61 protein-coding genes, 1 tRNA gene and 1 pseudogene are annotated in these 53834 nt (G+C 58.8%); 27 read left to right on the top strand and 36 right to left on the bottom strand.

Going from position 1 to position 53834, the window contains the following annotated elements:
* Positions 1-134: 134 nt before the first annotated feature.
* The 4 genes from ACW9HX_RS11080 (at position 135) to ACW9HX_RS11065 (ending at position 3730) form a co-directional block, all read left to right on the top strand.
* Entirely contained in the window at positions 135-1544 is a 1410-nt protein-coding gene (locus tag ACW9HX_RS11080) for an ArnT family glycosyltransferase (protein WP_457380627.1), read from the top strand.
* Positions 1545-1700: 156 nt separating this feature from the next.
* Entirely contained in the window at positions 1701-3239 is a 1539-nt protein-coding gene (locus ACW9HX_RS11075) for a cryptochrome/photolyase family protein (RefSeq protein ID WP_457380626.1), read from the top strand.
* On the top strand, positions 3236-3382 hold the full coding sequence (locus tag ACW9HX_RS11070; RefSeq protein WP_457380625.1) for a DUF2256 domain-containing protein: 147 nt from the start codon (positions 3236-3238) through the stop codon (positions 3380-3382). The genes ACW9HX_RS11075 and ACW9HX_RS11070 overlap by 4 nt, the downstream gene beginning before the upstream one ends.
* Before the next feature lie 27 nt (positions 3383-3409).
* Positions 3410-3730: an isochorismate lyase gene (locus ACW9HX_RS11065; RefSeq protein WP_457380624.1), complete on the top strand. Its 321-nt coding sequence runs from the start codon at positions 3410-3412 to the stop codon at positions 3728-3730.
* Positions 3731-3790: 60 nt separating this feature from the next.
* Here ACW9HX_RS11065 and ACW9HX_RS11060 read toward each other — a convergent pair whose 3' ends face one another.
* From ACW9HX_RS11060 to ACW9HX_RS11010, 11 genes and pseudogenes are all read right to left on the bottom strand, one after another.
* Entirely contained in the window at positions 3791-4132 is a 342-nt protein-coding gene (locus ACW9HX_RS11060; protein ID WP_457380623.1) for a hypothetical protein, read from the bottom strand.
* 30 nt (positions 4133-4162) lie between these two features.
* A pseudogene (locus ACW9HX_RS11055) lies at positions 4163-4429 on the bottom strand (DUF4952 domain-containing protein); the annotation flags it as partial.
* A 373-nt stretch (positions 4430-4802) separates the two neighbouring features.
* The gene (locus ACW9HX_RS11050; RefSeq protein ID WP_207867919.1) at positions 4803-5162 is read right to left on the bottom strand and encodes a DUF6124 family protein; all 360 of its coding nucleotides are present in this window, start codon (positions 5160-5162) and stop codon (positions 4803-4805) included.
* 1009 nt (positions 5163-6171) lie between these two features.
* Complete coding sequence (locus tag ACW9HX_RS11045; RefSeq protein ID WP_457380622.1) at positions 6172-7542, bottom strand: SIR2 family protein; 1371 nt, start codon at positions 7540-7542, stop codon at positions 6172-6174.
* 140 nt (positions 7543-7682) lie between these two features.
* Entirely contained in the window at positions 7683-8267 is a 585-nt protein-coding gene (locus ACW9HX_RS11040) for a hypothetical protein (protein ID WP_457380621.1), read from the bottom strand.
* Positions 8268-8349: 82 nt separating this feature from the next.
* Positions 8350-8622: a DUF3892 domain-containing protein gene (locus ACW9HX_RS11035; protein WP_085604361.1), complete on the bottom strand. Its 273-nt coding sequence runs from the start codon at positions 8620-8622 to the stop codon at positions 8350-8352.
* Between the two features lie 212 nt (positions 8623-8834).
* On the bottom strand, positions 8835-9602 hold the full coding sequence (gene phnE, locus ACW9HX_RS11030) for a phosphonate ABC transporter, permease protein PhnE (RefSeq protein ID WP_457380620.1): 768 nt from the start codon (positions 9600-9602) through the stop codon (positions 8835-8837).
* Positions 9599-10426, bottom strand: coding sequence for a PhnE/PtxC family ABC transporter permease (locus ACW9HX_RS11025; RefSeq protein WP_457380619.1), 828 nt, complete (start codon positions 10424-10426; stop codon positions 9599-9601). The genes phnE and ACW9HX_RS11025 overlap by 4 nt, the downstream gene beginning before the upstream one ends.
* The gene (locus tag ACW9HX_RS11020; RefSeq protein WP_457380618.1) at positions 10420-11217 is read right to left on the bottom strand and encodes a phosphonate ABC transporter ATP-binding protein; all 798 of its coding nucleotides are present in this window, start codon (positions 11215-11217) and stop codon (positions 10420-10422) included. The genes ACW9HX_RS11025 and ACW9HX_RS11020 overlap by 7 nt, the downstream gene beginning before the upstream one ends.
* The gene (locus ACW9HX_RS11015; protein WP_457380617.1) at positions 11214-12074 is read right to left on the bottom strand and encodes a putative selenate ABC transporter substrate-binding protein; all 861 of its coding nucleotides are present in this window, start codon (positions 12072-12074) and stop codon (positions 11214-11216) included. Before ACW9HX_RS11015 ends, ACW9HX_RS11020 begins: the two co-directional genes overlap by 4 nt.
* Positions 12075-12175: 101 nt before the next feature.
* A complete protein-coding gene (locus ACW9HX_RS11010; protein WP_457380616.1) occupies positions 12176-13072 on the bottom strand; it encodes a LysR family transcriptional regulator in 897 nt (298 codons plus the stop codon).
* A gap of 164 nt (positions 13073-13236) precedes the next feature.
* Between ACW9HX_RS11010 and ACW9HX_RS11005 the strand changes: the two genes are divergently transcribed.
* Positions 13237-13986 (top strand): SDR family NAD(P)-dependent oxidoreductase, encoded by a 750-nt coding sequence (locus ACW9HX_RS11005; protein WP_457380615.1) that lies wholly within the window; start codon positions 13237-13239, stop codon positions 13984-13986.
* Positions 13987-13996: 10 nt separating this feature from the next.
* On the opposite strand, the gene ACW9HX_RS11000 is transcribed toward ACW9HX_RS11005, so the two are convergent.
* Both ACW9HX_RS11000 and ACW9HX_RS10995 read right to left on the bottom strand, forming a co-directional pair.
* Positions 13997-14659, bottom strand: coding sequence for a paraquat-inducible protein A (locus ACW9HX_RS11000; protein WP_457380614.1), 663 nt, complete (start codon positions 14657-14659; stop codon positions 13997-13999).
* The gene (locus ACW9HX_RS10995; RefSeq protein ID WP_114882977.1) at positions 14656-15252 is read right to left on the bottom strand and encodes a paraquat-inducible protein A; all 597 of its coding nucleotides are present in this window, start codon (positions 15250-15252) and stop codon (positions 14656-14658) included. Before ACW9HX_RS10995 ends, ACW9HX_RS11000 begins: the two co-directional genes overlap by 4 nt.
* Positions 15253-15418: 166 nt before the next feature.
* Between ACW9HX_RS10995 and ACW9HX_RS10990 the strand changes: the two genes are divergently transcribed.
* The gene (locus ACW9HX_RS10990) at positions 15419-16105 is read left to right on the top strand and encodes an alpha/beta hydrolase (protein ID WP_457380613.1); all 687 of its coding nucleotides are present in this window, start codon (positions 15419-15421) and stop codon (positions 16103-16105) included.
* A 23-nt stretch (positions 16106-16128) separates the two neighbouring features.
* On the opposite strand, the gene gstA is transcribed toward ACW9HX_RS10990, so the two are convergent.
* Positions 16129-16740, bottom strand: coding sequence for a glutathione transferase GstA (gene gstA / locus ACW9HX_RS10985; protein ID WP_457380612.1), 612 nt, complete (start codon positions 16738-16740; stop codon positions 16129-16131).
* Between the two features lie 108 nt (positions 16741-16848).
* Here gstA and ACW9HX_RS10980 point away from each other — a divergent pair, with 108 nt between their 5' ends.
* Positions 16849-17745, top strand: a complete 897-nt coding sequence (locus ACW9HX_RS10980; protein ID WP_457380611.1) for a transcriptional regulator GcvA — start codon at positions 16849-16851, stop codon at positions 17743-17745.
* A gap of 122 nt (positions 17746-17867) precedes the next feature.
* A complete protein-coding gene (locus ACW9HX_RS10975) occupies positions 17868-18293 on the top strand; it encodes a cupin domain-containing protein (RefSeq protein WP_457380610.1) in 426 nt (141 codons plus the stop codon).
* 109 nt (positions 18294-18402) lie between these two features.
* Here ACW9HX_RS10975 and ACW9HX_RS10970 read toward each other — a convergent pair whose 3' ends face one another.
* On the bottom strand, positions 18403-18564 hold the full coding sequence (locus ACW9HX_RS10970; protein ID WP_457380609.1) for a hypothetical protein: 162 nt from the start codon (positions 18562-18564) through the stop codon (positions 18403-18405).
* 259 nt (positions 18565-18823) lie between these two features.
* Here ACW9HX_RS10970 and gabP point away from each other — a divergent pair, with 259 nt between their 5' ends.
* Positions 18824-20254, top strand: a complete 1431-nt coding sequence (gene gabP, locus ACW9HX_RS10965) for a GABA permease (protein ID WP_457380608.1) — start codon at positions 18824-18826, stop codon at positions 20252-20254.
* Positions 20255-20267: 13 nt separating this feature from the next.
* Here gabP and ACW9HX_RS10960 read toward each other — a convergent pair whose 3' ends face one another.
* The 4 genes from ACW9HX_RS10960 to ACW9HX_RS10945 all read right to left on the bottom strand — a co-directional run bounded on the left by ACW9HX_RS10960 (position 20268) and on the right by ACW9HX_RS10945 (position 25168).
* On the bottom strand, positions 20268-20687 hold the full coding sequence (locus ACW9HX_RS10960) for an organic hydroperoxide resistance protein (protein ID WP_457380607.1): 420 nt from the start codon (positions 20685-20687) through the stop codon (positions 20268-20270).
* A gap of 150 nt (positions 20688-20837) precedes the next feature.
* Complete coding sequence (locus tag ACW9HX_RS10955; RefSeq protein WP_457380606.1) at positions 20838-22031, bottom strand: GAF domain-containing sensor histidine kinase; 1194 nt, start codon at positions 22029-22031, stop codon at positions 20838-20840.
* A gap of 161 nt (positions 22032-22192) precedes the next feature.
* A complete protein-coding gene (locus ACW9HX_RS10950) occupies positions 22193-23209 on the bottom strand; it encodes a YncE family protein (protein ID WP_457380605.1) in 1017 nt (338 codons plus the stop codon).
* A 99-nt stretch (positions 23210-23308) separates the two neighbouring features.
* Positions 23309-25168, bottom strand: coding sequence for an ABC transporter ATP-binding protein (locus ACW9HX_RS10945; RefSeq protein WP_457380604.1), 1860 nt, complete (start codon positions 25166-25168; stop codon positions 23309-23311).
* A gap of 300 nt (positions 25169-25468) precedes the next feature.
* On the opposite strand from ACW9HX_RS10945, the gene ACW9HX_RS10940 reads away from it, so the two are divergent.
* On the top strand, positions 25469-25909 hold the full coding sequence (locus tag ACW9HX_RS10940) for a hypothetical protein (protein ID WP_457380603.1): 441 nt from the start codon (positions 25469-25471) through the stop codon (positions 25907-25909).
* A gap of 85 nt (positions 25910-25994) precedes the next feature.
* Here ACW9HX_RS10940 and ACW9HX_RS10935 read toward each other — a convergent pair whose 3' ends face one another.
* From ACW9HX_RS10935 to ACW9HX_RS10910, 6 genes are all read right to left on the bottom strand, one after another.
* The gene (locus ACW9HX_RS10935) at positions 25995-26540 is read right to left on the bottom strand and encodes an NADAR family protein (RefSeq protein ID WP_457380602.1); all 546 of its coding nucleotides are present in this window, start codon (positions 26538-26540) and stop codon (positions 25995-25997) included.
* A gap of 107 nt (positions 26541-26647) precedes the next feature.
* Positions 26648-27448: an enhanced serine sensitivity protein SseB gene (sseB, locus tag ACW9HX_RS10930; protein ID WP_457380601.1), complete on the bottom strand. Its 801-nt coding sequence runs from the start codon at positions 27446-27448 to the stop codon at positions 26648-26650.
* Positions 27449-27586: 138 nt separating this feature from the next.
* The gene (locus ACW9HX_RS10925; protein WP_457380600.1) at positions 27587-27808 is read right to left on the bottom strand and encodes a hypothetical protein; all 222 of its coding nucleotides are present in this window, start codon (positions 27806-27808) and stop codon (positions 27587-27589) included.
* Between the two features lie 48 nt (positions 27809-27856).
* Entirely contained in the window at positions 27857-28264 is a 408-nt protein-coding gene (locus ACW9HX_RS10920) for a hypothetical protein (protein WP_457380599.1), read from the bottom strand.
* A gap of 48 nt (positions 28265-28312) precedes the next feature.
* Positions 28313-28693 (bottom strand): hypothetical protein, encoded by a 381-nt coding sequence (locus tag ACW9HX_RS10915; RefSeq protein WP_457380598.1) that lies wholly within the window; start codon positions 28691-28693, stop codon positions 28313-28315.
* Positions 28694-28795: 102 nt separating this feature from the next.
* Positions 28796-28883, bottom strand: a tRNA-Ser gene (locus ACW9HX_RS10910).
* A gap of 122 nt (positions 28884-29005) precedes the next feature.
* On the opposite strand from ACW9HX_RS10910, the gene ACW9HX_RS10905 reads away from it, so the two are divergent.
* Complete coding sequence (locus ACW9HX_RS10905; protein WP_003224442.1) at positions 29006-29677, top strand: Bax inhibitor-1/YccA family protein; 672 nt, start codon at positions 29006-29008, stop codon at positions 29675-29677.
* Positions 29678-29757: 80 nt separating this feature from the next.
* Here the strand turns inward: ACW9HX_RS10905 and ACW9HX_RS10900 are convergent, their stop codons facing one another.
* Together ACW9HX_RS10900 and ACW9HX_RS10895 are read right to left on the bottom strand one after the other, a co-directional pair.
* A complete protein-coding gene (locus tag ACW9HX_RS10900; RefSeq protein ID WP_457380597.1) occupies positions 29758-30084 on the bottom strand; it encodes a YceK/YidQ family lipoprotein in 327 nt (108 codons plus the stop codon).
* A gap of 40 nt (positions 30085-30124) precedes the next feature.
* Positions 30125-30562 (bottom strand): Lrp/AsnC family transcriptional regulator, encoded by a 438-nt coding sequence (locus ACW9HX_RS10895; protein WP_064381847.1) that lies wholly within the window; start codon positions 30560-30562, stop codon positions 30125-30127.
* A 148-nt stretch (positions 30563-30710) separates the two neighbouring features.
* On the opposite strand from ACW9HX_RS10895, the gene ACW9HX_RS10890 reads away from it, so the two are divergent.
* Positions 30711-31604 carry a DMT family transporter gene (locus tag ACW9HX_RS10890; RefSeq protein ID WP_457380596.1) on the top strand — a complete coding sequence of 298 codons (894 nt, stop codon included), beginning with the start codon at positions 30711-30713 and terminating at the stop codon, positions 31602-31604.
* Between the two features lie 3 nt (positions 31605-31607).
* Here the strand turns inward: ACW9HX_RS10890 and ACW9HX_RS10885 are convergent, their stop codons facing one another.
* Both ACW9HX_RS10885 and ACW9HX_RS10880 read right to left on the bottom strand, forming a co-directional pair.
* Positions 31608-32648 (bottom strand): FUSC family protein, encoded by a 1041-nt coding sequence (locus ACW9HX_RS10885; protein WP_457380683.1) that lies wholly within the window; start codon positions 32646-32648, stop codon positions 31608-31610.
* A gap of 46 nt (positions 32649-32694) precedes the next feature.
* Entirely contained in the window at positions 32695-34320 is a 1626-nt protein-coding gene (locus ACW9HX_RS10880) for an NADP-dependent glyceraldehyde-3-phosphate dehydrogenase (protein WP_457380595.1), read from the bottom strand.
* A gap of 277 nt (positions 34321-34597) precedes the next feature.
* On the opposite strand from ACW9HX_RS10880, the gene ACW9HX_RS10875 reads away from it, so the two are divergent.
* The 3 genes from ACW9HX_RS10875 to ACW9HX_RS10865 all read left to right on the top strand — a co-directional run bounded on the left by ACW9HX_RS10875 (position 34598) and on the right by ACW9HX_RS10865 (position 37639).
* Entirely contained in the window at positions 34598-34951 is a 354-nt protein-coding gene (locus ACW9HX_RS10875) for a c-type cytochrome (protein WP_457380594.1), read from the top strand.
* 76 nt (positions 34952-35027) lie between these two features.
* Positions 35028-36356: a D-arabinono-1,4-lactone oxidase gene (locus ACW9HX_RS10870; RefSeq protein ID WP_457380682.1), complete on the top strand. Its 1329-nt coding sequence runs from the start codon at positions 35028-35030 to the stop codon at positions 36354-36356.
* Positions 36357-36430: 74 nt separating this feature from the next.
* The gene (locus tag ACW9HX_RS10865) at positions 36431-37639 is read left to right on the top strand and encodes a DSD1 family PLP-dependent enzyme (RefSeq protein WP_457380681.1); all 1209 of its coding nucleotides are present in this window, start codon (positions 36431-36433) and stop codon (positions 37637-37639) included.
* A gap of 3 nt (positions 37640-37642) precedes the next feature.
* Here ACW9HX_RS10865 and ACW9HX_RS10860 read toward each other — a convergent pair whose 3' ends face one another.
* From ACW9HX_RS10860 to ACW9HX_RS10840, 5 genes are read right to left on the bottom strand one after another with little or no spacing between them, the layout of a single operon-like run.
* A complete protein-coding gene (locus ACW9HX_RS10860; RefSeq protein ID WP_457380593.1) occupies positions 37643-37909 on the bottom strand; it encodes a bacteriocin immunity protein in 267 nt (88 codons plus the stop codon).
* Positions 37906-38160, bottom strand: coding sequence for a bacteriocin immunity protein (locus ACW9HX_RS10855; RefSeq protein ID WP_457380592.1), 255 nt, complete (start codon positions 38158-38160; stop codon positions 37906-37908). The genes ACW9HX_RS10860 and ACW9HX_RS10855 overlap by 4 nt, the downstream gene beginning before the upstream one ends.
* Positions 38157-38405, bottom strand: a complete 249-nt coding sequence (locus ACW9HX_RS10850) for a bacteriocin immunity protein (protein ID WP_192560762.1) — start codon at positions 38403-38405, stop codon at positions 38157-38159. Before ACW9HX_RS10850 ends, ACW9HX_RS10855 begins: the two co-directional genes overlap by 4 nt.
* Positions 38402-38674: a bacteriocin immunity protein gene (locus tag ACW9HX_RS10845; protein WP_192560763.1), complete on the bottom strand. Its 273-nt coding sequence runs from the start codon at positions 38672-38674 to the stop codon at positions 38402-38404. Before ACW9HX_RS10845 ends, ACW9HX_RS10850 begins: the two co-directional genes overlap by 4 nt.
* A 9-nt stretch (positions 38675-38683) precedes the next feature.
* Complete coding sequence (locus ACW9HX_RS10840; protein WP_457380591.1) at positions 38684-39997, bottom strand: S-type pyocin domain-containing protein; 1314 nt, start codon at positions 39995-39997, stop codon at positions 38684-38686.
* A gap of 277 nt (positions 39998-40274) precedes the next feature.
* Here ACW9HX_RS10840 and ACW9HX_RS10835 point away from each other — a divergent pair, with 277 nt between their 5' ends.
* The 12 genes from ACW9HX_RS10835 to ACW9HX_RS10780 all read left to right on the top strand — a co-directional run bounded on the left by ACW9HX_RS10835 (position 40275) and on the right by ACW9HX_RS10780 (position 51677).
* Positions 40275-40892, top strand: a complete 618-nt coding sequence (locus ACW9HX_RS10835) for a transposase (protein WP_457380680.1) — start codon at positions 40275-40277, stop codon at positions 40890-40892.
* A gap of 55 nt (positions 40893-40947) precedes the next feature.
* Positions 40948-42543, top strand: a complete 1596-nt coding sequence (locus tag ACW9HX_RS10830; protein WP_457380590.1) for a ShlB/FhaC/HecB family hemolysin secretion/activation protein — start codon at positions 40948-40950, stop codon at positions 42541-42543.
* Positions 42544-42557: 14 nt separating this feature from the next.
* On the top strand, positions 42558-44357 hold the full coding sequence (locus ACW9HX_RS10825) for a DUF2341 domain-containing protein (protein ID WP_457380589.1): 1800 nt from the start codon (positions 42558-42560) through the stop codon (positions 44355-44357).
* Between the two features lie 11 nt (positions 44358-44368).
* Positions 44369-44794 (top strand): ExbD/TolR family protein, encoded by a 426-nt coding sequence (locus ACW9HX_RS10820; protein ID WP_007955109.1) that lies wholly within the window; start codon positions 44369-44371, stop codon positions 44792-44794.
* A 3-nt stretch (positions 44795-44797) separates the two neighbouring features.
* Positions 44798-45502, top strand: a complete 705-nt coding sequence (locus tag ACW9HX_RS10815) for an energy transducer TonB family protein (protein ID WP_457380588.1) — start codon at positions 44798-44800, stop codon at positions 45500-45502.
* A gap of 39 nt (positions 45503-45541) precedes the next feature.
* A complete protein-coding gene (locus tag ACW9HX_RS10810; RefSeq protein WP_457380587.1) occupies positions 45542-47239 on the top strand; it encodes a putative porin in 1698 nt (565 codons plus the stop codon).
* Positions 47240-47256: 17 nt separating this feature from the next.
* The gene (locus ACW9HX_RS10805) at positions 47257-47886 is read left to right on the top strand and encodes a DNA repair protein (protein WP_457380586.1); all 630 of its coding nucleotides are present in this window, start codon (positions 47257-47259) and stop codon (positions 47884-47886) included.
* A gap of 29 nt (positions 47887-47915) precedes the next feature.
* On the top strand, positions 47916-48392 hold the full coding sequence (locus ACW9HX_RS10800; RefSeq protein ID WP_457380585.1) for a YbjN domain-containing protein: 477 nt from the start codon (positions 47916-47918) through the stop codon (positions 48390-48392).
* The gene (locus ACW9HX_RS10795; protein WP_457380584.1) at positions 48389-49336 is read left to right on the top strand and encodes a peptidylprolyl isomerase; all 948 of its coding nucleotides are present in this window, start codon (positions 48389-48391) and stop codon (positions 49334-49336) included. Before ACW9HX_RS10800 ends, ACW9HX_RS10795 begins: the two co-directional genes overlap by 4 nt.
* 178 nt (positions 49337-49514) lie before the next feature.
* Complete coding sequence (locus tag ACW9HX_RS10790) at positions 49515-50492, top strand: LysR family transcriptional regulator (RefSeq protein WP_457380583.1); 978 nt, start codon at positions 49515-49517, stop codon at positions 50490-50492.
* A gap of 67 nt (positions 50493-50559) precedes the next feature.
* Complete coding sequence (locus ACW9HX_RS10785) at positions 50560-51069, top strand: GNAT family N-acetyltransferase (RefSeq protein WP_457380582.1); 510 nt, start codon at positions 50560-50562, stop codon at positions 51067-51069.
* A gap of 116 nt (positions 51070-51185) precedes the next feature.
* Positions 51186-51677: a hypothetical protein gene (locus tag ACW9HX_RS10780; protein WP_457380581.1), complete on the top strand. Its 492-nt coding sequence runs from the start codon at positions 51186-51188 to the stop codon at positions 51675-51677.
* Positions 51678-51883: 206 nt separating this feature from the next.
* Here the strand turns inward: ACW9HX_RS10780 and ACW9HX_RS10775 are convergent, their stop codons facing one another.
* Both ACW9HX_RS10775 and ccoN read right to left on the bottom strand, forming a co-directional pair.
* A complete protein-coding gene (locus tag ACW9HX_RS10775) occupies positions 51884-52105 on the bottom strand; it encodes a CcoQ/FixQ family Cbb3-type cytochrome c oxidase assembly chaperone (RefSeq protein ID WP_085708239.1) in 222 nt (73 codons plus the stop codon).
* Positions 52106-52120: 15 nt separating this feature from the next.
* Entirely contained in the window at positions 52121-53548 is a 1428-nt protein-coding gene (ccoN, locus tag ACW9HX_RS10770) for a cytochrome-c oxidase, cbb3-type subunit I (protein ID WP_207986088.1), read from the bottom strand.
* Between the last annotated feature and the right edge of the window lie 286 nt (positions 53549-53834).

Raw genomic sequence — 53834 nt, 5'->3', positions numbered from 1 at the left:
GAGCGTATTGCTTGAATAGTCCTTGTCGTGGGCTAGGCTCAAGTTGAACTTTCCGGGGAGCAAGGCTGCACTTTCGGTGTTCTCCAGATTTCAGGGCTGTAGCCCAAAAGAGCAATTTCACTGAAGGATGTCCGATGGATCGATATGATGCCCCGCTTGTTCTTGAGCGCATCTGGCGGGTAGGCATGTTGAAAGGATTTGTTGTAAGAAGGCCGTGTCTGAGCATTTTCTTCCTGACACTGGTCGTGTTCATGGTGTTGCAGTACAAACCTGCTGTCCTCAACTACACAACGCGTTTTGTCGACTTTGCCGATTACATGTTGCTGAACGGGGTCACGCTGTTTCCCATCGCTGACGACCTGAATCCCTATCCCGACTACACGGTCACCACCACACTTCTGGTGTACCTGTTTTCCTTGCCGTTTGGCCGCGTGTCCATTCTTTCAATGGGCCTTCCGTCCTGCATAGCCGCCTCCTTGATGCTGGTGTTCATTTATAGACTGGGGGCGCTGCATAACCGGAAGTGGGGCGTGTATGGCGTACTTTTCAGTCTGTTGACCTGGGCCTTTCTGGACGGCGTGAACTCGTTGGCACTTGATATCTATCCGGCGTTGTTTACGTTGATCTGCTTTTACATCGCCTATTCGGCCGATGTTAAGAAAGACCCGAGCCGCCTGGTGTTTCTGTTTGTGGGGATTGCACTTGGCTTTGCCTTTCGCGGGCCTATTGGGTTGATTGCCCCCGCGTGTGTCATTGGCTCTTATTACTTGCTGAGTCGCCAATGGCGAATGTTGCTGCTGTTTTCAGTGCTCGCCGGCCTGATCCTGGCCGCCGGAATGGCCCTGCTGGCCTGGGCTGCCTACTTGCAAGGAGGGGACGCGTTCCTCGCCGATGTATTGACCATGCAGGGGCTGGGGCGTTTTTCTTCTGATCGTGCACCTCGCTACTACTTCTACTTTTCCGCTGGCCTGTTTACCTACGGCATCACGGTGTTCTTCTCGGTCAACGTGATCCTGAAAAAGTACAAACAGTTCTTCAGTTCCAACCGCCACAAAGACATCGACCTGCTGCTCTACCTGACAGGGTGGCTGCTGGTGCTGCTTGTGCTGTTCACGATCCCAAGCTCCAAAAAAGCGCGCTACATCATGGCAATCACCCCGGCCATTTCCCTGTTGGCGGCCTATATCTTCGTCAGCCACGAAGCCGCATTCCTACGCGCCAAAAACGGTTTGTTGAAGTTCTGCCTGCGGTTGCCCATCGTCGGTTTGGTGATGCTGTTGCTGGTGTTGTTGTACAACAACTTTGCCGAATTCCCGTTACAGCCCAACTTCCTGGGCGTAGGCCTGGGGTTGTGTGCGCTATTGAGCTTCTTGCATGCCAAACGCGAGTACTTCGTCGAGCATCGTTACCGTGAGTTCATGACGCTGTCGTTTGGGGTAGGGGCCTTTCTGATACTGGATATGTTCTTCTTCAATCCCATCACCTACCACCTGGAACTCATGATCGAGCCCACGCCGAAGTTTTTGCCGTATTGGTTTTGGTGACGCGCTTGGCGTGTCCCCTCCAACACACTGCAATAAAATTGTACATTTCATTATTCCTGTACAAGAATTCAGGTCTCCCTTCTTGAAAAGCGTTGCGTGGATTAAATCCACGAAATCGTCGGGCACTCACGCTTCCCATTAACTGGAACCTGATTGATGAATACCACTCGCCGATTGTGCCTCGTCCTGGGCGACCAATTATCTTTCGACCTCGCCTCGCTGCAGGGGCTGGATCAAGAGCGCGATACGGTGCTCCTGGTCGAGGTGATGGAAGAGGCCAGCCATGTTCCTCATCACCCGCAAAAGATCGTCCTGATTTTCAGCGCTATGCGCCACTTCGCCGAAGCGTTGCGGCAAAGGGGATTCAGGGTGCAGTACGTAACGCTCGATGATCCGGAAAATACCGGCTCCGTACCGAGCGAGTTGCACCGCTGGCAGGCACGCCTGCAACCGGCTGAACTCCATATCACGGAGTGCGGTGACTGGCGACTGGAGCATTCAATCAGGAACTGTGGCTTGGCGATCAAGTGGCATTCCGATCGTCGCTTTCTTTGCTCACGTGCCGATTTCGCTCACTGGGCGCAGGGCAAAAAACAGCTGCGCATGGAGTTCTTTTATCGAGAGATGCGCCGCAAGAGCGGGTTGCTGCTCAATGGCGACGGCACCCCGGTCGGAGGCGCCTGGAACTTTGATGCGGAAAACCGTAAAGCCTTGCCCAAGGGTGTCAGGCCGCCTGCGCCAGCCCGTTTTACGCCAGATGCAATCACCCGGGATGTGCTTGCGTTAGTTGCCAAACACTTCTCCGGTCACTATGGCGCACTCGACACGTTCGACTATCCGGTCACCCACGCCGAAGCTCAGGCCCTGTGGGATTACTTTCTCGATTGGGGCCTGGCAGCCTTCGGCGACTATCAAGACGCCATGGCCAGCGATGAGCCGTTTCTGTTTCATGCGCGTATAAGCGCGGCACTTAATATCGGCTTGCTGGATCTTCGCCAGCTTTGCAGCGATGTGGAATCTGCATATTGGTCCGGCAGCATTGCACTCAACGCCGCCGAAGGCTTTATTCGACAACTGATCGGCTGGCGTGAATATGTCCGAGGTGTCTACTGGCTGAAGATGCCTGACTATGCCCAGGGAAATGCCTTTGGTAATACCCGGTCGCTTCCAGAGTTCTACTGGACAGGTAAAACGCAGATGAACTGCATGCGCCAGGCCATCAGCCAGAGCCTGGAACATGCCTACGCCCACCACATTCAACGACTAATGGTGACCGGCAACTTCGCACTGCTCGCCGGTATCGCACCGGGTGAAATATGTGAGTGGTATCTGGCGATCTACATGGACGCCTTCGACTGGGTGGAACTCCCCAATACGCTGGGCATGGTCATGCACGCCGATGGCGGCTATCTCGGTTCCAAACCCTATTGTGCGAGCGGCCAATACATCAAGCGCATGTCCGACTATTGCCGTGGCTGCGCCTACAAAGTGAGCGAAAGCACCACAGACGACGCTTGCCCTTTCAACTCGCTCTACTGGCACTTTCTAATGCGTCACGGCGACCGACTGCGCGGCAATCAACGCATGAGCATCATCTACAAAAACCTCGACCGCATGCCGGAAGCAAAACAACAGGCGCTTTGGCAACGCGGCGAGTGGTTGCTCAAGCAATTGGACGATGGGGAGTCGTTGTGAAAAAAAGCGAGCTGCCCGTCAAAACCTGCGCGACCTGCGGCCTTCCATTTACATGGAGGAAGAAGTGGGCTCGCTGCTGGGAGGACGTGCGCTACTGCTCTGAGCGTTGTCGGCGTAGTAAATCAAGTCGCCCACCTATATGACAATTTCAGCAAACGGAGCCAAACAACATGGACGTCATCAATCAGTTGCAGCCCGAAGAGTGCGCAGGCATGGAGGATATCCGACGCGAAATCGATGCCCTTGATCAGGCTGTTATCAAACTGTTGGGCAAGCGCTTTCAATACGTACTGGCGGCCTCGAAATACAAGACCTCAGCAACTTCCGTGCGTGCTCCGGAGCGTTTCAAGGCGATGTTGGCAACACGACGCCAGTGGGCCGAGGCTGAGGGCTTGAGCCCGGATGCAATCGAACAGATGTACCGTGACCTGGTAAACCACTTTATTGCAGAAGAAATGAAACACTGGTCGGCCCATCGATCCGACACCTGAATCTGGTGTCCGGGCTGTCAGTCATGGTGCGGCAGCAGGATTGAGGCGTTTTAAAGACCCTCAATCCTTCTCAGGACATTTGAAACTCCAGGAATAGACCTTCATGTCTTTGACCTCTTCCCCGACAGTCGCCACGCCCAGACAGACGCCGTTCCTGACGTAGTTGAAACTGCAGAATTGAAGACCAACCGTACACGACTCGATTTCAGTGAAGCCTTTTCTCTGAAGGATGTTTTCGACCCCGTATTCACCTGTATAGGTCGGGTTCGGCTTCCAGCCGTTTTTGATCAAGGCCTTTCGTGCGGTTACAAAGGGCATATGTTCTTTGAGCGGGACGTCGGTTGCGTGGGACAGGGGGCTGATGCAGCAGAGAAGGGTGATGAGGAGTGGTTTTAGCTTCATTTGATGGTTCTGACAGAGCCGACGTTGTGCTTAGGTGTCTTCAGTGAAGAGGGACACTTTGATGTAGAAATACTTTATTTCTGACCACGAATCCCGTTTGTCTACTGGCGTCTCTTCGGACCCCATACCCAGCATGTACCCCAGACGTGTTCTTTTATCGCGATAGAAGAACAGGGCTGAATCCCATCCGCAACACATGTGCTGAAGCTTTGGAAGACCGAAGCTCTGATTCATGTATCGCTCAGCTTCAAGTGCATCAAGGCCTTTTACTCGGTAGCGAGCAACGAGAGGCTTTCCTTGTAAGTTGTTGTCCTAGGTGCATTCCAGAAGCTCAACAAACTCAGGTTTGTCGCTGAGTTTTGCAAGAAAATCCTCACAGTGCGGTTCGGCCTTTGCGCAACCGGCCAAAACAAATAGCACTCCGAATAAGGGTCCAAGGAACAACCGCTTCATCTATTTCTCCATGATCTCCATTTCTCCTAAGCCCCCCGCGCAGCACCAGAGCTATTCATCGAGACTTCACCGAGTGAGCGAAGCGGATGGTATCCGAGCCTGACGCAAGTCATGGGCGCTCATGATGCAACATTTTGAAAACTGAACGGGCGTTAGATATCCCAAACAAATCGCGCTGTAGAAGCAGCCATCGACTGCTTCTACAGGAACCGACCGGTTACGCCACTTCGACGTGATCCAGCGCCTGATTCACCGCGAGCTCGGCAATCATCACCACCTGCGCAATACCCAGCGCCGTCTTGCGGTTCGACGGATCGAGCAGGGCAGCGAAGTTACTGAGCATCTCGCTCGCCGAACTCAGGGTTTCGCTGGCATTGGCCAGCAAACATTCGGTGTTGAACTTCGGATTGGCCAGGTACATCCGCTCGGGCTCGTTGCAGGACGACATGACCCCGGCGGCGGGGAAGAGATAGTGATCCAGCGCACGCTCGGCGGCGTCGTGGAGCTTTTTGGAATTGGGGGATTCGTAGGGGGAGGTTGGGTCGGTTTCGGGTGGGTTGGGTGTTGGTTTGATCATGGATGTATCTCCTGGAAAGTTATCTAGGAGCCATCAGCCTTCGCTACCAAACGTAGGGTGGTGGCCATGCTCAGGTTGGTAGACCGGTCCAGGAACCCGGCGCTTCCGAAGAAGCCCTGCGCACGGCCACCATAAAAAGCAGAGACGAGAACGATCACTGCAAAGAGGTAGCGCCATGCGCCTGGAATACCGGGCTACCAAACCCGATCACTGATTTTCAGTGACCTCGAAACGATAAGACCCGCATGCCAGACGCACAAGCCGGCGGATTCTGGCGTAGTCGTAGGCAATGACGCAAGGCGTTGTAGCCTTGGGGAAGTTACGGATGGTGACTTTAAACGTGGCCGTTTAAGTCGAGAAATTTTGCATGAGATTGAGCGAGTATCGGTGGATTAGCCGGTAAAGCGAGGAGCACTCGTTGGTAAGGGTTCCTTCCAAAGTAACTACGGAACCCTCCCGTTCCCCAAAAACTTGTTATTTATCTGGTTTGTGAGTCGGAAGCGTTGGATGTTTCGGTTTGTTTGGAGGGTTGACGTGATGCCTTCTGTCGTCCTTTCCGTCGTCACGTTTTGGTTTCGGGCCTGGTTTGATGTGAGTTGACATACTTGTCTCGATATCCAAGTGGTTGATTTTCAGATGGGGCAGCTAGCAACCAACGGCTTGGTTCCTAGGCGTGCACAGAAAATTTAGAACCGATCTACGAAATTTCAAGCAGATGAAATAAGAAAAACGAAAAGCGGCCTGTCGTTTCACTTCAATCGCTAGGTAGCGCCAACATCGTGCATTGAATAGGCCCTGCCTTTCGGTGGCTTATCGCAGAAACTCCTAGGCACCAAAGTGGAAATCAGTCCCCTTTTCTGAAGCTCTGTTTGGTTGCACCGAGGAATCGCACAACGATGACCCGCCTCTACTAGGATCGCGCGTCGGATTTCAGCTGGGATAGCAGGTCTGGACAATTTAGGTCTCTCAGGAATGTATTAGTGATAAATAAAACTGTCACCTTTTCTTCTCATTTGATTAATTTAAAATTCTCACCTGATTGTACTTTTCCTAATAAGGTTACGGCGGCCTCTGAGTATTTCCTAGTAAAGCTGCTGTCCGATTTTCCGGTTTTCAGTTTGAAGTGGTAAGGGTTGTCCGAGTTCTTCATGTCGAATCCAGTCATGTCTTCCAGTGCTTCGATAAGTTTGTGTGCGCCGTTCCAACTGGTGAACCCAAGTTTCTCTGCCACCATTTGGAGCGTGTATGGATAATTGGCGTTTACGCTTGCAGGGCCATCTAGAGATGTAATACCCAGTATTTTTGCAAAATTTTCATCGCTCTCCACAGCATGCTCAAGCATTGAAAAGTTGACTTCTATTTGCTTTGTTAACGTGTCTCTCCTTACCAAGTTGAATGCCCGAGCCATGAGAGCGCGCAATAGCTTTACGTTGATCTGCTCGAGAGTTCCATTATTCCCAAATGCATTAAATACCCAGTCAAACGATGAGGCGGTTATGCTTTTTATGCGGATCGATACATCTCCGCCAACATTGATTATCCGCTCGCGAGGAGGGTAGGAGTTTTCGCTGATGTCTTTGTCCCACTCTAAGATGTAAATATTTGGAGTTAAGGCTTGGGTTGCCTTGAACATTCGAGTGACATCATAAAGTATGCTTTTTATATTTTGATCTTCGGCGCTGTAGCCGATAAAAAGAAGTGGGTGCTCTGCAAAATAGGTAAGTAGTTTTGCACTTAAGTATTTTTTGTCTGCCTCGAATACCTTGTAATCTTCTTCTGTTAATACGAGGGATAGTGGGTCGGAGATGCATCCGTGTATCTTAAATATCTCTCCAATTGATAAGTATGGTTTGCTTAGTACTTGCTGTCCCACGACTCTTTCAAAATCAGGGAAGATTAATTCTAGCAGTTGGTCATAGTTCGTTGTTATGAGTGCGTGCGGGCTCATTGCTTTAAGGGCTGCAATTTCATTGTTCAGATAATCTGATCCGTAGGATCCATTTTTGTCCGGCCCCATTCCATCGAGAATAGTCGCAATAGAATGCTTTATGAAAATATCGGAAGGGTAAGCTTCAGAAAAATACTCAGGCGGAAACTGATCTCTCCCATCAGTCCAAGCCCACTCTCGGAAGCAGTCAGAAAATATGCTTCCGATTTCCACTAAGCTTTTATTTTTTTGTTTGTAGTAAGCCAAATCCAAACTGATATTTGGGCACTTTGAAGCCAAGGCCTTGAGTAGTTCCTCCCAGCTTGGACCATTGGAGTACCGTTTTGAAAAGCCTGAGCCTACGAATAGAATTGGTTGGCATGCGGCTTGGCCAAGAACATTAAGTATGTCGGACGTTACCTCTTCTTGATATTGCTCGTAGCTTAAAGGCATGCGACCTCCATTTAACGTCGTAAAAAACAAAAAAAGAGGTGGCAGATTTATTTTCAGAAGATGAATCTGTCACCTTTATAGTCTAGCTCATAAAATTCCTGCTCATTTTGTTCTAACGATTTTTTCGACAGATTGAGTGGTCAGAGAGCCCCAATTATCGCTGTAGCCAGTGAAGTTATGCTTGCTATGTGAGGGAGCGCACTCAGTAGTGCGGTAATAACGGTTTTGCTAGGGGTCGGTAATGCTAGTTGTGACTCAACGCTATCCAAAATCTCAGACGCCTCACTTTTTTGCCTTGTGTCTTCAATGGTTTCAATTATTTTTCTAATAGATGCGAGGTGTTCGTTCAGTTGCCCATTTATGGTCACGGAGTTTGTCGAATTGTCAAAAGAGTCATGGTTGATGCGTGCATTATGTCCTGTAATGTTGTACGTGATGCTCTTGATTCGTTGTTGGGCTTCTGGTAGGCCAAGTTTTTTTACCTTCATTTGGTAGTGCGCATCGATGCCATGAAAAGGTTCATGAAAACCTGGATCAATCACATCGAAAGATTCCACGCCTCCATTGGACATTCTTCGTTCAATTAGATCGCCTGGCTCGATAAGTATGTCTGATCGATCTAGGAAGATATTATTTGATTGAACGCTTGCTTTCAGGTCGGTAATAATTTCGCCAGTACTTTTTCTTACTGTAATCGTATCTGTCATGAAATCTGAAAATGACATAAATTCTCCGTGGTTTTGGGAGGGGCTTTGGTGTTGCGTTGTCTTGGAATTAGTACGCTAGCTATTTGATTGAGTTTTTCAGCTAGCAGGTGCCCAAGCTCAACAGGTTGTCTGTCCAGACACCGTCGGCATATGTTCGTAAGTAAGGCAAACCTTGAGATGGACGAACAACCCCTACCTCAGCCCGTATCCCGAATGAGTTCTTTACATAAAACGTATCGGTCTTTGCTTCTATTCGTTGTACTGCGTCTGCTGTAGTGAGATACCACGGTACTGATGCATTACCAACCTGTGTTATCCGGTCGTGAGATTTAGAGCCGGACAGTGTAATGCAGGTGATTTGACAGTCTCCCAATTTCCCTCTCCTTCATACGTACGGCTTTCAAAAAATGCTCATCGCCATATGAATGTAGTAGAGGTTTCTTGGATACTCCGAATCTTTTCGCCATTTTAGTATTTTTTGAATGTGATTTTTTAGAAAAAATCTAAATAGAACAGTGAGTTAGATGCACAGTAAGCGATGCCTGCACCAGCCTTGCTACCATCACGGTCGACTATTGCCGCAATCTAAACCTTAACCCACCGTCCCCGACTCCAAGCACTCAAAAAGTCGACTGCAAACACCAACCCCAACATCGCCAAAATCACCGTCCCCGCCTGCGCCTCCTGAAACAAACTCAAGCTCACATACAACATCTGCCCCAACCCCCCAGCCCCGACAAACCCCAGCACGCTAGCCATCCGAATATTGTTCTCCCACCGATACAAACAGTAAGCCAGCAACTGCGGCGCCAGGTTCGGCAGCGTGCCGTAGCAGAACGCCAAAACCGGACTCCCCCCTTGCAATCGAATCGCATCCGCCGGCTCCGGCGGCGTGTTCTCCAGCGCTTCAGCAAACAACCGCCCAAGCACCCCGGTGGTATGCAGCGCCAGGGCCAAGGTGCCAGCGTTAGGCCCGAGGCCGGCCGCAAAGACCATGAGTGCAGCCCACACCAATTCAGGAATGGCGCGCAGGCCGTTGAGTAGCAGGCGCGCGGCACTCTGAAAAAACCAACCAAAGCGGCCAGCGGCGGGGAGTGCCAATAGCAGCCCCAGCACGGCAGCGAGGAGTGTGCCGAGGGCCGACATGGCGAGTGTTTCCATGGCGCCGTGGAGGATGGCGTTGAGGTAACCGGCGCTGAAGTCAGGGCTCAGGAAGCGGCCCACATACGAACCCATTTGTTTCAGGCTGGTAGCGCTGCCAAGTTCTTCGAGATCTAGGCCCAGGTACGCGAACGACGCGATGACGGCCGCAACGATGGCGAGAATCAGCGTCGTGTTGATCAGGCGCTTCATGTCAGCCTCCAGCGCAGCAGGCGGCTGAGTTGGTCGGCGCCGAGGACCAGCAGGAGGAAGGTCAGGAGCATGCTGGCGACTTCGCCGCCGGCGAACATGCGGATGGACAGGTCGATCTGCTGGCCGAGGCCGCCGGCGCCGACGAAGCCCATCACGACCGAGGCGCGGATGGCGCATTCCCAGCGGTAGACGGTGTAGGAGAGCAGTTCCGCCGCGACGTTGGGCAGTACGCCGTAGGCGAAACTGGCGAGGCGTCCGCTGCCGGCCTGGAGCAAGGCGTGGGCCGGGCGTTGGTCGGTGGATTCGAAGATTTCGGCGTAGACCTTGCCGAGCATGCCGCTGTAGGTGATCGCGATCGCCAGTACGCCCGCCGCCGGGCCGAGGCCGACGGCGCGCACGAACAGCAGCGCCCAGACGATTTCCGGCACGCTGCGCAGGAAGATCAGCAGTCCGCGCACTGGCAAGCGCAGCAGCCGGCCCAACAGGCTCGGGCGGCCACTGCGGGAGGCGGCGGACAACGACAAGGCGCGGCTGGCGAGCAGGCTGGCCGGCACCGCCAACACCAGCGCCAAAGCCATGCCGGCGGTGGCGATGGCCAGGGTTTGCAGGGTGGCCTTGAGCAGTAATTGCAGAAAGTCTCGATCATGGGCCGGCGGCCAGAAGGTCGAGACGAAGCGGCCCATTTCGCTCTGGCTGTCGGCGTGAAACAGCACGCCGAGGTCGAGTTCGCTGAGCTGAATGCCCGGCCACAGCAAGGCAATCGCCAACAGCGTCAGCAGCAGCCGTGGCCAGGCAGCGGGGTCGCGGGTGTCGGCGGTCAGCATCGTGGAATCTGCACAATCAGTGGCGTCAACGCGGGCGCCGGGGAATGCAGTTGTTCGTTGGCGTACAGGGTGTCGAGCATGTCATGGCTGACTTGATCGGACGGGCAATCGAAGAGGATCCGCCCCTCGCGCAAGCCGATGATGCGCGGGAAGTGTGCCAGCGCCAGTTCCACCGCGTGCAGGCTCGCCACCAGCGTGACGTTGTGCTCTTGGGCATGGCGCGACAGTACCGTCAGGGTGTGCCCGGCGAGGACTGGGTCCATGGCAGACACCGGTTCGTCCGCCAGCAAGACTTCCGGCGCCTGATACAGCACGCGAGCAATGCCGACGCGCTGCAATTGGCCGCCGGAGAGTTGCTGACACTGGCTGAAAAGTTTGTCCGCCAGATCCAGCCGCGCCAGAGCGGCGCGGGCGCCGGGGATGTCCAGCGGATGCAGCAGATTGATGAGGCTTCTGCCGAGGCTCCATTGCCCGAGTTTGCCGGCCAGCACCGCCGTCACCACCCGTTGCCGGGGCGGCAGGGGCGGTGCCTGATGCACCAGGCCGATTTTTGCGCGCAGGTGTTGGCGTTGGCGGGCGGACAAGTGCCAGGCCCGCTGGCCCAGCACTTCGATGTCGCCGTTGCTGGGCCGGATGGCGGTGGCCAGCAGGTTGAGCAGGCTGGATTTACCGGCGCCGGACGGGCCGATGATCGCAACCTGCTCGCCGCTGATGATCTGCAAATCCACACCACGCAGGGCTTCGACGCCGTTGGCGTGGTGCAGAAAAACTTGCTTGAGGCTCAGGGTCATTTCAGCAGTTCGGCAGCGCGGGCGGCTTCCTCGATGCCTTTGTAGTTGTCGGGGCTGGTTTCGATGAATCGGCTGGCGGCTTGCAGGTCGAGGATTTTCTTCTGCTCAGGGTTGGCCGGGTCGAGGGCGAGGAAGGCTTTTTTGATCTTCGCTGCCAGCGCCGGGTCGAGGGTGCCGCGCACGGTCCAGTTGTAATCGAAGTAGGCCGGAGTGGTGGCGAAGACCTTGACCTTGTTGGTGTCGACCTTGCCCGCGTCTACCAGTTTCTGCCAGACGCTGGCGTTCAGCACACCGGCATCGACCTTGCCGGCCTGTACCCAGGCGACGGTGGCGTCGTGGGCGCCGGAGTAGCCGACGCGGCTGAAATAGCTTTCCGGTTTGATGCCGTCCTTGAGCATGAAATAGCGCGGCATCAGGCTGCCGGAGGTCGACGATACGGAGCCGAAAGCGAAGGTTTTGCCCTTGAGGTCGGCGAGGCTTTTGACGTTCGGGTCGGCGGTGATGAATTTGCTGGTGAACTGCGCGTCCTGCTCACGCTGCACCAGCGGGATCACCGGGGTGGTGGCATCGGTTTTCAGCCGTGCCTGGACGAAGGTGAAACCGCCCAGCCACGCCATGTCGAGGCGGTCGGTGGCCAGTGCTTCAACCACCGCCGGGTAGTCGGCCACGGGAACGAACTGCACCTTCATGCCCAATTGCTGCTCCAGATAAGCCCCCAGCGGTTCGAACTTGCGCAGCAGTTCGGTCGGGGCCTCGTCGGGAATCGCGCTGACTCTCAACACGTCTGCGGCCTGGGCCAGCAAGGTGGAAAAGGACAGGGCCAGACCGGCAGTCAGTGCCAGGGTGCGTTTGAGCATGGGAATCTCCGTTTCATGGGCGTCAGGATCGGTGCACAGCGTGCGGAAAATCATCGTCGGCTGCAACGTCAGGTTAGTCGAATCGGCGCGATAGCGAGGGCTCAGTCCACCTGCGCGAAGCGTTCCACCAGCCAGTCGATGAACACCCGCACGCGGTTGCTCAGGTGCCGGTTCGGCGGATACAGCAGGTGGAACGGGTACGCCGGCGGGCGCCAGTCGGTGAGAATCGGTACCAGTTCGCCGCGTTCGATGGCCGCCCTGACTGTGTAGCTGAATGTGTGAATGATCCCCAGTCCCGCCAATCCGGCCGCCAGATGCGCGTTGCTTTCGTTGACGCTGACCAGGCCTTTGCCTTCGATCTGATGGCGTTCGCCGTTGCGCTGGAAGTTCGACGGCAGGATGCGCCCGGTGGAGGCGGAGCGGTAAGTGATCATCTGATGCTGGGCCAGTTCCAGCGGATGCATCGGCGTGCCGTGGCGCTGCAGGTAGTCGGGCGTGGCGCAGGTGGTCCATGACACTTCGCCGAGGCGGCGCACGGCCAGGTTCTGCTCGGCCAGCGGACCGCCGCGAATCACGCAATCCACTCGTTCGCTGATCAGGTCCACGGGCCGGTCGCTGACGCCAAGATCAACCTGAATATCGGGATAGCGCGCAAAGAACTTCGGCAGCTCGGGAATCACCAGCAGGGTGGCGGTCGAGCCGCCGATGTCCACGCGAATCTTGCCACGGGGCAAGCCTTGGGCCTGGCTGAAACCCTGGTCGATGTCGTCCAGTTGATGCAGCAGTTGTTGGGTCAATTGGTAGTAGGAGGCGCCATCGGCGGTCACGGTCAGGCGCCGGGTGGTGCGTTGCAGCAGGCGTACGCCGAGGTGACTTTCCAGTTGCCCGATCAGTTTGCTGACGGTGGTTTTCGGCAGATTCAGCGAGTCGGCGGCTTTGGTGAACGAACCGCTTTCAACGACACGGGCAAAAGTGCGGATCGCCATTAACTGATTCATCGGCTCGGGCTCGGATGGGAAGACAGGGCTGAGTATTGTGCATGTCTGTGTACAAACAAAACCTATTTAGCGGATTTTTCAATTCAATCCATCGGCCTAAAGTCGCTTTCAACGGCTCAACTACGACCCGTCACCTTCCTTGAAACGGTTACTGGAGATACATCATGAGCAACAGACTTGAAGGCAAAATCGCCCTGATCACTGGCGGCACCACCGGCATCGGCCTGGCCTCGGCGCAGGAATTCGTCGCCCAGGGCGCTACCGTGTTCATCACAGGTCGCCGTCAGGCGGAACTGGACAAAGCGGTCGCCGCCATCGGCCCGCGTGCCATCGGCATCCAGGGAGATGTGGCGAATCTGGAAGATCTGGATCGCATCTACCGCGAAATTGCCGAGAAGGCCGGGCACCTCGACATCCTGTTCGCCAATGCCGGTGGCGGCGACATGCTGCCGCTGGGCTCGATCACCGAAGAGCACTTTGACCGGATTTTCGGCGCCAACGTGAAGGGCACGTTGTTCACGGTGCAGAAGGCCTTGCCGCTGCTGCGCGATGGCGCATCGATCCTGCTGACCTCATCGACCACTTCGGTGCAGGGCACGGAAAACTTCAGCGTCTACAGCGCGAGCAAAGCGGCGGTGCGCAACTTCGCCCGGTCGTGGTTGCTGGACCTGAAACCTCGGCGCATCCGCGTCAACGCCATCAGCCCCGGCCCGGTGCGCACGCCAGGTCTGGCGGGGCTGGTGCCGGCGGAACACACGCAAGGGCTGTTCGATCAACTGGCGTCTATTGTGCCGATCGGGCGATTGGGTGAGCCGAGCGAAATCGCCAAGGCTGCCTTGTTCCTGGCCTCAGATGACAGCAGCTTCGTCAATGGCATCGAGTTGTTCGTCGACGGTGGCACCGCGCAGATCTGATCGGCGTCGGTCAATGCCCCGGCACTTGTTCACCCGAGTGCTGGGGCTCGTCCGTTTCCTCGGCCGGCGCCTTGTCCCATATCAGGCGCGGGTCGAAACTCATCGCCGAGAGCATGGTGAACACCACAACCAGGCCGAAAAACAGAATCCCCGGTCGCGGTTCGATATCCCCCAGCGCCTGGAATTTCACCAGCGCCGCCACCAGCGCAACCACCAGCACATCGAGCATCGACCAGTAGCCGATCAACTCGACGAATCGGTACAGCTTCGAGCGCTCCCGACGTGCCCAGTGGCTGTCCCGTTGCACGGTCACCAGCAGCAATGTCAGCGCAACGAACTTCACTCCCGGTACCGCGATGCTGGCGATGAAGATGATCAGCGCGATGTCCCACGCGCCGTGTTCCCAGAATTCCAGTACGCCACTCATGATGGTGCTGTCGGCGCCGTTGCCGAGCAGGGTGGTGTTCATCACCGGCAGCAGGTTCGCCGGCACGTAAAACGCCAGGGCGGCGAACATGTAGGCCCAGGTGCGGGCCAGCGAATTGGTCTTGCGTCGGTGCAGCGGCGCGTCGCAGCGCGGGCACTGGTGCGGCTCGTCAGTCATGTCGCAGGCCAGCCCGCAGCTATGACAGAGGCAGAGGTTGAGTTCGCTGGCGGTCGGTGGTCGTTTCACAGGATGTCCCACAAATCACGTATGTCGCGTCCGGCGACGCGGATCAGCAACAGGCTGAGCACGGCCAGCGCAAACAGGCCGATGCCGGGGATCACATCGAGCATGCCCGCCAGTTTGAACACCGCCACCATCGCCCCGAGCAGGCACACTTCGAGCATGCTCCACGGCCGCAGTGCTTCCAGCCAGCGCATGCACAGTTTGAAGGCCGGCGAACGGCGCGAGGCGAGGGCGAAGCTCAATACCCAGATGAGCAAAACCAATTGAAAGGCCGGGGCGATGATGATCGAGATCGCCGCGACCATGGCCATGAAGGTGATCGGCCCCTGACTCAGGGCCAGCACCGAATCCCACAGGGTCGCGCTGTTCTTCAGGCCCTTCATGCTGATGCTCATCACCGGGTAGAAATTGGCGAACAGCCACAGCATCGCGGCGGTGAAACTCAGGGCCAGACGCTGCTCCACGCTCAGGTTGTTGTGGCGCTGGAGCACGCCGCCACAGCGGGCGCAGAGGGATTTCTGGTAGCGGGCGAGCGTGGCTTTTTCGTACACGCAGTCGCAATGCTCGCAGATGATCAGGTGATCAGTCGTGGCCATGGGGCGCTCGAGGGGAGGAGGGCTTGAACCTTCTTCAATATAGGCGCGTTGGGGCATCCGACAACTGTCACATCCCGAAATGCACCTTTGGTCTGCCGGCCCGCCGGGTTTGTGGAAGCGTTCCATACTCCTTGGCGCCGAATTCATTACGAGCAGGAGCAGGGCCATGAGTGAAAAACCGACGATTGTGCTGGTACACGGATTCTGGGGCGGGGCCGCGCATTGGGGCAAGGTCATTGTCGAACTGTCGCGCAAGGGCTACAGCAAAGTGCAGGCCGTGGAAATGCCACTGACCTCGCTGGCCGACGACGCCGAGCGCACGCGCAAAATGGTCGCTCAAGTGAACGGCCCGGTGCTGTTGGTCGGGCACTCTTATGGGGGAGCGGTCATCACTCAGGCCGGCAACCAACCAAATGTGGTGGGGCTGGTGTACATCGCCGCGTTCGCCCCCGATCAAGGCGAAAGCCCCGGCGGCATTACCCAGGAACATCTGCCTGCCGCCGCGCCGAATCTGGCGCCGGACAGCGACGGCTTTCTTTGGCTCAAGGCCGACAAATTCCATGAAAGCTTCTGCCAGGATCTGCCGGCCGAAGACGCGCTGGTGATGGCCGTGACGCAAAAGGCGCCGCTGGCCAGCACCTTTGGCGATGTCATCAGCGATCCGGCGTGGAAGCACAAGCCGTCCTGGTATCAGATTTCCAGTCAGGACCACATGATCCACCCGGACAACCAGAAACGCATGTCCGCCCGGCTCAACGCGAAGAAAGTCATCACCCTCGACGCCAGCCATGCCTCGCTGGCCTCTCATGCTGCAGAAGTGGCGGCGCTGATCGACGAGGCCGCCAGGGCCTGACAGCGACCACGCAACCGGGTGTTTCAAACCGGTTGCGTGGCTTCCTCTTCTGCGATGGAAGCTTGCACGCTGGGGCGCTCGGCGATGCGCGTCATGTAGTTCGCCAGCGCTGGCCAGTCTTCAATGGCGATACTGAATGTCGGCAGCCACTTCAACACCGTGAACAGATAGGCATCCGCCACGCCGAACGCCTGCATCAAAAAGGGCCGGGTCGCGAGGAGGCGGTTCAGGTAATCCAGTCGCTTGAAGAGTTTGTGTTTAAAGATTGTTTTGGTGGCTTCCGGAATCTCGCTGCTGAACAGCGGCGCGCTGCCCCCATGAATTTCCGAACTGATGAAATTCAGGTACTCCTGCAAACGCGAGCGCTCCCAGGTGCCGTTGGCCGGGGCCAGCGTATGACCCGGCACGAGGTCGACAAGGTACTGCAAAATGGCCGGCCCCTCGGTCAGCACCTCGCCGCTGTCCAGCATCAGTGCCGCTACGTAGCCCTTCGGGTTGATCTCGCGAAAGTCCCGGCCGTCAGCGGTGCGCTTGGTCTGGTTGTTGACCCGAACCAGCTCGAACGGCAGCGCCAGTTCACGCAAGACAATGTGCGGGGACAGCGAGCAAGTCATGGGCGCGAAGTACAGTTTCATGGGATCTCCTTTCAGATGAAGGCTCAGAATCCACTACCGCTGCGCCGCTTCGCAAAGGACATCTGCGGTGCTAGCGTATGACAAAATCTCATGGACTCAAGAGGCCCTATGCTCACCCGACTACCCTCGCTCAACGGATTGCGAGCCTTCGAATGTGCGGCCAGGCACCTGAGTTTTACCCGCGCCGCTGAAGAACTGAATGTCACGCAAACCGCGATCAGCCATCAGATTCGTCGCCTCGAAGATGAACTGGGTGTACGCCTGTTCATGCGCTTGAAGGATGGGCTGGCGCTGACTGATGAGGGCAATGCGTACTTTCCCGGAATTCGTTCGGCGTTTCTGGAACTGCGGCATTCAACCGAGCGTTTGCTGGAGGCGAACAACCAAAGTGTCCTGACGATCAGTACGCTGGTTTCGGTGGCGTCCAAATGGTTGTTGCCGCGTCTGCCATCGTTTCGCGAGGCGCATCCCGAGATCGATGTGCGGATCAGCGCGTCCACCGAACTCGTGGACTTTCGCAAGGGCGGTATCGATGCGGCGATTCGCTACGGCACCGGCGAATGGCCGGGGTTGCGGGCGGACTGGTTGATGTCCGACGAGATCTTTCCGGTGTGCAGCCCGCGCTTGCTCAGTGGTCCGAACCCGATCAAGACACCGGCCGATCTGACCCGACACACCTTGCTGCAAGTCAGCGGCCAGACCGCCAACGACTGGAGCGACTGGCTGCACGCGGCAGGCCAGCCGCCGCTCCCGGCCAAAGGCCCACGCTTGACCTTCGACCTGGCGATGATGGCGGTGCAGTCGGCGATTGACGGGCAGGGCGTGTGCATCGGGCGCTCGACTTACGTCGAGGACGATTTGCGGGCCGGAAGGCTGGTGGCGCCGTTTGATTTGCGGCTGAAGTCCGACTCGGGTTTCTACTTCGTCACCCCCCATGAAAACGCCGAATCGAAAAAAATCGTGGCGTTCAGGCAGTGGCTGTCGCAGGTGCAGAGAGTTGTATGAGCGTGTATCAATCCCGCCCCGGTACACAGTGAGCTAACAAGCGCGGATATCGGGACACATTCCCGGTACATGCCCTCGTCAAAGTAGAGGCGTCACTTCACGACTTCCAAGAGGGCAACACCATGCGCCGCACACTCCTGATGACCGCTGCAGCCGTACTCGTTTCACTGACCGGCCTCGCGAACGCCGCTGACACCCCATCCGCCGCCCCTGCGAAGAGCTGGCAACAAGGCCTGAGCCGCACGGATCTGGTCCATCAGGATCTGGGCGCTGCGGATCGCGAAGTGATCCAGGCCCGTGTTGATTTTGATCCGGGCATCACCTCGCCCCGGCATGCGCACCCGGGCGTTGAAGTCGCCTATGTGATCAGCGGCACCTTCGAATACCAGCTCGAAGGCCGGGCACCGGTGACGCTCAAGGCCGGGGATTCGTTGTTCATTCCGGAAGGCGTGGCGCACATCGCGAAGAACGTTGGCAACGACAAGGGCTCGGAACTGGCGACTTACATCGTCAAGAAGGGCGAGCCGTTGTTGATTCTCAAGCAATAACAGAATGGAAACAGAAAAGGCCTGCCACATTGGCAGGCCTTTTTGTTGTTGAATTCAAATCAGGCTGACGACCAAGTCGAAATGGGCGCTCCATTCAGTCTGAAAGATTTCAGCGTGCATCCACCTCTTCAGCAGTCCCGGCGGATGATCTTTGCTTGCGCCTCTTAAGCCAGCTGAAAAACGCATGTACCGGATGAAGAATGGCGGTCAGCACGCCAAGCAGCAAAATGATGAAGAGGATGATCAATGGGATGCTTTCGTGCGAGAACATGGTGGGTTACTCCTGTAGTCACTATGTTGGAACCCGCAGACTAGACGCATCCGGAACTGTTTTTGGTGAACGTATGTTCATCCTGGAGCGCTTCGATTGTGCTACGGCGAGACATGACATTGGCTCCAGGACATTCACCGGTTCACGCTGACGGGCACCCATTCATGTCGAAATCAGGCATCGCCATGCCGCACACGAGCTATTTGCGATCAACTCTGGCCACGTAAGGTGAAACTTCCTCCAGAGAACAACAAAAACAATGAACAGCCTGAATTCGAAGGATTCGAACGGTCAGTTGGCGCAGGGTTTCAAGCCGCGTCATGTGACCATGTTGTCAATTGCGGGAATCATCGGCGCGGGGTTGTTTGTCGGTTCCGGGCACGCCATCGCGGCAGCGGGGCCGGCCGTGTTGCTGGCGTATCTGTTCTCCGGCCTGTTGGTCGTGCTGGTCATGCGCATGCTGGGTGAAATGGCGGTGGCCCACCCCGACACCGGATCGTTTTCCACCTATGCCGATCAGGCCATCGGCCGCTGGGCAGGCTTCACCATCGGCTGGCTCTACTGGTGGTTCTGGGTGCTGGTCATCCCCATCGAGGCCTTGGCGGCCGGGCATGTCTTGAATCAGTGGTTTCCCCAGGTCGATGCATGGTTGTTTGCCCTGGTGTCGATCATCCTGCTGGTGGTGACCAACCTGTTCAGTGTCTCCAAGTACGGCGAGTTCGAATTCTGGTTCGCGATGGCCAAGGTCGTGGCGATCATCGGTTTCATCGGTGTGGGTTTTGCCGTGTTGATGGGCTGGATACCCGAGCGTGAAGCCAGCGGCCTCAGCCGTTTGATGGAAGAACATGGCGGGTTCGCCCCCAATGGCCTGTCGGCGGTGGTCGGCGCGTTCATCACCATCATGTTCAGTTTTATCGGTACGGAAGCGGTGACCATCGCTGCGGCGGAATCGAATAACCCGGCGCAGAACATCGCCAAGGCCACGCGCTCGGTGATCTGGCGCATCGGCGTGTTTTACCTGCTGTCGATTTTCGTGGTGATCTCCGTGGTGCCCTGGAACGATCCGCTGCTGGCGTCCGTCGGTTCCTATCAGCGCGCCCTGGAGTTGATGAACATTCCCCACGCCAAATTCATGGTCGATGTGGTGGTGTTGATCGCGGTGGCCAGTTGCATGAACTCGTCGATCTATATCGCTTCGCGCATGCTGTTCTCGCTGGGACGGCGCGGTGATGCGCCGCACGCCTTGAAAGTGACCTCCGCTGCGGGTGTGCCGAGGGCCGCGGTGATTGCCAGCAGCGTCATCGGGGCCGGGGTGACGTTGCTCAGCTACTTCATGCCTGCCGGGCTTTTCCAGTTTCTGCTCGCCAGTTCCGGTGCCATCGCGTTGCTGGTGTATCTGGTGATTGCGGTCTCGCAGCTGCGCATGCGCCGAATGCTGCGCCGGCAGAACGTCGAGCTGACCTTTCGCATGTGGCTGTTTCCGTGGCTGACGTATCTGGTGATCGCCTTCATCTGCGCCGCACTTGCGGTGATGATGGTGACACCGGAGCATCGCATGGAGGTGTCCTCGACCATTGGCCTGGCGCTGGTGATTTCCTTTATCGGGCTGGTGACGACGCGTCAGCATGGGGCGGCGACTTCTTCTGTCCCAGTCAAACAAAACGCCCGACGCAGTGCCTCGGGCGTTTAGGAAGGATCGGGATTCAGATCAGCCGCAGGGTCACGTCAATGTTGCCGCGCGTGGCCTTGGAGTAAGGGCAAGTCTGGTGCGCGGCGTCCACCAGCGTCTGGGCGACCGCAGGCTCCAGCCCCGGCAGGCTGACGTTCAGGCGCGCCTGCAGGAAAAACGCATCGCCGGTCCTGCCCAGGTCGATTTCGGTTTCCACCGCCACGTCGGCTGGCAGCCTGATCTTCAGCGCGGCAGCCGCCTTGCCCATGGCGCCGATGAAGCAGGCTGACCAGCCAGCCGCCAGTAGTTGTTCCGGGTTGGTGCCGCTGCCAGTCGAGCCGGGTGGTGACAATTTGATGTCCAGATTGCCGTCCGAACTGCGCGAGGCGCCATCGCGTCCGCCGGTGGTGCGGGTCTTGCCGGTGTACAGCACGGTGTCGATTTGATTAATCATGAGAATGCCTGCCTGTGTGATTGGAATCGGAGGGAAGGTTCCGATGGCCCACACATTTGCATCGGCATGTACCCGGGATGTGTCCTGCAACAGGGGGTTATGTATCGCTGTGTAGCGGGTGTCCATGAACGGAGCGGACGAATGCCTGCCTCACACCCACTTGAACTGCGCCGGGAACCTTGCAACGAAACGGGTTCCCGATTCGACGCTCGAGGAAACGCTCAAGGTCCCATTGTGTGCCGTCGCAATTTGCGAGGCGATGTACAGCCCCAGACCCAACCCTTCGTTACGTTGTCCTGCTTCGGCCCGGGAAAAGGGTTCGAACAGCAGTGGCATCAATTGCGCTGAAATCGGCGTGCCCTGATTGGTCAGTGAAATCACGATATCGTCGTTTTCCGCGTAGACCTCAAGAGTAATGGGAGCCGCCGTCGAGCCGTGGGTCGCCGCGTTGCTCAGCAGGTTGGACAGCAACTGACTGATCCGCAGCGGGTCGCAATAAACGCCGGCCGGCACATCCAGCGAATGGATGAACGTTGCGCGGGGATGGGAAGCCTGGACCTCTGCAAGGGTCATTGCCAGCGTTGCCTGCAGGTCGTCCACGAGTTTGCGCTGCACCGGGATCCCGCCGCCGAGCCGTCCACGGGCGAAGTCCAGAATGTTTTCGATCAGCACACCCATGCGCATCGAGCTGTTGCGGATCGCCGAAATCAGGTTGAGCGAGCGTTTGTCTTCGGTTTTGGTTTCCAGCAGATCGGCACTCATGCGAACAGCGCTCAGCGGTGTTCGCAAGTCATGGCCCAGCACAGCGATGAACTGCTCGCGCAGCCGGCCCAGCTCATTGGCGTCCTTCAACTCATTTCGGGTGGCCTGAAGATGACTCTGAGTGTCGAGACTCATCGCAATCAGTTGAGCGAAGAGGGTGAGGGTTTTCGCAATGGCCGGCTCGTCCAGATTCGCCGGGACCGAGTCGATGGCGCAGAGCGTGCCGAAGAAATCGCCATTGGCCCTGATGATCGGGATGGAAATGTAACTCTCCAGGCCATAGGTCCGGGGCGTATGGTGCAGCGAAAAGATCGGGTGAGCAGCGGCGTGCCCGAATATCACCGGTTGCCGGTGTTGGCGGATCTCGTGACAGATGGTCGATTCGAGGACCAGTTCGCCACCGGGTTCGAGCCCGAACTCAATGGAGTCATCGACCGCGCACGCCACCCATTTCTTGTCGGTAACCCTGGCGACCGCCGCGAAGCGCATGCCGGTCAGGTGTTTGACCATGCTCAGGATCACCGGTACCGCATCGATGCTGCGGATGGCTTCAATATCGAGTGCAAAATCTGGGTGAGTCATGGCGTGGGCTTCGGAATGATTTTGCTCAGAGACTATCGTTAATCGGCAAACCTGACCAATCGGGTTTGGCCCGAGTGCCAGCCAGTCCTTCAGGGTCGGGCGATTGCCGGCGGCGCAAGGCACAGGCCGAGGCCGCCGGGATCATCAAGGCTTGCTGACGCTTACTGCGACTTGAAGGTCAGGACCGTGAAGGTATCGGGGTGAAACACCGGGTCGGGCTTCGGTTGCTCCCGGCTCGGTGCAGGCTGGGTGAAGTCGGCCGTGAACAGGTAGGCCTGCCCGCGTTTGGCATCCAGCACCATGTTGTGCGCCCATGGCCGGGTACCGACAGTGCCAAGCAACTGGTACTGCCCTTGATCGTCGCGCTGGACAATCGTGAGGCTGGCGTCTGCGCCGCTGGGCACCAGCAACTGGTCTTTCACGGGATCGTAAGCGAGCGCGTTCACGGCGCGGCCGATGGGCAGGGTGTTCAAGGCCTTGCCCGTGGTCAGGTCTGCGACCACCAGAATCGGGTCACCCCCCCGGCAGGCCACGAACAGGCGTTGGCGCGGCTCATCCACGGCCAGTGCGCTGGGCTTGCTGCAACCTTTGAAGGTCCAGAGTTGCTGATGCTCAAGCTTCGCACCGGATAGCACGGCGACTTGATCTTCATCGCGCATGGGGACAATGAAATGGCCGTTTTCGAGGATCACCGGGCCGTCGAGCTTTTGCGCCGGCACATCCACTGCATCCGTCAGGCGATCGCTTTTCGGATCGATCAGGTACAACGTCGAATGATCGCCGCGCCGGCCACTGGTGACGATCAACCGGTCGCGGCTGGCATCGTAGACAAGATTATTGAGGTTGCCGGAATCGAGCTTGAGCCGCTGCAGGACTTGCAGACGATCCAGTGCCACGATCCCCAGCGTCCCGTCCATGTTGGCGACATACGCCCGGTTGTGCTCAGGCACGAAGGCGACGGCGTTGGCACCGGCAGAGTTGTCGAGCGTCTTCACCAGGCGTTGCTGTTCGACGTCGAACACCGACAGACCGTTTTCGCGGCGGGCCACGAACAGTTGCGCGCCTTGCGGTTGCAGTGCGGCGAAGCCCCAGCTGTGACCGTCGCCGGGTAATTGCGCGGAGGCGCGAAGGGAATACAGCAGCGGTGCGTCGGCCTCGGCATATTGAGCACCCGACAAACAGACTGTCAGGATGGCAAGCGTTCGCCAGGTTTTTGCAAATACCATTCAAAACCTCAACATCTCAGTGTTCTGCTGGGGAAGGGGGGGGGGAACGGCTTATGCCCGATCCATCGCCTCATCCAGCCTTTGATCCTCACCCAGAAAACCACCGCTCTGATGCTGCCAGAGTCGCGCGTAGGTGCCGTTTCTTTCCAGCAGTTCGGCGTGGGTGCCTTGCTCGATGATGCGGCCCTCATCCATGACAATCAGCCGATCCATGGCCGCAATCGTCGACAACCGATGGGCGATGGCGATGACGGTCTTGCCCTGCATCATTTCATCGAGGCTTTCCTGGATGGCGACTTCGACTTCGGAGTCCAGCGCACTGGTGGCCTCGTCGAGCAGCAGGATCGGAGCGTTCTTGAGCATCACTCGGGCGATGGCGATACGTTGGCGCTGGCCGCCCGAAAGCTTGATGCCGCGCTCGCCCACCAATGTGTCATAACCGGTGTGACCCTGGCGGTCGCTCAGTTGGCTGATGAATCCATCGGCCTGGGCACTGATCGCGGCGCTGCGGACCTGTGCATCGGTGGCGTCCGGGCGACCGTAGGCGATGTTGTCGCGAATCGAGCGGTGTAGCAGGGACGTATCCTGAGTGACCATGCCGATGGCGCTGCGCAGACTGTCCTGCGTCACCTGCGCGATGTTTTGCCCGTCGATGCGAATCGTACCGCTGTCGACGTCATAAAATCGCAGCAGCAGGTTGATCAGTGTGGATTTGCCGGCACCGGAGCGGCCCACCAGACCGATTTTTTCCCCGGCGCGGATGTGCAGGCTCAGTCCGTCGAGCACCTGACGCTCGCCGCTGTAGTTGAAATGCACGTTGTCGAAGGTCACGGCGCCGCCCGCTGGCACCAGCAGGCCAGCGCCGGGCGCATCCTGCACTTTCGGGCCACGGGTCAGGGTTGCCATGCCGTCCTGCACGGTGCCGATGTTTTCGAACAGCGACGTCATCTGCCACATGATCCAGTGCGACATGCCATTGATCCGCAGCGCCATGGCGGTGATCGCCGCCACAGCCCCCGCACCGACCTGGCCCTGGTGCCAGAGCCACAGGGCATAGCCGCCTGCGCCAAGGATCAGTCCGACCACCAGCGCCTGATTGACGATCTCGAACTGGCTGACCAGCCGCATCTGGCGAAACCCGGTCTGCTTGAAATCTTCCATCGCCGCGCGTGCGAAGTGCGCTTCACGGTTGGAATGCGAGAACAGTTTGACGGTGGTGATGTTGGTGTAAGCGTCGGAAATGCGCCCTGTCATCGAGGACCGTGCATGGGCCTGTTCCTGCCCGACCTGCCCGAGGCGCGGCACGAAATACAGCATCGCCAGCCCGAACAGGGCGACCCAGGCCAAAAAGGGCAGCATCAGTTTCAGGGCAAAGCCACCGGCCAGTGCGATGATCGCAATGAAGTAAACGCCGATACCGGGGGCGATTTCGATGAGGGTGAACAGCACTTCGCGCACAGCCAGCGCGGTCTGCATCACTTTGGTCGTGACCCGACCGGAGAACTCATCGGAAAAGAACGAAAGGCTTTGCCGCAGCATCAGGCGATGGAAGTCCCAGCGCAGGCGCAGCGGCAGGTTGATCGCCAGAATCTGGTGCTGCACCATCGTGCGCAGCGCCACCAGGCCGATGCTGGTGAGCAGCACGATGGCGATCCCCCACAGCACTCGACGTTGTTGTCCGCTCACTTCGCCACCGGCCTGCCAGGTCGAGAGCAGGTCAACCACTTGCCCGAGGAAGGAAAACAGCCAGGCTTCGTAGATCGACACGCTGGCACTCAGCAGCGCCAGCGCAAGGACGTAGCCACGGGCGCCGCGGGTGCAGGCCCACAGGAATCGCATCAGGCCAACCGGCGGAGGCGGGGCTTCGTCGGGCGGGAAGGGGTCGAGCCTGCGTTCAAACACGCGAAGCATAGAGGTCTCCGAAATGATCAGGTTCAGGGGAGTATGCCATCTTCGTCGCTGGCCCCGGATAGGAGGACAACGATCACTCGGCGGTCTTTGACCGTCGGTCAGTTCTCCATACTATCCAACAGGGTAGAGACTATTTTTTGTGACCGGGCCAGTGAATTGACAGCAACGCTTCACAGGCGATCACTTGAGCTGAGCCCAGCGACGTCGATTTCAGGATGGATCTTGATTGAGGCGCGGAGCATCGTTCGTGCGATGCGCAACGGAGCCCCTGCGCCTTTTTTCTTGTTAAGGAGAACACAGATGGCAATCAATCGAGTACTCGAAACCTCAGATAAAACTGCGCTCGTCGAAGCCGAGGTGTACCGCTGGTACAACCTCTTTTTTCCGTGGTCACGCGGCATGTCCTCCCAATCGGAAGGCGCCATAAAACCCTTGTACGACGCACTGGCGGACGATTTTCGCGTGGTGCTCACGGATGGTCAGATCATGGAACGCGCCGACTACTGGGAACGACTCTGGGGCTTGCATGGCAAGCGTGCCGGAAGCCCTGAATCGCACATCACCAATCTGTCGATCACGCCGCTTCCCGGTGGCTTCTTCCTGACGGTGTTCGATCTGGTCAAGGAAGGGATTACCAAGAAGAAAGTCGACTCGGCGCTCATGCGGCTGGACGATACCTCTCCATCGGGCATCTCGTGGATTTACGTCCACGAAAGCGAGCATGAGAGGGCGGTCGCGTAAGCTGCTCGACGCCTGTTTGGTACGCCGGTCGCGGTGTTTCACCGTGACCGGATCGTTCGCGTGTGCAGGGGGCACAACGGGAGAATCAGATCTCGTCGCGGACCTGCATCAACGCGAACCCCAGCAGATTCAGGCCTTGCCACAGGTTGGGGTTGCTCGCGTTTTCGTGGTCCTGGGCGAGCCCGATGCCCCAGATGCTATCAACCGGACTGGCTTCAACGATGATGCGCGAACCGGTCTCCTTGAGGAATGCATTCAACTCCGGGTTTTGGGAGAACTTGGCCTGGTTGGCCCGGACGACAATCTCATATCGGTGTTGCAGCCAATCGTGCTCGTTGAATCCGTGCACCTTGCGACCAAGTGCTTTGGCTGCGTTGGGTGTCGGCGCCTGGAGCACCTGAGCACGGATGTCCTGATCGCCGAACAAGGCTGCTTTCTCAGCCATCATGAAATGTTCGGCCGTTGCGTAGCGTTGCCCGTCGACAACGAATTCGGCTTCGAACCACTGGCTGAAACACGAAGCGGTGACGCCGTGCTTGCTTCGCTGGTGTCCCCAGAAAAACATATATTCAAGCGCCTCTCCCGCGTTGAAGCGGGAGCGAAGGTCTTCCAGATACTTTGAATCTTGCAATGAGGCTTCCTCGGCAGTTGGCTTTGAGGTGGGAGGTTTACCACGATGTATCAGGTTAATCTCGATCAGTGGGTTTACTTGTCTTTGTTAGCGCACAGTCTGCTCTGTCACGCTTTGCCAAACCCAAACAATGAACGCAGCCAGCCTGTCGACTTCCGTTCATAGAAGGGCGTGGTTTGTTTGAGGAAGTAATCGCTGAGGCCTGAATCTCCGTCGTGAACGCGGTACAGATCCACGGCTTCGCCATCCGGAGCAGTGTCCCCGGCAACGTTGCCGGCTTCGCGCATGACGAGCTCAATATCGCCGTCCGCTTCGATACCAATGACCAGATGAGGCTTTTGATCAATCGATGCGTCATGCATCAATGCCAGAAACGCACGCTTCACGTTGTGATGTTTGGCGAGTAGTTGAGTGAGCGAGTTGACCATTTTCGAGGGATATTGCGAAGGCTGTCCGAGCAGCACTTGGGTTTCTTTTTCGATCGTGCGCTGCACCGGCTTTTGGCCGATTTCGTCGGAGAGCAGATGGCGCACTTCCTCCGGGAAAAACTCTTTCCCGTAAGGAGACTTCGGATTGAGGAATAGCGGGGTGCCCAGCGTGATTTCAAACAGCGATCTGGCCGGGATCTCGATATAGGACTCTTCGCTGTCTATGGATTTTCGTAGCGTTTGCAACGACGAAAAAAACGGGATGACCGCGGAGCCGTCGGGCTTTTGCCAATGCGCGATGCTGATGTTGCTGCCTGCCTCAAGGTTGACTGGGCCTTCGCCAGCGTCGGTTTTGCCAAGAATGTAGATAGTGGAATTCAACAGTGTCTTGAAAAATTCGGGTCGGTGGGCCGGTTCGTCCGCCGCCAGCCTGAGTGACTTTTCGAGGGTGTTTTCTTGCTGGGAATCCATGATGTCCATCGGCCGTTCCATCAAAACAGACAAAAAAGTGAGTGGCAAAGCGCGGGTAGTTTTTCACGCAGCTGTGAAAACAGGAAGAACACAAGCCTGATAAATCTGCAGCATAAGGAAGCCGATACCACGAGATCTGCCTCTACTTCACTTCATTCGCGCACCATAGAAGTGGTTGAGCAGTATCAGCTCAAACACAGCTACAAAAGCGCACAGCACGAGAAAGCCAGGACTGAAGACACGCTTGCGGCCGGATGAGCTTATATCCATCCAGTTAGCGCCTGAATCGCCGGAAGTCAGCAGCAGGAACGCTATCCAGGCACAGGCCAAAACTTTGCCCCAGAAGCCGAGATTTCTGAAAGAGGTCATTCGTGTTTTTCCGTATGCCGCTGGATTCGGCAGATCTTTATCTGTTGGTTAGGCTTGAGAAAATAAAGGGGGCCAGTCCTCATAGAAAGAGCCGCCTATAGGGATCGGGTTGCCATCCATGTGGTATGCAGCCCATGCCAGTAGGTGTGCCATGCGTTCTGCACCAACTGGTGACAGTCCGCAAGACTCTTGAACTTCGCCTAGTCGTGCTCGGCAAACATCGAGGTGGCGTCGAACGCCTGAAAACCCGCCAAGATAGAGATAGAACTCGTCGAGAACGATGCCCACGCCTGGAACACCATAGGTGCCCGCTACACCTGGAGCCTCGTCGTATATGGCCTTCACATCATGACCTTCCAGGATTGCGACCGCGGTTAGTACCTCGCAAAAGGTATCTTTCATGCTGTTGCTGACCCAGAGGTCATAGCTGTTGCCAATAATAATGGGCGCGCCCATGAGTCTTATCCTGATTTTGCTAATGGAACGATAATAAAGGTTTTTATTTTAAGGAGAGGGTGCAGGCGCTTTTCTCCAGACGATAGGCGAAAGTAGAACTACCGCTATAAGAAACGCCACCTGAGACAGGTAGAACAGCTCCAGCCACTGGTGATTCAAGGCAACGTAGTAGGTGTTGAGGGCGACGTCCGCCAGAATGATTGCTGCAGTCAGGAAGATTCCAGCCCTGGGCTTTATGAGCAGCAGCGCTGCCAGCGGGTCCAGAAACGTAAGCGCTGCCCAGAAAATGCGGCTGGCCCAAAGAGTGCTCGGCCCATATCCGTAATCCCAGAACAGCCCATGCTGGAAATCCGCTCGAATGTGATTGGTAGTCGCCACCAAAAGACAGCAGGCGAACAGAATTCGGATGGCGAATGACAGCCTTGTCATGGATTACTCCTTTTTCTGAAGGGCCGCCATGATGAGCGCAGATTTTTCAGAACGCCAGAAACGACAAAGCCCTGAATAATCAGGGCTTTGTCGTATCAAATATGGCGGAGGCGATGGGATTCGAACTCATGGACCTGTTACAGTCGACGGTTTTCAAGACCGTTGCCTTAAACCACTCGGCCACACCTCCGTTGCGTTGCGGGCGCCATAATACCTGAATGAAACACACTGTCAAACTCTGTGCATGGCTTGTTACAGAGCGTCTGTTATGATCTTTGCGACTGAACGTTTCAAACCAACAGGAGTGTCGCCATGCGCGAACAGGATTACGCAGTTCACAACAGCGTGCAGGCTGAGCAGCTAGAGGTTAGCCGCGTCCTGCGCAACACTTATGGCCTACTGGCGCTGACCCTTGCATTCAGCGGCGTGATGGCTTTCGTAGCTCAGCAGATGCGTGTTGGCTACCCGAACATTTTCGTGGTGCTGATCGGCTTCTACGGGCTGTTCTTCCTCACCAACAAACTCCGTGATTCGGCCTGGGGCCTGGTGTCGGCGTTTGCCCTGACCGGTTTCATGGGTTTCCTGCTCGGCCCGATCCTCAACCGTTACCTGGGCATGCAGGGCGGCGCTGAAGTGGTCAGCTCCGCGTTCGCGATGACTGCACTGGTCTTCGGTGGTCTGTCGGCTTACGTGCTGATCACCCGCAAGGACATGAGCTTCCTCGGTGGTTTCATCACCGCCGGTTTCTTCGTGTTGCTGGGTGCCACACTGGCGGGCATGTTCTTCCAGATCAGCGGCCTGCAACTGGCGATCAGCGCAGGTTTCGTACTGTTCTCGTCGGTCTGCATTCTGTTCCAGACCAGCGCCATCATCCACGGCGGCGAGCGCAACTACATCATGGCGACCATCAGCCTGTATGTATCGATCTACAACCTGTTCATCAGCCTGTTGCAGATCTTCGGCATCATGAGCCGCGACGATTGATTGGTTGAATCGGCGTTAACAAAAAACCCGCGAAAGCGGGTTTTTTGTTGTCTGCGAAAAAGCGGACAGGGCTCAGGCGATCAGTTGATCTCTATGCTGCCGTCGGCATGTTGCTTGTAAATCGTGTAGGGCAACAGAAACGTATCCAGCACCCCGGAAACGGCTCCGTCGACCACCAGCCCAATGGACGGGTTCTTGTAGTTGAACGCATCGACGTCATCCGGTTTTTCGGCGTGCAGCATGCAGAAGTCGTACGTCACGCCGCTGTAGATGCGCGGTACGGCGCCGCAGTAGGTTTTATTTGCCTTCAACTGTTCCACGTTCGATTTATCGCTGAGCACCACAGTCTGTATGGTCCCGCAACCAGCCAGCATCAATGCCGCCAGTATCACTGCCTGAATTTTCATGCCGCGAATCCTTCGCCGGAAAAAGCCCAATCTACGCCGCTCACGCCATCGGGGGCAATCGACGCTTGACCGGTGTTTTCTTCACGATTGCGGTATTTGTCTCGGCCAGAGTGTTGAGACGGTCGAGCAGGGTGTCCAACTGCTCCATCGAGCGTACGTGCAGGCGGGCGATAAAGCAGTCCTCGCCGGTGACCTTGTCACACTCGGTAAACTCGGGAATCGACAGGATCTGCCGCTCCACCTCCTGCAACTGCCCCGGCAACGGCCGTACCCGGACGATGGCCTGCAACTGGTAGCCGAAGCACTTCGGGTCGATTTCCACCGTGTAGCCCTTGAGCACGCCGCGCTCTTCAAGGCGCCGCAAGCGCTCGGCCACGCTTGGGGAAGACAAGCCGCTGATTTGCGCCAGGGCCTTGAGCGAACGCCGGGAGTCTTCCATCAAGGCCCCGATCAGGATCTGGTCGATATCATCAGTCATACAAAACTCCGGTATTAGGCGAATAACCCAAACAACCCTTGATAAAAAAGGCAGAAATCGAGTTTAGCCTGCTTTTTGCGCTGGAGAAGGCCTTGGCTCGCTTGGCATACTTTTGCCACGTTTTCGACAAATGCCAAGGAGATTGATGATGGACAACCCAATCCGGCGCGGCTCATTTGAAATGACCGCTGCCATGCTGATATCAGGGACGATTGGCTGGTTTGTGTTGGTGTCAGGCCAACCAGTGCTTGACGTGGTGTTCTGGCGCTGTGTCTTCGGCTCCGGCACCTTGCTGCTGATCTGCGCCGCATTCGGCTTTTTGCGCCCGGGCATTCTGACTCGCACCACGTTCCTGCTGGCTGTGCTCAGCGGCATGGCGATTGTCGGCAACTGGGTGCTGCTGTTCGCCTCGTATTCCCGGGCGTCGATTGCCATTGGTACGGCGGTTTACAACGTGCAGCCGTTCATGTTGGTGGGATTGGCCGCCCTGTTTCTCGGCGAAAAAATCACCGTGCAAAAGCTGTTCTGGCTGGGTGTTTCCTTTCTTGGGATGCTGGCAATCGTCAGCGCTCATGGCGGGAAGGGCGAGAGCGGCAACGATTACCTGCTGGGGATCGCCCTGGCCCTCGGCGCAGCGCTGTTGTATGCCATCGCCGCGCTGATCATCAAACGCCTGACCGGCACGCCGCCACACCTGATCGCATTGATCCAGGTCTGCACCGGAGTGTTGATGCTTGCGCCGTTCGCCCACTTCAGCGCGCTGCCGCAGGCGCCCAGTGCCTGGGCCAGTCTGGTGACGCTGGGCATCGTTCACACGGGCCTGATGTATGTGCTGCTCTACGGCGCAATCCAGAAGCTGCCGACCGCACTGACTGGCGCTCTGTCGTTCATCTATCCGATTGCGGCGATTTTCGTCGACTGGTTTGCCTTTGGCCACCAACTGCAAACTTTGCAATGGATTGGCGTGGCGGCGATTCTTCTGGCCGCCGCCGGGATGCAACAGGGCTGGGGCCTCAAGTCGCGGCGGCTGGCAGCGCAATAAACCTCAGATGTTCCAGCGCGGTGCGGTCTTCGCCAGGCGCTGGCGCATTTCGCCGATGTTGGAGGCCAGTTGTCGGGTCAGTAAACGGTACCCGTCCAGCGGGCTATAGACCGGCGCGTCGAGGTTGGCGGCCGGCAATTCCACCGGGCGCCCGAGACGCTGGGTTGCACCGGTTTTCAGGGCACGGGCCATACCGATCAGTTGCACGCGGATCTGCCGGTGCTCGGCCTTCAGTGCTGATTGCAGATGCGCCATGGCTTCAGGATCGCTGGTGTCCGGCCGGGTATTGCCGAGGATTTCCAGGGTGCTGATGCACATGCGCAGGTTGCGCTGGATCGCATCCAGCTCGGTCATCGAGACCTTCACTTCCTTGGACACCGACGGCATCAGCGAACGCAGTTGCACCATCACCGTGTTCAGTCGGCCCATCAGTTTCAAGTGTTCATCGGCCGAAACCGCTTCACCGCTGATGATCCGCCCATACACCGTGGCGCAATCACGCAACGCATCGGCAAGGTTGTAGCGCCACGAATACACCGCATACAGGGGCAACGCGAAGGAAAAAGCCAGGGCCAGGGCGATACCGATCAGAATATCGACCCCGCGCCACAGCCCGTCGGTGATCGGGTTGTCGCCATGCCCGGCGACAATGAAAACGGTGATGGCCGAGAGCAGGGCGGTGTAGCCGCCCTTGCCGATGGCGTGATACGAGAAGAATCCGCACACCACCGCCATCGCAAAATACGTCAGCCACGGCATTCCAAGCCACGCCTGTTGCGCCACCAATAACAGACCGACGCCGGCACCGATCAAGGTGCCGGTGGCGCGCTCAGCGGCTTTCTTGCCGATGTTGCCGTGGTGCTGCAAACCGCCGATGACCACCAGCATGGTCACCGACGCCCATTCGCCGTGGGGCAGGTTGATGCCGGTGGTCAGCAGGATCGTAGCCAGCAATCCCAATGCTACCCGCACCGCGTGGATCGTTCGTGCATGGCGGTAGCGACGGTACGGGTCCAGCAGCGGCCGCAGGACCCGCCGCAACAGCGGCGGCCAGCGGTGGGGGCTGAAAGTGCTCAGCGGTGATTCCTCCTCAGAAGATGTAATCGGTGGCGATGAAGTTCGAATCCCGCCCGCGAATGATTTCGCTGATCAGATCCTTGTTGGGTTCCTGGAATTTGGTCGCCACCAGCGTACGGATCGAAAACACCCGCAGCGCATCGTGTACCGACAGCGTGCCTTCGGCGGAGTTCTTGCGACCGTTGAACGGGTAGGTGTCCGGGCCGCGCTGGCACTGGGCGTTGAGATTGATCCTCCCGACCTGGTTGGCGAAGGTGTCCACCAAACGGCCAACGGCCACCGGGTTGGTACCGAAGATGCTCAGTTGCTGGCCGAAATCAGACTCCAATACGTAGTCAATCACGGTATCGAGGTGACGGTACGGCACGATCGGCACCACAGGACCGAACTGTTCTTCCTGATAAACGCGCATCTGCGGCGTCACCGGGTACAGCACCGCCGGATAGAAGAACGATTCCCGCGACTCGCCACCATTCGGGTTGACCACCTGGGCGCCTTTGCTTTGCGCGTCGGCCACCAGCCCGTGCAGGTAATCGACCTTGCCCGACTCCGGCAGCGGCGTAAGCGACACGCCGCTATCCCAAGGCATACCCGGTTTGAGGCTGGCCAGTTTGGCGTTGAATTTCTCGATGAAGCTGTCGACCACATCCTCATGCACGAACAGGATCTTCAGCGCGGTGCAGCGCTGGCCGTTGAACGACAGGGAACCGGTAACCGCTTCGCTCACCGCGTTATCCAGATCCACCTCGGGCAGGACGATGCCGGGATTTTTCGCATCCAGCCCCAGCGCCGCGCGCAAGCGGTGTGGTTTCGGGTGCAGTTTCTTCAGGTCGCTGGCGGCCTTGTTGGTGCCGATGAAGGCAAAGATGTCGATCTTGCCGCTGGCCATCAGCGCGCTGACGGTCTCGCGGCCGCTGCCGTAGATCACGTTGATTACACCGGTCGGGAAGCTGTCGCGGAAGGCCTCAAGCAGCGGACGGATCAGCAGCACGCCGAGCTTGGCCGGTTTGAACACCACGGTGTTGCCCATGATCAGCGCTGGGATCAGCGTGGTGAACGTCTCGTTCAGCGGATAGTTGTAAGGGCCCATGCACAGCGCCACGCCGAGCGGTACGCGGCGGATCTGGCCGAGGGTGTCTTGTTCCAGTTCGAAACGGCTGGAGCGGCGGTCGAGTTCCTTGAGCGCATTGATGGTGTCGACGATGTAATCACAGGTGCGGTCGAACTCTTTTTCCGAGTCCTTGAGGTTCTTGCCGATTTCCCACATCAGCAGTTTCACCACGGCGTCGCGCTGTTGGCGCATGCGCCCGAGGAAAGCTTCGACGTGCTGGATACGTTCGGCCACGCGCATGGTCGGCCAAAGTCCCTGGCCCCGGTCGTATGCACGCACGGCGGCGTCGAGGGCGGTGAGGGCGGTGTCGGCGTCCAGCAGCGGCGTGCTGCCGAGGATCACTTGTTCGTCGCCATTTTCACCGTGCAGATAGACCGGGCTGCGCACGGTGGCGAGCGGGCCGTCCCAGCGGCGCAACTGGCCATCGACCAGGTATTCGCGTTGCTCGACCTGACCGTCGAGGCGGTATTTTTCCGGGATGTCGCTGACAGAAGGGAACAGATTGCCAAGGATGTTTGCTGTGGTCATGTCGCTACCCCGCGTGTCATTGAAAAAGTCTGTAACGGTTATACGCCTGAATGCGCCGAAATTTAAACCCGCAAATGTCACGCGAATGTCACTCAAAAGCGCAGGGCAGAGGGCTTGGCAAACTTCCCGGCGTTTTTTGTGTTTTTACCCGATCAGAAGCTTGGTCCTGACTGTCCCCGGATGCCCCCTTCGCTGGCCCGCAATGCCCTCAACGCACTTGCGTCGCTGCCTTAAGGTGTGATCACAACAATAAGTGACACCCCACGCGAGGATCGTTATGCGGGCATCCCGAATCACCTTGCCGCTGATGCTGGTCGCTGCACTGGCCGGCTGCGGCGACGACCCCAACCCCCCGGCCAGCACTAACAACGCCGTGCCCAAAGACCCGGCACTGGCGCAGATCTACGCCAACAGTTGCCAGCTCTGTCACGCCAATCCCGCCGCAAATGCGCCGTTGACCGGTGACCGCAAGGCCTGGGAACCACGCATCCAACAGGGCGCCGACACGCTGCTCGACCACGCCATCAACGGCTACAACGGCATGCCGCCGATGGGCCAGTGCGTCGAGTGCTCGGAAGAACAATTCCTTCAGTTGATCGGCTTCATGGCCGACCAGCCGCTCCCACAATAAGGATCCTGGCATGCCGATAGATCTGACACGCCGGCAGTTGTTGCAACGGGCAAGCATCGTCGGGGCGTTCAGCGCGCTGGCTTCCAATCCGGCGCTGGGCCAGTTGATGCGCGCGCCCCGGCTGATTCCCTGGCGCAACTGGTCGGGCGGGCAGAGTTGCCTGCCGGCGGCGCGGGTGGCGCCGAAGAATCTGGATGAACTGACAGCGGTGATTCAGCAGGCCCCGGGCAAGATTCGTCCGGTCGGCTCGGCGCACTCCTTCAGCGCTTTGGTGCCCACCGACGGCACGCTGTTGTCGCTGAGCTACTTCAACGGTCTGCTCGACCACGACCCGAAAACCCTGCAAGCCGAATTCGCTGCCGGCACGCCGATGTCGCGTATGGGCACGCCGCTCAAGGACATCGGCCAGGCCCTGCAAAACATGGCCGATATCGACTACCAGACCCTCGCCGGGGCGATTTCCACCTCGACCCACGGCACCGGAAAAACCTTCCAGTCTTACTCGGCCCATGTCTGCGGGATGCAACTGGTCACCGCCAGCGGCGAGGTGCTGGACTGCGACAGTCAGCGTCATCCCGAAGTGTTCAACGCCGCCCGGGTGTCCCTCGGCGCGCTGGGCGTGGCTACCAAAATCCGCCTGCAGAACCGTCCGGCCTATCGCCTGCGCGAGCGCCAGTGGATCGCAAAAACCGAGGAGCTGCTGGAAGACATCGACAAGAACACCCGTGAAAACCAGCATTGGGAAATGCTCGTCGTCACTCATTCCGACTACGCCTTGTCGATCGCCCTCAACGAAACCACTGACCCGCCCACGCCGCCGATTCCGCCTGAAGAAGAGGGTGGCAACGAGTTCGTGACCCTGATCGAGAAGATCGACAAGTACGGCAGCGATTTCCCGGGCCTGCGCAGCTCGTTGCTCAACAGCCTGCGGCATCTGGCGAGTTTCGATGACCGGGTCGGCGATTCGTTCGACATCTACGCCAACGTGCGCACGGTGCGCTTCAACGAGATGGAATACTCGGTGCCCGCCGAAAACGGCCCGACCTGTCTGCGCGAAATTCTCAAACTGATCCGTGACAAGGACCTGCGCACCTGGTTTCCCATCGAGTACCGCTACGTCAAGGCCGACGACATTCCGCTGAGCATGTTCGAAGGCCGCGACAGCTGTTCGATCTCGGTCCACCAGCATTACCAGATGGACCATCACAACTTCTTTGCCGCCGTCGAGCCGATCTTCTGGAAGTACAACGGCCGCCCGCACTGGGGCAAATTGCACACGCTCAATGCCCGCACGTTGCAAACGCTCTATCCGCGCTGGCAGGAATTCATTCAGGTACGCCAGGCGCTGGACCCGAGCGGCAAGTTTCTCAACGGGCATCTGTCGTCGATTTTGGGGGTGAGCTGATGGCGGTCAATCGACGTAATTTCGTTCTGGGTACGTTAGGTGTCGGCGCTTTGCTGGTGGGCGTGGGTGCGTGGCTGCGGCCGGGGGATCGCGGCGGGCCCTATAGCGACTATTTCCGGGCGCTGAACAATGAACTCAAGACAAAAGGCCCGATGCGCCCGGTGCTGCTGATCGATCTGGATCGGCTGGATCACAACATCGATGTGGTGATGCGGTCGGTCAAACGCAGCGGCAAACACCTGCGGTTGGTGGAGAAGTCGCTGCCGTCACCGGGCCTGCTCAGCTACATCGGTCAAAGGGCGGGGACGCAGCGACTGATGTCGTTTCATCAACCGTTTCTCAATCACGACGCACAGGTTTACCCGCAGTCCGACATTCTGCTCGGCAAGCCGCTGCCGGTGCGTTCAGCGGAGTTGTTCTACCAGACCCACAAAGGCCCGTTCGACCCGGCGAAGCAACTGCAATGGCTGATCGACAATCCCGAACGCCTGCAGCAATACCTCGCGCTGGCCCAGGGATTGGGCACCCGGATGCGGATCAACATCGAGCTGGACGTCGGACTGCACCGGGGCGGCGTCAGTGACCTTAACGTGCTTGGACAGATGCTTGCGCTGATCGCCGCCAACCCGCAGCACCTGGAGTTTGCCGGGTTCATGGGCTACGACCCGTTCGTGGGCATGGGCGTGCCGGGGATTCTCGGCTCGCCTGAAGAACTGTTCGCCAAGGTGATGGTGATTTATCAGCGCTGCGTCGACTTCACCCGGCAACAGTATCCGGCGTTGTGGCATGACGGCTTGTGCCTGAACACCGCGGGGAGTCCGAGTTACCGCATGCATGAAAACGAAAATCTCAGCAGCGAAGTGTCGGTGGGCACGGCGATGCTCAAGCCGACTCATTACGACTTGCCGTCGCTGGTCGAACACGAGCCTGCCGCGTACATCGCCACGCCGGTTTTGAAAAGCACGGGGGCGGTGAACATCCCGGCGCTGGATGACAAGTCGAAACTGTTTTCGTGGTGGGACACCAACCAGCGCCAGACCTTCTTCATCTACGGCGGCAACTGGATGGCCGAGTTCGAATCACCGCCCGGATTGCAGAGCAATGGCGTTTACGGGCGCAGTTCGAATCAGGAGATGGTCAATGGTTCGAATGCCGTGGGGCTGACGGTGGAGGATCAGGTGTTCCTGCGCCCGACCCAGACCGAGGCGGTGTTGCTGCAGTTTGGTGATTTGCTGGCGGTGCGCGGCGGCAAGATTGTCGATACCTGGCCGGTGTATACCTGAAGGTTATTCGGGTTTGAATCCCGGCAGGCCTTGGGATATGCGCCATTCTTTCAGGGTTCTTGTGATTCCTTGCGCAGAATCATCCGCACCGTCATCCGGGTAGAAAATCAGGTCGGAGCCAGCAGGGTGTTCGCAGATTGTATTGAAGTGGTGCACGAGCGAGTTTTCGTCCTCTTCGCTTTCTTCGTTCCCCTGGATGCGTTGTAACAAGCGGATGAACTCGTCTTCTGTGTAATCAGAAATGCTGGCTTTTATGAACGAGTCGCTCATTTTTGCTTGAACCCTTGCAAACCTCGGTCACTACGCCATTGTTTCACTGTCCGTGCGATACCTTCCGGGGAACTGTCCTGCCCGGGCTCTGGATAAAAGATCAGGTCAGTACCTTCAGGGTGGGCCGCAAGCATTCTGAATTTCGCCAGCATATCGCCTAGCACCTCATCAGAATCAGATCTATTGATCGCGATAATCTGTTGGATGATGTCAATGAACTCGGCTTCGGTGACGTCCGAAATGCTTTTCATGAGTCCTTGAATCGGTGCATACCATTTAGCACGCAATAAGCATCGATCGTTCGCACTATGCCATCGGGAGACTCATCGGCACCAGCTTCCGGATAAAACAGCAAATCACTTCCGGCCGGGTGTGGCACGATTTTGTTGAAGTGGTCTACTAAAGAGCCTAGCTCGTCCTCTGTTTCAGCCTCCTCAATAGAAACAATCAACTCCTTGAGTTCCTGCCTGGTGTAGTCGCTCAGAGTGTCCCTCATTCTTGCTTGAATCCCGGCAGGCCTTGGGATATGCGCCATTCTTTTATGGTTCGGGTTATTCCTTCCGCTGAGTCATCGGCCTCGGGCAGCGGACGATAGATAAGGTTCATCTTCTCCGGATGCCCGACGATCTTGTTGAAGTGGCGAACCAGCAAGTCGGCGCGGGTATCAGAAGGCGCCTGGTCCTCCTTGAATATTTCTTCCAGAAAACTAACGAACTCGCGCTCCGTGTATTCAGAAATGTTGTTTTTGATAAAGGGATCCTTCATTTTCTTTCCTTAATTCTGATGTACGTCAATGTGGTTTCGAGGTGTGTTAACTCGCATGTTATCGACGTCGTAAACCGGACCACCCTCTGAAATCAGCTCCACGTGATGTATCTCATGCGAGATCCTTGAGCCTGCCACATCCGAAATATCGACACGCGGGGCTTTTCCTGCTCGCATACGATCCAGATCCCTGCGCGAAAACTGGGAACTCAATTCCGGCCTCTTCGATACGGCGGTCCAGAACGCTCGTCGGAATGCATCGAAGCTGGAGAAGCGACGTCCTCTTAATTGACTGGCCATATTGGTTGGAATTGGCGCTCCGAGTCCGGAACGGGCAGTGTCGAGCCATCGTCCCTCCACATCCTCACCCACCCCCGTCACAACCCCCGGCTCATACCGCGTACTGAGCACCACATAAATCGGTGCCAGCCCCGCATCCGCCGGAAACCAGACGATCGCGTCGTGATAATCCGGCGGATGCTGCGGATTGACGAGGATGCGGTCGGTCTTCTCGCCCGGCGGATAGACCCAGATCGTCGGCAGTGGCGGGGCGCCTTCAAGGGCCGGGATGGGTGGCGTGTCGTCGGGATTGGCGGCAGGTGTCCAGATCAGGCCGATGCCGTGGCCGAGGTCGGCGACGAAGTGTTCGCCTTCTTGCCGGGCTTTGATGATCGGGACGAACTCCCAGTCTTTCTTGCCACCCGTGTAGAAGCCGTAGGCGCTGATTGAACCGTCGGGCAGTGTCTTGGCATTGAAGCGCACGCGGGTGCGGCCGCTGGTGAGCAGCGCGTACTGTTCGCTGGTGTAGAAGGCGCTGTCGGACGAGGCATCCGTGTTGGGGATCAACAACGCCAGCGTGCCGACGGCACTGGCGCCGCTCAGCAGGCTGAGCCCGAGTGACCCGCCGAGTCGTTGGGCCAGCGCTCGACCGGTTCCGGAGCCTGCCACCCATTTCAATGGCACGCCTTCAGCGCTGATCGGTACCTGGCTGCCGAGAACGGCCCACTGACCGTATTCGGCCAAGCGTTCGGTCGGGATGAAACCGGCCGGATTTTTGTGATCTATCACGCCGTCCGAAAGGTTGCAGCTTTTGGCGAACACACAACCCCGGCCGGGCGCTTGCGGACGCTGCTCGATCTGGCGCAAGTGCCGATCTTCATACGCCTGCTGGCGGGCGATCATTGCGTCGTAGGTCGCTTGCCGGGCTTTGAATTCGGCCAACTCGGTCTGCGTCATGTCGCGGGGAATGAGCCTGCCGTTTCCGCCACCGGCCATTCCGCCGCGATACTCCCAGACCTGGGGAATGTCCTTGTCCCGCGCCATGGTTGTTTTTCTGCATGTAACCGAAGAAGCGCGAAACCTAACCGGGACGCTCCTGACCTGGCGTTAGGACGTTTCCTAAATGCAGCGCTGAAATTTCCTGTTTCGCGGTGTTGCTGCGGCTACCTCAAACCTCACTCGATTTCTGTAATGAAGCTTTTATGACAAAAGTTCGGTAGCACATCGCCAGTCCGGTCATGCCTATGTAACGCGCTTGAGGGGCCCTTTGGGCGCTTTTCACAAGCCGAGGCGGGACGCCGGGAGTGAGGCAATGGGGACTATGGAACGCTACTCGAAAGTGGGCATGCAGGAACTCGATCAACGCCTGTCGAAGATCGTCGAAGCCGCGCGCAAGAAGCCGGTTTCGGTGTATCGCTACGGCGCGCCGTGGGTCTGGATCGTGTCGCAGGATGACTGGCAGGGCGCTTTGAAAGAGGTCTCCAGCTACATCCCGCCGGGGCATTCGCTGGTGCTGTTGCGCCCGCAGATCGACGACCTGTTCGACGCTCACAGCGATCTCCTGCACGACCTCAATACCCAGCCCGGCATGCTGATCCCTGCGCAAACGGTCATGCACATCCTGCTCCTGCAACTGCTGTATTCGGTGCCCAGCGAACAGCAGCTCTACGAACAGCTCAATTACAACCTGCTGTTCCGCTGGTTCGTCGGCCTGGGCCTGAACCAGAAGGTCTGGAGCTTCAACGTCCTCAGTCGCGACATCGCCACGCTGCTCAACGAGCCGCGCGCAGTGCAGCTCATCCAGAAAATCATCGGTGAAGTGTTCTGCGGTGCGCTGCTGCAAATGCCCGAGTTCTCGCTGAACTTCGCGTTGTTGCACACCTGGCTGGGCAAGCACACCGGGCCCTGCACTTCAGCAATCAAGAACGCCAGTAACTGACGTACACGCAAGGCGCGCAAACGCCGACAGGTCATCGCGAATTTCAGGGGGTAGTGTGGATCAGATTTTCACGTCACGGCTGGCGCTGTGGGGCTGGCTGCTGGTGACGGCCGGCGCACAGCCGGCGTTCGCCGATGAGGCCGAAAACACAGCAGCGCAGCGTCTGGTGGACGTCAACGAATACTTCGTGCGCGGCAACACCGTGCTCGATGCGCGGGCGATCGAAGAGGCGGTGTACCCGTTTCTCGGCCCGCAAAAAGCCTTGAGCGACATCGAAGGCGCGCGGGATGCCCTGCAAAAGGTCTATCAGGAACGCGGCTACCAATCGGTGTTCGTCGAACTGCCGGAGCAAGCCGTGGCCGATGGCATCGTCTACCTGCAAGTCAGCGAAACCAAGGTCGGTCGGGTGCGGGTGGTCGGCGCCAAACACTATTCGCCGCTGGACATCCGCGACAATGTCCCGGCGCTGAAGGAAGGCGAGGTGCCGGACTTCGCCAAGGTCCAGGGCGAACTGGCGCAGCTCAACAAGACCCCGGGCCGGCAGGTGATGCCACTGGTACGCGAAGGCCAGCGCCCCGGCACCATGGACGTGGACTTGCAGGTCGAAGACCAGAACCCGTGGACCGCCAGCGTGGGGCTGAACAACGACTACAGCGCCGACACCGAAAAACTCCGCGCCGTGACCAGCCTTGGCTACAACAACCTCTGGCAACTCGGCCACAGCATCAACCTGACTTTCTTCACCGCGCCGCAGGACACCGACAACGCCAAGGTCTGGTCCGGCTCGTACACCGCGCCATTGACCGACCGCTGGAGCGTGCAGTTCTCCGGTTACCAGTCCGACAGCAACGTCGCCACCATCGGCGGCAGCAACGTGCTCGGCAAGGGCCATTCCTACGGCGTTTCGGCGATCTACACGATCCCGTCCAGTGGCAACTGGTCGAACTCGCTGTCGGCCGGCATCGACTTCAAAGACTTCGACGAGCGCCTGACCCTGTCCGGCGAGAGCGACAAGGTGCCGCTGAAATACGCGCCGTTCACCTTCGCCTACAACGGCTATCGCTACAGCGAAAAGAGCCAGCTCGGCCTCGGGCTGAGCCTGGTCGCGGCCACCCGAAGCATCTTCGGTTACGGCAGCTCCGACGAGGAGTTTGACTACAAGCGCTACCGCGCCAATCCGAGTTTCGCCGTGCTCAAGGGCGATACCAACTTCACCTGGACCTTCGACAACGACTGGCAGAGCGCGAGCAAAGCCGCGTTCCAGCTGGCGTCGGGGCCACTGGTTTCCAACGAACAGTTTTCTGCCGGCGGTGCGACCTCGGTACGCGGCTATCTGGCCGCCGAGCGCACGGGCGATGACGGCGTACTGCTCAGTCAGGAAGTCCGCACACCGTCGCTGGCCAAGTACGCCGGCACCTGGATGCAGGACTGGCGCTTCTACGCCTTCGCCGAAGGCGCGCAACTGTACCTGCGCGACGAGCTCCCGGATCAGGACGCCAGTTACGCCCTGGCCAGCGTCGGCCTCGGCACCCGCGCCAGCCTGAGCAAATGGCTGTCCGGCAGCGTCGACTGGGGCTACCCGCTACTCGAAGGGCCGAACACCTCGAAACAGGAATCGCGCCTGCACTTCAACCTACAGGCCACTTTCTAACAAGGAGCATCTCCATGCAGCGCCTTTTCCTTTCGTTGTTGATCTGCCTGGGCTTCGTGCTCCCAGCCACGGCTCAGGCCTGGTGGCAGGACGACTGGCATTACCGCAAACAGATCGCCGTCGACACCACGCCGCAAGGCGCCGGGATCAATCAGGCCCTGGGCCGCACCGCGCTGCTGGTGCGCCTGCACACCGGCAACTTCACGTTTGATGGCGTGAAAGAGGACGGCTCGGACCTGCGCTTCGTCGCCGCTGACGACAAGACCGTGCTCAATCACCAGATTGAAAGCTTCGATGCGCTGATGGGCATGGCGCTGATCTGGGTCGACGTGCCGAATATCGAGGGCGGCCAGCGTCAGGACATCTGGATGTATTACGGCAACCAGAAAGCGCCAGCCACTGGTAACGGCCAACTGACGTTCGATCCCAATTACACCGCGCTCTATCACTTCGAAGGCGCCACCGGCACTCCGGCGAAAGACACCACCGCTTACGGCAACACCGCGCAGAGCGCGACCGGCGCGAGCATCGACGGCGTAGTAGGGCGAGCCTTGCAGTTCAGCGGCCAACCACTGTTGCTGCCGGCCAGTCCGTCGTTGCAGCACAACGCCGGCAGCGCGTTCACCTTCAGTGCCTGGCTGCGACTGGACCAGGCCAACGGCGAGCAACTGATCCTGGCCCGCCGCGAAGGCGCCAACAGCCTGCTGGTCGGTGTGAATCAGGGCGTGCCGTTCGTGGAAATCGACGGCCAGCGCGCCGTCGCCACGCAGCCGCTGAATCCGGGTCAATGGCAGCATGTCGCGCTGACCGCCGAAGGCGCCAAAGTGACGCTGTATATCAACGGTCGCGAGAGTGCGGCACTGGCTCAAGCGATGCCGGCGTTCAACTCGGTCATGGCCATTGGTGCTGACCTTTCCCCGAGCGCGTTCCAGCCATTCGTAGGCGCCATCGACGAACTGCGTCTGTCGAAAGTCGCCCGCCCGGCGCCGCTGTTGCTGGCCGACGCCACTTCCCAGGGCGCCGAGTCGAAACTGGTCGCCTATGGCGTCGATGAAGAACAGTCAGGTTTCGGTTTCGGCAGCCTCGGCTTCCTGCTCAACGCTGTGCCGATAGACGCCTGGGTGATCATCGCGGTGCTGGTGCTGATGATGTTCCAGTCGTGGATCATCATGCTGCGCAAAAGCCGCACCCTCAGCCGCGTCACCGCCGCCAACGAAGACTTCCGCGTGCAGTTCGCCAAGGTCGGCACTCGCCTGGAAATGTTCGCCGACGACACGCAACTCGCCCAGCGATTGCAGCACTCGCCGCTGTGGCGCCTGTACCAGGTGGCGGTGAAAGAGATCCGCACTCGCCGTGAACAGGGCGCCGATACCTCGTCAGTTTCGGCCGCGACCATCGAAGCCATCCGCTGCTCCATGGATGGCGTGCGCACCCGGGAAAACCAGCAACTCAGCTCGAAACTCTCGACCCTGTCCAACGCCATCGCCGGCGGCCCTTACATCGGCCTGCTCGGCACCGTGCTGGGGATCATGGTGGTGTTCCTCGGCACGGCCATGGCCGGCGACGTCAACATCAACGCTATCGCCCCGGGTATGGCCGCAGCCTTGCTGGCCACCGCCATGGGCCTGTTCGTCGCGATCCCGGCGCTGTTTGGCTACAACCGCCTGATCACCCGCAACAAGGAAGTCAGCGCCGACATGCGCCTGTTCGTCGACGAGTTCATCACCCGGCTGGCGGAGATGCACGGCGAAGGCCAGTCCAGTGAGGCGGCGCATCAGCGCGGTCATCACGCCAACCACTCCGTACCGGCCTGAGGAGCACTGACATGGCGTCCGTAAATGCCTCCCACGACGATGATGAAGATGCAGCGGTGGACAGCATCAACATCACGCCACTGGTGGACGTGCTGATGGTGGTGTTGGTGATGTTCATCCTCACCGCCACCGCGCAGGTCTCCGGGATTCAGATCAACCTGCCCAAGGCCAGCGCCGCGGTGTCGCTGTCCGAGGCCAAGACCAAGGCGATTTCCGTCAACGACGGCGGCCAGGTGTTTCTCGACGCTTACCCGGTGACGCTGCCGGAGCTCGAAGAACGCCTGCGCATCGAGAAGGCGCAGAACCCGGACTTCCCGGTGATCGTGCGCGGTGACGCCACGGTGCAGTACCAGAAGGTCATCGAAGTGCTGGATCTGCTGCGCCGGCTCGAACTGTCCCAGGTCGGTCTCGTCACCGGCAAACCGACGCAGGGCTGAGTGATGACTGCACAACTGCCAATCGAGCCTTTGCCGGTGAAGAAGTCGCCACTGCGCTACGTGAAGTGGGGCGCCGGGCTGCTGCTGGGCGCCATCGCCGCGTACCTGTTGTGGCAGTGGGCCAACGACATGAGCGGCATCCGCCGTGAAGCGCCGAAGGTGCCGACGATCATTCCGTTGCCGCCACCGCCACCTCCGCCGCCGGAAAAACCGCCGGAGCCGGAAACCCCGGTGGAAGAAAAAGTCGTCGAGCCGGAGCCGACGCCCGAGCCCCAAGAGGTCAAGCCCGAGGAAGAAGCGCCGCCATCGCCGGCGGACGACCTGGCCAACCCGATGCAAATGGACGGTGATGCCCAGAGCGGCAACGACGCCTTCAACATCGGCGCGGGCAAGGGCGGCGGCATGGCCGGCGCCGGTGGTGGGCGCGTGGGCAACGGCACCTACAGCCAGTTCCTCGCGTTCACCTTCCAGAAGCTGCTTCGGGAGAACCCGGACCTGCGCAACCTCGCGTTTTCGCTGCAGGCCGATGTGTGGCTGAGCGGCGTCGGCGAGATCACCCGGGTCGAGCTGGTCAAGTCCAGCGGCAACCCCGAGATCGACAGTCAGGTGCTGGCTGCCTTGCGTAACGCACCCCATCTGAGCGAACGGCCACCGGCCTCCATCACTTTGCCTGTGCGCATGTCCCTGCAAGGGCGGCGTCCGGGTTAACCGAATTCATAAAGCTGTATGAAAAGGAGTTGTGTGCAGATGATTTCCAACGTGAATCGATTGTCCCTGGCGGTCGGCATGGTCATCGCGACCCTGGTCGGGCAGGCCGCGGCAGCGCCTGCGCCCTCGGAGAACGCCACGATCAATCTGATCCGCTTGCTGGTCGAGCAGGGCATTCTGAAACAGGACAAGGCCGACGCACTGATCGCCCAGGCCCAGAACGAAGCGGCCCAGGCCAAGCAGGCTGCGGCGTCTAGCGCTGTGGCAGCCGGGCCGGTCGCCGCGCCGGGTGATGTGCGGGTGCAATACGTGCCGGCCGCGGTGCGCGACCAGATCCGCGATCAGGTCAAGGCTGAAGTCATGGCCACCGCCAAGCAGGAAAACTGGGCCGCGCCCAACACTTTCCCGGACTGGGCGTCGCGCATCAGCTTCGACGGCGACATTCGCCTGCGTGACGAATCGCGCTACTACTCGGGCAGCAACAGCAACGAAATCGTCGACTTCGCCAAACTCAACAACAACGGCCCGTACGACGTGAACCCCAACAGCAGCACCGCGTTGCCGCCGTTGCTCAACACCCGTGAAGACCGCACCAACCTGTTCCGCCTGCGCGCCCGACTGGGCATGAAAGCGGTGATTTCGCCGGAATGGACCGCTGGCATCCGCATTGGCACCGGCTCGGACAACAACCCGGTGTCGACCACCCAGAGCCTCGGCGGCGGCTTCGCCAAGAAAGACATCTGGCTCGATCAGGGTTACCTGAGCTGGAAGCCGTCGGATGAACTGACCGTGACCGGCGGGCGCTTTGCCAACCCGTTCATGTCCACCGACATGCTGTATTCCAACGACCTGAACTTCGACGGTGTGGCGGCGATCTTCGACCACAAGCTCAGCCGCGACTGGGGCGTGTTTGGCACCGTCGGCGCGTTCCCGGTGGATTACACCAACGACACCACCACCAGCAACGGCTTCGACAAGGAAGAAAGCGACAACAAGTGGTTGTACGGCGCGCAGATCGGTGCCAAATGGGCGATCAACAGCAACAACCGCTTGAAAGGTGCGTTGGCCTACTACCGCTTCGACGACATCGAAGGCCAGCGCTCCAGCCCTTGCGAGCCGTGGGCCGGCGCGCCGGGTTGCGACACCGACGGTACGCGCGCGGCGTTCATGCAGAAGGGCAACAGTGTGTTCCTGCTGCGCGACATCACGCCGAACCCGCTCAACCCGAGCACCACGCCGCAGCCGCAATTCGTTGGCCTGGCTTCGGAGTTCAACCTGCTGGACCTGAACCTCGTGTGGGACGCCGACCTGCCGGAAGACTTCAAACTGCGCACCCAGGGCAACTACATCCACAACCTCGGCTACGACGAAGGCGACATGCGCAAGCGTGCGGCCGGGCAACTGGTCAACAACCTCGACAGCAACGGCAACATCGAAAGCGGCGCCAATGCGTGGATGGTGCAGTTCACCCTCGGCAGCGCGCTGGAGCTGAAAAAGCAGGGCGACTGGAATATGTTCGCCGGCTACAAGTACATCCAGCCTGACGCCTTGCCGGACGGCTTCAACGACTCGTCGTTCCACCTCGGCGGCACCAACGCCAAGGGCTATTTCCTGGGTGGCAATTACGGTCTGGCGAAGAACGTCTACGCCACTGGCCGCTGGATGAGCACCGAGGCGGTGTATGGCGCGCCGTTCGACATCGACGTCTTGCAGCTCGAGATCAACACGCGCTTCTAAGGCGCCGGGAGTGGTTTATGAACGCGCGATTTTTAGTGTTGGGTCTGGGCTTGATCGTCGCCAGCGGGGTGAACGCGGAGGGCATGGAGGAACGTCTGCGCACCCAGTTGCGCAGCACCACCCAGCAACTGCAAACCCTGCAAAGCCAGCAGGCCCAGGCCAGCGCCGCGCAACTGGCGGCGCAGAACGAAGCCAAGGCTGCGCAGGCGCAAATCAAGCAATTGACCGCCGAACTGGCCAAGGCCAAAGGCCTCGCCGAGCAACTGGCCGGGCAGCAACAAAGCCTGCACAGCCAGGCCCAGGCGCAGGTGGCGGCAAGTAACGAGCAGACCGGCAAGTTCAAGAAAGCCTATGACGAGCTGCTGGTCATGGCCCGTGCCAAAGAGGCAGAACGGTCTAAGCTTCAAGCGCAATTGACTGAACGTGACACACAAGTGCAGCAATGTTCGGTCAAGAATCAGCAGATGTACGGCGTGGCCAAGCAGATTCTCACCGCCTACGAAAACATCGATGTGGCCGAGGTGATGAAGATCCGCCAGCCCTTCGCCGGCAGCGCCCGGGTCAAGTTCGATGAACTGGCTCAGGGCTTCGGCGATGAGCTGTACAAGACTCAATTCGATGCGCCGCAAGCCGCGATCGCGCACTGATTAAAAGACTCATAAACAAGGAAGAAGTAATGACTCAATTGATCTCCCACGTCTCCCCGCAATCTCTGACCGACGTGCTGCAAGCCGCCGGTTATCGGGTCAACCAGACCGAACAGAACGGCATCGTCCAGTTGCTCAGCGCCAGTCAGGGCATCGGTTACGCCGTGCGTTTCGGCAACCCGGCGGTGGCGGAGCAGGGCAGTTACGTTGACTTCACCTTCAGCTGTGCATTGCGCGTGCAGGGCGAGTTGCCGGCCGGTGTGGCCGAACAGTGGAATGCGACCCGCCGCTTTGCCCGGTTGTCGTTGCAGGGCGAGTTTCTGGTGATGGAAATGGACGTGGTGGTGGCCGCCGGCGTCAGCAACGATCACCTGCGCGGCAACCTGGAATTGTGGGATCGCCTGCTCCAGGAGTTCATCGTGTACCTGCGCGATTTCACCCAGAACGGTACTGCTGCACAAACCGCAAAAACCGCAGTGGCTGAGCAAGAGGAAGTTGCGCTGTGACGAAACCTGCCATGGTAATCAGCGCCGCTGCGGTGGCGCTGTTGGTGGTGGCCGTGGCGCTGGTGGTGCGGCCGGGCAATGACCCGGTCGCCGCCCAGCAACCGGCGCCGGTCGTGGGCAGCAGTGCCGGGCCGGCGGTGGCGCGGCTGGGCAATCAGCAGGTCACACCGGAGGAATTGCAGGCGTTGCTGGCGGCTGTTCCACCGCAGACCCGAGAGCAATTGCGCGGCAATCGTGAGGCCCTGGAACGCTGGATCCGTTCGCGCCTGGCCGAAAAAGCCGTGCTGGAACAGGCCGACGCCCAAGGCTGGGCGCAGCGCCCGGACGTGGTGCGGCAGACCCGTGCAGCCACCGAGCAGATTGTGTTCCGCGACTATTTGCAGTCGGTGAGCAAAGTGCCGGCGGACTACCCGAGCGCCGCCGAGTTGCAGCAGGCCTATGACGCCGGCAAGGCCAACTGGCAGACGCCGGCGCTGTATCGGGTCAGCCAGATTTTCCTCGGGGTCAACGAGCCGCAGAATCTTGATGCCGTACGCAAGCAGGCGGCAGAGTTGAGCAAAAAAGCCCAGGCAGCCCCGGGGGAATTTGCTGCATTGGCCAAGGAGTTTTCCCAGGATCGCCTCACTGCTGAGCGCGGCGGCGATACCGGCCTGCAACCGTTGCAGCAACTGGTGCCGGAAGTCCGTGGTGCGGTGGCGCGACTCAAGGTCGGCGCGGTTTCCGAACCGGTGCAAAGCAGCGCCGGTTTCCACGTGATCAAACTCACCGAACAACAACCGGCCCGCACCGCGACCCTCGACGAGCTGCGCGACCAACTGACCCAGGCCTTGCGGGCACAACGGCAGGAACAGATCGCCCAAGCGTATCTCGACGGCATGCTCAATACCGCGACGCTGAGCATCGACGGGGCAGAACTCAACAAGGTGCTGGAGGAAAAACGCTGATTTCAGCATCACCGAAGTCCCTGTGGGAGCTGGCTTGCCAGCGATGAGGCAATCACATCCAACTTATGTGGTGTCTGACACTCCGCTATCGCTGGCAAGCCAGCTCCCACAGGGAAATCACTGGATTCAGAAAACTGGCTTGCGGCACATCAAAACAAAGATCGACAGGGAGTCATCGATGTCATTCACCGAACCCGCAGCACGACAGAGCAGCGCCGATTTCCGCTGGCCCCATGACAAGGAAGAACCCTGGCTGGCGCAAGCGGCGACCCTCGACGGCGACGTCGCCCAATATTTTCTGGTCAGTGCCCGTTGCGGCTGCTTCATGCAGGCCGCCCGCAGCCTCAACGTGCGCTCGACTCTGCTGCGCAAGCAACTGGCGCAGCTTGAACAGCAACTGCAATGCGCGCTGTTCAGCTTTCAGGGCAGCGCGCTCAGCCTGACTCGCGAAGGCCAGCAATTGCAGGCGCAGCTGATCGCTTTGGCCCACGAACGCAAACTGCCGGTGATCGAACAGCCCCTGATCAGGCTGGCCGTCGCCGAATCGATCCTGCACGACATCCTCGGCCGCGACCTCATCGCACTGCTGCGCCGCAACGCCAGCGTGCGCCTCGAGATCATCGCCCTCGACAGCGAGCTGGCCTTGCGTGCCGTCAGCGCCGACATCGTGCTGTGGCTCGCTCACGGCGAAACCCCGCACCCCGGCCCGACCTTCGCCACCAGCGAACCGCAACGCCTAGCGCAACTGGAATATCAGCCGCACATCGCCAAACGCTACTCCCGCGTCACTGCACGCCCGGAAAGTCCTGATGACCTTGCGGATTTCATGCTGGTGCAATGGCAGCATGATCGGCAGATCGACAGTTTCCGGCCCTGGAACAATCTCGTGGAACAGCGCCTGGCTGGCGTGGTGCAGATGCAATCCTATGAATTGATGCTGGAGATGATCCGGTGCAGCGCTTGCATCGGGTTGCTGCCGATGTACATGAGCCGGTTTGATCGCGGGCTGGTGGCGTTGCCGGGGTTGTTTGACGAGGCGATGCGGTTGCAGGCGTGGTTGGCGGTGAACAGTGAATCGCAGGAGGTTGGCGAGGTGCGGACGTTGGTTGAGTTGATTCAACGCACTTTCAATGAGCGGCAGGAGTGGTTCGAGTAAGTCTCGCCAGGATCAGTTGCGCCGGTTTACAGTGACCGGCCACGCACTGATCCAGGAGGGATCTTTCATGCCTGAGCACAACCCCGCCATTCACCTCGAACGCTTCAGCGAGTCCCACGTCGAGGGCGTCACTGCGCTTTACAACGACCCGGCTGTGACCCGGCAGGTGTTGCAGATGCCGTTTCAGACCACCGAGGTCTGGCGCAAACGCCTGGCGCCGGACAATGAGCGGGTGGTGCAACTGGTGGCGCTGCATCAGGGGGTGGTGATCGGCAATCTGGGGCTGGAGCAGTTCTCGCGGATTCGCCGCAGTCACGCCGGCAGTGTCGGCATGGCCGTTGCGGTGGCGTGGCAGGGCAAAGGTGTCGGTACGAAGTTGTTGGCGGCGGCGCTGGACGTCGCCGACAACTGGATGAACCTGCACCGGGTTGAGCTTTCGGTGTACGCCGACAACGAGGCGGCCATCGGCCTCTACCGCAAGTTCGGCTTCGAAACCGAAGGCCTGTTCCGCGATTACGCGGTGCGTGACGGGCAATGGGTCGACACCCTGAGCATGGCGCGTCTGCGCAAACGCTGACCTTCTGTCAGCCAATGGCTAACGAGGCGACCGTGCAGGCAAATGACTTGCACGGTCGTCACCGGCATCTGCCATGCTCGAAGTCCGCAGCACTGCTTCCTTGAAGGAACACCGCAATGGACGACGTACAGCAACTGGGCGAAATGCTTCGCCACTATGCCGACAGCGAAGCGCACAAGAAGCAACTGTTCGAGACGCAATCGGCGACCTGGGCCTCACGGATTACTGAACTGTTCGGGCAGATTCAGCAATGGCTGGAGCCGGTGCAGGCGCCGGGTTTGCTGGAGGTCAGTCGCGAGGCTTATGTGGCGTTCGGGCCGAGCGTTCCGGTTGAGACGTCAACCTTCAAGACCGAAAAACTCAGCATCGTGATTGCCGGCAAACCGGTGGAGTTCGTGCCGGATGTGATGGGCAGTGGCGGGCAGATTTCGCTGGCGGTGATGGGGCTGACGGCGGCGCGTTACGGGAGTGTTTCGCTGGTGGGGCTGCCGGGCGGGGAGTGGCAGTGGCGTAAGACCAATGGGTTGAAGGATCCGGATACGTTTGCTTTCGATGCGAATTTTCTCGCGCAGCAACTGCAGAGCTTGATACCCCGAGACCGCACCTAAGATCAAAAGCTTACCCCCTCATCGGAACGCCGCCCGCCCAGCCCTCTCCCCCAAGGGGGCGAGGGGGAAAGGGAGCAGATCTTCGTTGTTGTTGATATTGCATTCACCTTCGATATTTCAGGTCGGTGTATCTCGAACAAACAACTCGGTCAGTTCCCTCTCCCCCTGGGAGAGGGTTAGGGTGAGGGGGCTGCCCCTGCCACACCTCACATCTCAAGATTGACCCACCCCGGCTTCGCCACCTCCGGCGCCACTGCTTTCACAGTCTTGCCGGTAGCCAGCTCAACCCGCCTAGCCACCTCCGGATCATCCGCAAATGGCGTCAGACTCGCATCGTCCAGACTTTCAGCCGTTTCATGGCGCAAGCAGTACTCCACCGACAGCCACAGAAACAGCACGCCCAATACATTCAAAACGATATCGAACATGTCCGGCTCCCTGCCTCAGGCGATCTGCGCTTCACGGTGGGCAATCGCGACGTCGGCAACCCGCACCGTGCGCCACACGTTGTAAGCCATCAGCAACATACCGCTGAGGAAGAACACCCCACCGGCAAACCGTACGACGAACCCCGGATGACTGGCCTGCAATGCTTCGACAAACGAATAGGTCAGCGTGCCGTCCTCGTTGATCGCCCGCCACATCAGGCCCTGGGTAATCCCGTTGACCCACATCGACGCGATGTACAGCACGGTGCCGATGGTCGCCAGCCAGAAGTGCAGGTTGATCAGCGGCGTGCTGTGCATGCGTTCGCGGCCAAAGACTTTCGGCACCATGTGGTAGGTCGCGCCGAAAGTGATCATCGCCACCCAGCCCAGCGCCCCGGCATGGACGTGGCCGATGGTCCAGTCGGTGTAGTGGGAGAGAGCGTTGACGGTCTTGATCGCCATCATCGGGCCTTCGAAGGTCGACATGCCGTAGAACGCCAGCGACAGGACGAGGAAGCGCAGGATCGGGTCGGTGCGCAACTGATGCCAGGCGCCCGAGAGGGTCATCATCCCGTTGATCATCCCGCCCCAGCTCGGTGCCAGCAGGATCAGCGACATCGCCATGCCCAGCGACTGCGCCCAGTCCGGCAACGCGGTGTAGTGCAAGTGGTGCGGGCCGGCCCAGATGTACAGGGTGATCAGCGCCCAGAAATGCACGATCGACAACCGGTACGAATACACCGGCCGATTGACCTGCTTGGGCACGAAGTAATACATCATCCCGAGGAATCCGGTGGTCAGGAAGAAGCCCACCGCGTTGTGCCCGTACCACCACTGCACCATGGCGTCAGTGGCGCCGGAATACACCGGATAGGACTTGAACCAGTCCACCGGAATCGACAGGTGATTGACCACGTGCAGCATGGCGATCACCAGGATGAACGCACCGAAGAACCAGTTGCCGACGTAGATGTGCTTGGTCTTGCGCTGTACCACGGTGGTGAAGAACACAATGGCGTACGCGACCCAGACCACGGCCATCCACACCGCGCCGGAGAATTCGATCTCGGCGTATTCCTTGGTGGTGGTGTAGCCCATCGGCAGGGTGACCAGCATGATCACGATCACCGATTGCCAACCCCAGAAGGTGAAGGCTGCGAGTTTGTCCGAGTACAGCCGCACCTGGCAGGTACGCTGCACCGCGTAGTAACTGGCGGCGAATTGCGCGCTGCCGGCGAAACCGAAAATCACAAGGCTGGTGTGCAACGGTCGCAAGCGGCCGAAGGTGGTCCACGGCAAGTCCAGATTCATGTCCGGCCATACCAGTTGCGAGGCGATCCATACCCCCATCGCCATGCCCACGACACCCCAGAAAACAGTCGCGATGACGAATTGGCGGACGACCTTGTAGTTATAAGCCTGTCCGATTGTTGCTGTGCTCATGGTCAATTCTTCCACGGTTGCAAAGTCTTGCCAGGCCACCCGGTCTGGCACGAGCTGCACTGTAGAAACCCCACCGGAAACAAAACAGGCTCAGGAATTGTTGATTTATGCGGATCAGATCCAAGCGCTGCCTGCGGCCATCTGCCGCGCCCTGATACGGTTTTTATGTGTTCAGGTGCATCTGTTGTGCACTGCGCCGTTCGTCCATAGTCGTTAAAAAATCCTGTGGGAGCGGGCTTGCTCGCGAATGCGGTGTGTCAGCCAACAAGTCAGTTGCCTGACACAC

The sequence above is a fragment of the Pseudomonas sp. SDO52101_S400 genome (genome assembly GCF_054071635.1).
The sequence above is the reverse complement of the archived record's forward strand: the minus strand, read 5'-3'. Positions and strand labels throughout refer to the sequence as shown.

What these genes read in the sequence shown, in the direction of transcription:
- ACW9HX_RS11065 (WP_457380624.1), top strand. Translation starts at nt 3,410, where the DNA reads ATGGACGTCATCAATCAGTTGCAGCCCGAAGAGTGCGCAGGCATGGAG.
- ACW9HX_RS10875 (WP_457380594.1), top strand. Translation starts at nt 34,598, where the DNA reads ATGCGGGCATCCCGAATCACCTTGCCGCTGATGCTGGTCGCTGCACTG.
- ACW9HX_RS11040 (WP_457380621.1), bottom strand. Translation starts at nt 8,267, where the DNA reads ATGTCATTTTCAGATTTCATGACAGATACGATTACAGTAAGAAAAAGT.
- ACW9HX_RS10815 (WP_457380588.1), top strand. Translation starts at nt 44,798, where the DNA reads ATGACTGCACAACTGCCAATCGAGCCTTTGCCGGTGAAGAAGTCGCCA.
- ACW9HX_RS11050 (WP_207867919.1), bottom strand. Translation starts at nt 5,162, where the DNA reads ATGATCAAACCAACACCCAACCCACCCGAAACCGACCCAACCTCCCCC.
- ACW9HX_RS10780 (WP_457380581.1), top strand. Translation starts at nt 51,186, where the DNA reads ATGGACGACGTACAGCAACTGGGCGAAATGCTTCGCCACTATGCCGAC.
- ACW9HX_RS11075 (WP_457380626.1), top strand. Translation starts at nt 1,701, where the DNA reads ATGAATACCACTCGCCGATTGTGCCTCGTCCTGGGCGACCAATTATCT.
- ACW9HX_RS10880 (WP_457380595.1), bottom strand. Translation starts at nt 34,320, where the DNA reads ATGACCACAGCAAACATCCTTGGCAATCTGTTCCCTTCTGTCAGCGAC.
- ACW9HX_RS10800 (WP_457380585.1), top strand. Translation starts at nt 47,916, where the DNA reads ATGACTCAATTGATCTCCCACGTCTCCCCGCAATCTCTGACCGACGTG.
- sseB (WP_457380601.1), bottom strand. Translation starts at nt 27,448, where the DNA reads ATGGACATCATGGATTCCCAGCAAGAAAACACCCTCGAAAAGTCACTC.
- ACW9HX_RS10855 (WP_457380592.1), bottom strand. Translation starts at nt 38,160, where the DNA reads ATGAAAAGCATTTCGGACGTCACCGAAGCCGAGTTCATTGACATCATC.
- gabP (WP_457380608.1), top strand. Translation starts at nt 18,824, where the DNA reads ATGAACAGCCTGAATTCGAAGGATTCGAACGGTCAGTTGGCGCAGGGT.
- ACW9HX_RS10890 (WP_457380596.1), top strand. Translation starts at nt 30,711, where the DNA reads ATGGACAACCCAATCCGGCGCGGCTCATTTGAAATGACCGCTGCCATG.
- ACW9HX_RS10860 (WP_457380593.1), bottom strand. Translation starts at nt 37,909, where the DNA reads ATGAGCGACTCGTTCATAAAAGCCAGCATTTCTGATTACACAGAAGAC.
- ACW9HX_RS10840 (WP_457380591.1), bottom strand. Translation starts at nt 39,997, where the DNA reads ATGGCGCGGGACAAGGACATTCCCCAGGTCTGGGAGTATCGCGGCGGA.
- ACW9HX_RS10955 (WP_457380606.1), bottom strand. Translation starts at nt 22,031, where the DNA reads ATGACTCACCCAGATTTTGCACTCGATATTGAAGCCATCCGCAGCATC.
- ACW9HX_RS11045 (WP_457380622.1), bottom strand. Translation starts at nt 7,542, where the DNA reads ATGCCTTTAAGCTACGAGCAATATCAAGAAGAGGTAACGTCCGACATA.
- ACW9HX_RS10925 (WP_457380600.1), bottom strand. Translation starts at nt 27,808, where the DNA reads ATGACCTCTTTCAGAAATCTCGGCTTCTGGGGCAAAGTTTTGGCCTGT.
- ACW9HX_RS10850 (WP_192560762.1), bottom strand. Translation starts at nt 38,405, where the DNA reads ATGAGGGACACTCTGAGCGACTACACCAGGCAGGAACTCAAGGAGTTG.
- ACW9HX_RS11080 (WP_457380627.1), top strand. Translation starts at nt 135, where the DNA reads ATGGATCGATATGATGCCCCGCTTGTTCTTGAGCGCATCTGGCGGGTA.
- ACW9HX_RS10915 (WP_457380598.1), bottom strand. Translation starts at nt 28,693, where the DNA reads ATGACAAGGCTGTCATTCGCCATCCGAATTCTGTTCGCCTGCTGTCTT.
- ACW9HX_RS10920 (WP_457380599.1), bottom strand. Translation starts at nt 28,264, where the DNA reads ATGGGCGCGCCCATTATTATTGGCAACAGCTATGACCTCTGGGTCAGC.
- ACW9HX_RS11015 (WP_457380617.1), bottom strand. Translation starts at nt 12,074, where the DNA reads ATGCTCAAACGCACCCTGGCACTGACTGCCGGTCTGGCCCTGTCCTTT.
- ccoN (WP_207986088.1), bottom strand. Translation starts at nt 53,548, where the DNA reads ATGAGCACAGCAACAATCGGACAGGCTTATAACTACAAGGTCGTCCGC.
- ACW9HX_RS11010 (WP_457380616.1), bottom strand. Translation starts at nt 13,072, where the DNA reads ATGAATCAGTTAATGGCGATCCGCACTTTTGCCCGTGTCGTTGAAAGC.
- ACW9HX_RS10820 (WP_007955109.1), top strand. Translation starts at nt 44,369, where the DNA reads ATGGCGTCCGTAAATGCCTCCCACGACGATGATGAAGATGCAGCGGTG.
- ACW9HX_RS10945 (WP_457380604.1), bottom strand. Translation starts at nt 25,168, where the DNA reads ATGCTTCGCGTGTTTGAACGCAGGCTCGACCCCTTCCCGCCCGACGAA.
- ACW9HX_RS10995 (WP_114882977.1), bottom strand. Translation starts at nt 15,252, where the DNA reads ATGGCCACGACTGATCACCTGATCATCTGCGAGCATTGCGACTGCGTG.
- ACW9HX_RS10975 (WP_457380610.1), top strand. Translation starts at nt 17,868, where the DNA reads ATGCGCCGCACACTCCTGATGACCGCTGCAGCCGTACTCGTTTCACTG.
- ACW9HX_RS10895 (WP_064381847.1), bottom strand. Translation starts at nt 30,562, where the DNA reads ATGACTGATGATATCGACCAGATCCTGATCGGGGCCTTGATGGAAGAC.
- ACW9HX_RS10980 (WP_457380611.1), top strand. Translation starts at nt 16,849, where the DNA reads ATGCTCACCCGACTACCCTCGCTCAACGGATTGCGAGCCTTCGAATGT.
- ACW9HX_RS11060 (WP_457380623.1), bottom strand. Translation starts at nt 4,132, where the DNA reads ATGAAGCTAAAACCACTCCTCATCACCCTTCTCTGCTGCATCAGCCCC.
- ACW9HX_RS10845 (WP_192560763.1), bottom strand. Translation starts at nt 38,674, where the DNA reads ATGAAGGATCCCTTTATCAAAAACAACATTTCTGAATACACGGAGCGC.
- ACW9HX_RS10785 (WP_457380582.1), top strand. Translation starts at nt 50,560, where the DNA reads ATGCCTGAGCACAACCCCGCCATTCACCTCGAACGCTTCAGCGAGTCC.
- phnE (WP_457380620.1), bottom strand. Translation starts at nt 9,602, where the DNA reads ATGAAGCGCCTGATCAACACGACGCTGATTCTCGCCATCGTTGCGGCC.
- ACW9HX_RS10940 (WP_457380603.1), top strand. Translation starts at nt 25,469, where the DNA reads ATGGCAATCAATCGAGTACTCGAAACCTCAGATAAAACTGCGCTCGTC.
- ACW9HX_RS10900 (WP_457380597.1), bottom strand. Translation starts at nt 30,084, where the DNA reads ATGAAAATTCAGGCAGTGATACTGGCGGCATTGATGCTGGCTGGTTGC.
- ACW9HX_RS10810 (WP_457380587.1), top strand. Translation starts at nt 45,542, where the DNA reads ATGATTTCCAACGTGAATCGATTGTCCCTGGCGGTCGGCATGGTCATC.
- ACW9HX_RS10970 (WP_457380609.1), bottom strand. Translation starts at nt 18,564, where the DNA reads ATGTTCTCGCACGAAAGCATCCCATTGATCATCCTCTTCATCATTTTG.
- ACW9HX_RS11025 (WP_457380619.1), bottom strand. Translation starts at nt 10,426, where the DNA reads ATGCTGACCGCCGACACCCGCGACCCCGCTGCCTGGCCACGGCTGCTG.
- ACW9HX_RS11020 (WP_457380618.1), bottom strand. Translation starts at nt 11,217, where the DNA reads ATGACCCTGAGCCTCAAGCAAGTTTTTCTGCACCACGCCAACGGCGTC.
- ACW9HX_RS10905 (WP_003224442.1), top strand. Translation starts at nt 29,006, where the DNA reads ATGCGCGAACAGGATTACGCAGTTCACAACAGCGTGCAGGCTGAGCAG.
- ACW9HX_RS10960 (WP_457380607.1), bottom strand. Translation starts at nt 20,687, where the DNA reads ATGATTAATCAAATCGACACCGTGCTGTACACCGGCAAGACCCGCACC.
- ACW9HX_RS10990 (WP_457380613.1), top strand. Translation starts at nt 15,419, where the DNA reads ATGAGTGAAAAACCGACGATTGTGCTGGTACACGGATTCTGGGGCGGG.
- ACW9HX_RS11005 (WP_457380615.1), top strand. Translation starts at nt 13,237, where the DNA reads ATGAGCAACAGACTTGAAGGCAAAATCGCCCTGATCACTGGCGGCACC.
- ACW9HX_RS10835 (WP_457380680.1), top strand. Translation starts at nt 40,275, where the DNA reads ATGGAACGCTACTCGAAAGTGGGCATGCAGGAACTCGATCAACGCCTG.
- gstA (WP_457380612.1), bottom strand. Translation starts at nt 16,740, where the DNA reads ATGAAACTGTACTTCGCGCCCATGACTTGCTCGCTGTCCCCGCACATT.
- ACW9HX_RS10775 (WP_085708239.1), bottom strand. Translation starts at nt 52,105, where the DNA reads ATGTTCGATATCGTTTTGAATGTATTGGGCGTGCTGTTTCTGTGGCTG.
- ACW9HX_RS10805 (WP_457380586.1), top strand. Translation starts at nt 47,257, where the DNA reads ATGAACGCGCGATTTTTAGTGTTGGGTCTGGGCTTGATCGTCGCCAGC.
- ACW9HX_RS10790 (WP_457380583.1), top strand. Translation starts at nt 49,515, where the DNA reads ATGTCATTCACCGAACCCGCAGCACGACAGAGCAGCGCCGATTTCCGC.
- ACW9HX_RS10825 (WP_457380589.1), top strand. Translation starts at nt 42,558, where the DNA reads ATGCAGCGCCTTTTCCTTTCGTTGTTGATCTGCCTGGGCTTCGTGCTC.